Annotated in this window: 52 protein-coding genes, 1 tRNA gene and 2 pseudogenes (1 of these 55 running past the window's edge); 30 read left to right on the top strand and 25 right to left on the bottom strand. The window is 63.4% G+C overall.

From position 1 onward, the window contains the following. Both GRS80_RS08750 and GRS80_RS08745 read right to left on the bottom strand, forming a co-directional pair. Positions 1-607 carry the 5' portion of a zinc-binding dehydrogenase gene (locus tag GRS80_RS08750; RefSeq protein ID WP_160047203.1) on the bottom strand. It extends 407 nt beyond the left edge of the window, so the window shows 607 of its 1,014 coding nt (coding positions 1-607); its start codon is at positions 605-607; its stop codon lies off the left edge, out of view. Positions 608-693: 86 nt separating this feature from the next. Continuing rightward, entirely contained in the window at positions 694-1,350 is a 657-nt protein-coding gene (locus GRS80_RS08745; protein ID WP_160047202.1) for an HAD-IA family hydrolase, read from the bottom strand. 215 nt (positions 1,351-1,565) lie between these two features. Between GRS80_RS08745 and GRS80_RS08740 the strand changes: the two genes are divergently transcribed. Further along, positions 1,566-2,189 (top strand): DUF6735 family protein, encoded by a 624-nt coding sequence (locus tag GRS80_RS08740; RefSeq protein ID WP_160047201.1) that lies wholly within the window; start codon positions 1,566-1,568, stop codon positions 2,187-2,189. A gap of 24 nt (positions 2,190-2,213) precedes the next feature. Here the strand turns inward: GRS80_RS08740 and GRS80_RS08735 are convergent, their stop codons facing one another. After that, positions 2,214-4,016 carry a DNA mismatch repair protein gene (locus tag GRS80_RS08735; RefSeq protein WP_160047200.1) on the bottom strand — a complete coding sequence of 601 codons (1,803 nt, stop codon included), beginning with the start codon at positions 4,014-4,016 and terminating at the stop codon, positions 2,214-2,216. A gap of 216 nt (positions 4,017-4,232) precedes the next feature. On the opposite strand from GRS80_RS08735, the gene purF reads away from it, so the two are divergent. The 3 genes from purF (at position 4,233) to GRS80_RS08720 (ending at position 6,803) form a co-directional block, all read left to right on the top strand. Beyond that, a complete protein-coding gene (gene purF, locus GRS80_RS08730; RefSeq protein ID WP_160047319.1) occupies positions 4,233-5,705 on the top strand; it encodes an amidophosphoribosyltransferase in 1,473 nt (490 codons plus the stop codon). A 128-nt stretch (positions 5,706-5,833) separates the two neighbouring features. Further along, positions 5,834-6,328 (top strand): ferritin-like domain-containing protein, encoded by a 495-nt coding sequence (locus tag GRS80_RS08725; RefSeq protein WP_149082655.1) that lies wholly within the window; start codon positions 5,834-5,836, stop codon positions 6,326-6,328. 46 nt (positions 6,329-6,374) lie between these two features. Next, positions 6,375-6,803: a metal-dependent transcriptional regulator gene (locus GRS80_RS08720; protein ID WP_160047199.1), complete on the top strand. Its 429-nt coding sequence runs from the start codon at positions 6,375-6,377 to the stop codon at positions 6,801-6,803. 36 nt (positions 6,804-6,839) lie between these two features. Here the strand turns inward: GRS80_RS08720 and GRS80_RS08715 are convergent, their stop codons facing one another. The 3 genes from GRS80_RS08715 to GRS80_RS08705 form a co-directional block, all read right to left on the bottom strand. Then, a complete protein-coding gene (locus GRS80_RS08715; RefSeq protein ID WP_160047198.1) occupies positions 6,840-8,627 on the bottom strand; it encodes a phospholipase D-like domain-containing protein in 1,788 nt (595 codons plus the stop codon). A 62-nt stretch (positions 8,628-8,689) separates the two neighbouring features. Then, a complete protein-coding gene (locus GRS80_RS08710; protein ID WP_160047197.1) occupies positions 8,690-10,078 on the bottom strand; it encodes a HEAT repeat domain-containing protein in 1,389 nt (462 codons plus the stop codon). A gap of 72 nt (positions 10,079-10,150) precedes the next feature. Continuing rightward, positions 10,151-10,876, bottom strand: a complete 726-nt coding sequence (locus GRS80_RS08705; protein WP_149082681.1) for a protein sorting system archaetidylserine synthase — start codon at positions 10,874-10,876, stop codon at positions 10,151-10,153. Positions 10,877-11,029: 153 nt separating this feature from the next. Between GRS80_RS08705 and GRS80_RS08700 the strand changes: the two genes are divergently transcribed. From GRS80_RS08700 to GRS80_RS08680, 6 genes and pseudogenes are all read left to right on the top strand, one after another. Beyond that, the gene (locus tag GRS80_RS08700) at positions 11,030-11,467 is read left to right on the top strand and encodes a plastocyanin/azurin family copper-binding protein (RefSeq protein WP_160047196.1); all 438 of its coding nucleotides are present in this window, start codon (positions 11,030-11,032) and stop codon (positions 11,465-11,467) included. Between the two features lie 562 nt (positions 11,468-12,029). Then, positions 12,030-13,174: pseudogene (locus GRS80_RS08695) on the top strand (ISH3 family transposase). Between the two features lie 300 nt (positions 13,175-13,474). Then, a complete protein-coding gene (locus GRS80_RS20380; protein ID WP_200840354.1) occupies positions 13,475-13,816 on the top strand; it encodes a hypothetical protein in 342 nt (113 codons plus the stop codon). Then, entirely contained in the window at positions 13,791-14,294 is a 504-nt protein-coding gene (locus tag GRS80_RS08690) for an AI-2E family transporter (RefSeq protein WP_343161507.1), read from the top strand. The genes GRS80_RS20380 and GRS80_RS08690 overlap by 26 nt, the downstream gene beginning before the upstream one ends. Positions 14,295-14,816: 522 nt before the next feature. After that, positions 14,817-16,187 (top strand): adenylosuccinate synthase, encoded by a 1,371-nt coding sequence (locus GRS80_RS08685; protein ID WP_343161506.1) that lies wholly within the window; start codon positions 14,817-14,819, stop codon positions 16,185-16,187. A 96-nt stretch (positions 16,188-16,283) separates the two neighbouring features. Further along, positions 16,284-17,201: a helix-turn-helix domain-containing protein gene (locus tag GRS80_RS08680; protein WP_160047195.1), complete on the top strand. Its 918-nt coding sequence runs from the start codon at positions 16,284-16,286 to the stop codon at positions 17,199-17,201. Positions 17,202-17,219: 18 nt separating this feature from the next. Here GRS80_RS08680 and GRS80_RS08675 read toward each other — a convergent pair. Beyond that, positions 17,220-17,724 (bottom strand): annotated as a pseudogene (locus GRS80_RS08675) (hypothetical protein). Next, positions 17,721-18,323, bottom strand: a complete 603-nt coding sequence (locus tag GRS80_RS08670; protein ID WP_160047194.1) for a helix-turn-helix domain-containing protein — start codon at positions 18,321-18,323, stop codon at positions 17,721-17,723. The pseudogene GRS80_RS08675 and the gene GRS80_RS08670 overlap by 4 nt, the downstream one beginning before the upstream one ends. A gap of 229 nt (positions 18,324-18,552) precedes the next feature. Here GRS80_RS08670 and GRS80_RS08665 point away from each other — a divergent pair, with 229 nt between their 5' ends. Next, positions 18,553-19,482 carry a sulfide-dependent adenosine diphosphate thiazole synthase gene (locus tag GRS80_RS08665; protein ID WP_160047193.1) on the top strand — a complete coding sequence of 310 codons (930 nt, stop codon included), beginning with the start codon at positions 18,553-18,555 and terminating at the stop codon, positions 19,480-19,482. A gap of 329 nt (positions 19,483-19,811) precedes the next feature. Continuing rightward, positions 19,812-22,334 (top strand): ATP-binding protein, encoded by a 2,523-nt coding sequence (locus GRS80_RS08660; RefSeq protein ID WP_160047192.1) that lies wholly within the window; start codon positions 19,812-19,814, stop codon positions 22,332-22,334. Positions 22,335-22,427: 93 nt separating this feature from the next. Here the strand turns inward: GRS80_RS08660 and GRS80_RS08655 are convergent, their stop codons facing one another. Beyond that, positions 22,428-23,570: a thiolase family protein gene (locus GRS80_RS08655; protein WP_160047191.1), complete on the bottom strand. Its 1,143-nt coding sequence runs from the start codon at positions 23,568-23,570 to the stop codon at positions 22,428-22,430. Between the two features lie 2 nt (positions 23,571-23,572). After that, entirely contained in the window at positions 23,573-24,910 is a 1,338-nt protein-coding gene (locus tag GRS80_RS08650; RefSeq protein WP_160047190.1) for an aspartate aminotransferase family protein, read from the bottom strand. A gap of 212 nt (positions 24,911-25,122) precedes the next feature. On the opposite strand from GRS80_RS08650, the gene GRS80_RS08645 reads away from it, so the two are divergent. Next, positions 25,123-26,718, top strand: coding sequence for an AMP-binding protein (locus GRS80_RS08645; RefSeq protein WP_160047189.1), 1,596 nt, complete (start codon positions 25,123-25,125; stop codon positions 26,716-26,718). Positions 26,719-26,765: 47 nt separating this feature from the next. Here the strand turns inward: GRS80_RS08645 and GRS80_RS08640 are convergent, their stop codons facing one another. Genes GRS80_RS08640 through GRS80_RS08620 form a run of 5 tightly spaced genes read right to left on the bottom strand, consistent with a single transcriptional unit; the run spans position 26,766 to position 32,354 of the window. Further along, positions 26,766-28,166 (bottom strand): aspartate aminotransferase family protein, encoded by a 1,401-nt coding sequence (locus GRS80_RS08640; protein WP_160047188.1) that lies wholly within the window; start codon positions 28,164-28,166, stop codon positions 26,766-26,768. Next, the gene (locus tag GRS80_RS08635) at positions 28,163-29,149 is read right to left on the bottom strand and encodes a CoA-transferase (RefSeq protein WP_160047187.1); all 987 of its coding nucleotides are present in this window, start codon (positions 29,147-29,149) and stop codon (positions 28,163-28,165) included. Before GRS80_RS08635 ends, GRS80_RS08640 begins: the two co-directional genes overlap by 4 nt. Continuing rightward, on the bottom strand, positions 29,142-30,152 hold the full coding sequence (locus tag GRS80_RS08630) for a CoA-transferase (protein WP_160047186.1): 1,011 nt from the start codon (positions 30,150-30,152) through the stop codon (positions 29,142-29,144). Before GRS80_RS08630 ends, GRS80_RS08635 begins: the two co-directional genes overlap by 8 nt. Continuing rightward, a complete protein-coding gene (locus tag GRS80_RS08625) occupies positions 30,149-31,045 on the bottom strand; it encodes a creatininase family protein (protein ID WP_160047185.1) in 897 nt (298 codons plus the stop codon). The genes GRS80_RS08630 and GRS80_RS08625 overlap by 4 nt, the downstream gene beginning before the upstream one ends. Continuing rightward, positions 31,038-32,354: an ArgE/DapE family deacylase gene (locus GRS80_RS08620; RefSeq protein WP_160047184.1), complete on the bottom strand. Its 1,317-nt coding sequence runs from the start codon at positions 32,352-32,354 to the stop codon at positions 31,038-31,040. Before GRS80_RS08620 ends, GRS80_RS08625 begins: the two co-directional genes overlap by 8 nt. A 247-nt stretch (positions 32,355-32,601) precedes the next feature. Between GRS80_RS08620 and GRS80_RS08615 the strand changes: the two genes are divergently transcribed. From GRS80_RS08615 to GRS80_RS08595, 5 genes are read left to right on the top strand one after another with little or no spacing between them, the layout of a single operon-like run. Continuing rightward, entirely contained in the window at positions 32,602-33,714 is a 1,113-nt protein-coding gene (locus tag GRS80_RS08615) for a PotD/PotF family extracellular solute-binding protein (RefSeq protein WP_160047183.1), read from the top strand. Positions 33,715-33,751: 37 nt separating this feature from the next. Further along, a complete protein-coding gene (locus tag GRS80_RS08610) occupies positions 33,752-34,864 on the top strand; it encodes an ABC transporter ATP-binding protein (RefSeq protein WP_160047182.1) in 1,113 nt (370 codons plus the stop codon). Then, on the top strand, positions 34,861-36,060 hold the full coding sequence (locus tag GRS80_RS08605) for a Xaa-Pro peptidase family protein (RefSeq protein ID WP_160047181.1): 1,200 nt from the start codon (positions 34,861-34,863) through the stop codon (positions 36,058-36,060). The genes GRS80_RS08610 and GRS80_RS08605 overlap by 4 nt, the downstream gene beginning before the upstream one ends. 9 nt (positions 36,061-36,069) lie before the next feature. Continuing rightward, entirely contained in the window at positions 36,070-37,002 is a 933-nt protein-coding gene (locus GRS80_RS08600; RefSeq protein ID WP_160047180.1) for an ABC transporter permease, read from the top strand. After that, positions 36,999-37,820 carry an ABC transporter permease gene (locus GRS80_RS08595; protein ID WP_160047179.1) on the top strand — a complete coding sequence of 274 codons (822 nt, stop codon included), beginning with the start codon at positions 36,999-37,001 and terminating at the stop codon, positions 37,818-37,820. Before GRS80_RS08600 ends, GRS80_RS08595 begins: the two co-directional genes overlap by 4 nt. A 38-nt stretch (positions 37,821-37,858) precedes the next feature. On the opposite strand, the gene GRS80_RS08590 is transcribed toward GRS80_RS08595, so the two are convergent. Further along, complete coding sequence (locus tag GRS80_RS08590; RefSeq protein WP_160047178.1) at positions 37,859-38,383, bottom strand: winged helix-turn-helix transcriptional regulator; 525 nt, start codon at positions 38,381-38,383, stop codon at positions 37,859-37,861. Positions 38,384-38,580: 197 nt separating this feature from the next. On the opposite strand from GRS80_RS08590, the gene GRS80_RS08585 reads away from it, so the two are divergent. Next, entirely contained in the window at positions 38,581-39,348 is a 768-nt protein-coding gene (locus tag GRS80_RS08585) for a DUF6775 family putative metallopeptidase (RefSeq protein WP_160047177.1), read from the top strand. 127 nt (positions 39,349-39,475) lie between these two features. Here GRS80_RS08585 and GRS80_RS08580 read toward each other — a convergent pair whose 3' ends face one another. After that, entirely contained in the window at positions 39,476-40,387 is a 912-nt protein-coding gene (locus GRS80_RS08580) for an RIO1 family regulatory kinase/ATPase (protein WP_160047176.1), read from the bottom strand. Between the two features lie 583 nt (positions 40,388-40,970). Here GRS80_RS08580 and GRS80_RS08575 point away from each other — a divergent pair. From GRS80_RS08575 to GRS80_RS08565, 3 genes are all read left to right on the top strand, one after another. Further along, positions 40,971-41,663, top strand: a complete 693-nt coding sequence (locus GRS80_RS08575) for a helix-turn-helix domain-containing protein (protein ID WP_160047175.1) — start codon at positions 40,971-40,973, stop codon at positions 41,661-41,663. 425 nt (positions 41,664-42,088) lie between these two features. Then, positions 42,089-42,532, top strand: coding sequence for a calcium-binding protein (locus tag GRS80_RS08570; RefSeq protein WP_160047174.1), 444 nt, complete (start codon positions 42,089-42,091; stop codon positions 42,530-42,532). Between the two features lie 2 nt (positions 42,533-42,534). Then, on the top strand, positions 42,535-43,083 hold the full coding sequence (locus tag GRS80_RS08565) for a calcium-binding protein (RefSeq protein WP_160047173.1): 549 nt from the start codon (positions 42,535-42,537) through the stop codon (positions 43,081-43,083). A 1,027-nt stretch (positions 43,084-44,110) separates the two neighbouring features. Here the strand turns inward: GRS80_RS08565 and GRS80_RS08560 are convergent. Further along, complete coding sequence (locus tag GRS80_RS08560) at positions 44,111-44,671, bottom strand: calcium-binding protein (RefSeq protein WP_200840353.1); 561 nt, start codon at positions 44,669-44,671, stop codon at positions 44,111-44,113. Between the two features lie 709 nt (positions 44,672-45,380). Between GRS80_RS08560 and GRS80_RS08555 the strand changes: the two genes are divergently transcribed. The 5 genes from GRS80_RS08555 to GRS80_RS08535 all read left to right on the top strand — a co-directional run bounded on the left by GRS80_RS08555 (position 45,381) and on the right by GRS80_RS08535 (position 49,161). Beyond that, positions 45,381-45,764, top strand: a complete 384-nt coding sequence (locus GRS80_RS08555) for a hypothetical protein (RefSeq protein WP_160047172.1) — start codon at positions 45,381-45,383, stop codon at positions 45,762-45,764. 153 nt (positions 45,765-45,917) lie between these two features. Beyond that, complete coding sequence (locus GRS80_RS08550; RefSeq protein ID WP_160047171.1) at positions 45,918-46,757, top strand: biotin/lipoate A/B protein ligase family protein; 840 nt, start codon at positions 45,918-45,920, stop codon at positions 46,755-46,757. A 160-nt stretch (positions 46,758-46,917) separates the two neighbouring features. Next, complete coding sequence (locus tag GRS80_RS08545; RefSeq protein ID WP_160047317.1) at positions 46,918-47,787, top strand: deoxyribonuclease IV; 870 nt, start codon at positions 46,918-46,920, stop codon at positions 47,785-47,787. Between the two features lie 114 nt (positions 47,788-47,901). Beyond that, on the top strand, positions 47,902-48,213 hold the full coding sequence (locus GRS80_RS08540; protein WP_149080951.1) for an ASCH domain-containing protein: 312 nt from the start codon (positions 47,902-47,904) through the stop codon (positions 48,211-48,213). 81 nt (positions 48,214-48,294) lie between these two features. Then, positions 48,295-49,161 (top strand): methyltransferase domain-containing protein, encoded by an 867-nt coding sequence (locus GRS80_RS08535; RefSeq protein WP_343161505.1) that lies wholly within the window; start codon positions 48,295-48,297, stop codon positions 49,159-49,161. Positions 49,162-49,307: 146 nt separating this feature from the next. On the opposite strand, the gene GRS80_RS08530 is transcribed toward GRS80_RS08535, so the two are convergent. From GRS80_RS08530 to GRS80_RS08520, 3 genes are all read right to left on the bottom strand, one after another. Beyond that, positions 49,308-49,601, bottom strand: a complete 294-nt coding sequence (locus GRS80_RS08530; protein ID WP_149080953.1) for a translation initiation factor — start codon at positions 49,599-49,601, stop codon at positions 49,308-49,310. 484 nt (positions 49,602-50,085) lie between these two features. Then, positions 50,086-50,796 carry a hypothetical protein gene (locus tag GRS80_RS08525; RefSeq protein WP_160047169.1) on the bottom strand — a complete coding sequence of 237 codons (711 nt, stop codon included), beginning with the start codon at positions 50,794-50,796 and terminating at the stop codon, positions 50,086-50,088. A gap of 67 nt (positions 50,797-50,863) precedes the next feature. Continuing rightward, the gene (locus GRS80_RS08520; protein WP_160047168.1) at positions 50,864-51,337 is read right to left on the bottom strand and encodes a DUF4442 domain-containing protein; all 474 of its coding nucleotides are present in this window, start codon (positions 51,335-51,337) and stop codon (positions 50,864-50,866) included. Between the two features lie 166 nt (positions 51,338-51,503). On the opposite strand from GRS80_RS08520, the gene GRS80_RS08515 reads away from it, so the two are divergent. Further along, complete coding sequence (locus GRS80_RS08515; protein WP_160047167.1) at positions 51,504-52,238, top strand: alpha/beta hydrolase; 735 nt, start codon at positions 51,504-51,506, stop codon at positions 52,236-52,238. A 251-nt stretch (positions 52,239-52,489) separates the two neighbouring features. After that, complete coding sequence (locus tag GRS80_RS08510) at positions 52,490-53,449, top strand: TIGR00269 family protein (protein WP_160047166.1); 960 nt, start codon at positions 52,490-52,492, stop codon at positions 53,447-53,449. A 131-nt stretch (positions 53,450-53,580) separates the two neighbouring features. Here the strand turns inward: GRS80_RS08510 and GRS80_RS08505 are convergent, their stop codons facing one another. From GRS80_RS08505 to GRS80_RS08490, 4 genes are all read right to left on the bottom strand, one after another. Beyond that, entirely contained in the window at positions 53,581-54,120 is a 540-nt protein-coding gene (locus GRS80_RS08505) for a VTT domain-containing protein (protein WP_160047165.1), read from the bottom strand. A gap of 360 nt (positions 54,121-54,480) precedes the next feature. Then, positions 54,481-55,665, bottom strand: a complete 1,185-nt coding sequence (gene ftsZ / locus GRS80_RS08500; RefSeq protein ID WP_149080959.1) for a cell division protein FtsZ — start codon at positions 55,663-55,665, stop codon at positions 54,481-54,483. Positions 55,666-55,667: 2 nt separating this feature from the next. Next, positions 55,668-55,847: a ribbon-helix-helix domain-containing protein gene (locus tag GRS80_RS08495; RefSeq protein WP_149080960.1), complete on the bottom strand. Its 180-nt coding sequence runs from the start codon at positions 55,845-55,847 to the stop codon at positions 55,668-55,670. A gap of 193 nt (positions 55,848-56,040) precedes the next feature. Continuing rightward, positions 56,041-56,622 (bottom strand): zinc ribbon domain-containing protein, encoded by a 582-nt coding sequence (locus tag GRS80_RS08490; RefSeq protein ID WP_160047164.1) that lies wholly within the window; start codon positions 56,620-56,622, stop codon positions 56,041-56,043. Between the two features lie 130 nt (positions 56,623-56,752). Between GRS80_RS08490 and GRS80_RS08485 the strand changes: the two genes are divergently transcribed. Continuing rightward, a tRNA-Tyr gene (locus tag GRS80_RS08485) sits at positions 56,753-56,826 on the top strand. The last annotated feature ends 677 nt before the right edge of the window (positions 56,827-57,503 follow it).

Genomic DNA, 57,503 nt, shown 5'->3' with positions numbered 1-57,503 from the left:
GCTCGAGTTTCACAGCCGAGGAGGACGTTCCGACCGTTCGCGCGCCGAGGATCGTCGCCAGTTGCACGGTCGCGACACCGACGCCGCCGGTCACGCCCGGGACGAAGACGAGGTCGGCGGGCCCGACGTCGGCCCGCCGGAGCATGTGGAAGGCGGTCGTGTACGCCGTCGGGATCGCCGCAGCGGCGGTCGTCGACACCTCGTCCGGGAGCGCGACGAGCCGGTCGGCCTCGACGCGTGCAGCCTCCGCGAGACCGCCGTGGTACAGCGAGAAGTTCGCACACAGGTTCTCGGGGCCCTCCCGGCAGAACCGGCACTGTCCACAGGTTTCGTTCGGGCAGAGCACGACACGGTCGCCGGATTCGACGCTCGAGACGCCCTCCCCTACCTCGCGGACGGTGCCGGCGACGTCGAGACCCGTGACGAACGGCAGGTCGTCGGCCTCGACCATCGCCGACTCCCCCTCGAGGATCCACAGATCGTGGCGGTTGATCGCACAGGCATCGACGTCGACGACCGCCCCGCCGGGGCCGGGATCGGGCGTCTCGCAGTCGATCACGTCCACTCCGTCCGGGCCGACCAGATCGGTGAATGCTGCGGCACGCATCGGCTCGGAAAACGAGCGCCCGAGAAAAGTATCTGGCCACCGATTCGATCACGGTCGTAACTGCGTCTCGCCACGACGACCGTCCGTCACACCAGTTCCGGCAGCGCCTCGAGCGAGTCGATTTCGTAGCGCGGCTCGTGGTCCGCGAGGTCGTACTCGAGGCGGTGATCGCGCCTGACGAAGGCGGCGTCGATCCCGGCTGCGTCGGCTGCGACGACGTCGACGCGACTGTCGCCGACGTACAGCGGGTTCCTCGCGCCGAGATCCTCGATCGCCAGCTCGAGGTAGTACGGCGTCGGTTTCTTCCGGTCGATCCCCTCGATCGTCGGCTCGCGCCCGTACCAGACCTCGATCGGCTCGAGTGCGCAGTTGTCGAGGATGTTCTCGATCGTCTCGTGTTGGTTGTTGCTGACGATTCCGGTCGGAACGGGAAGCGACTCGAGGGCCGTGACGTCCTCGTAGACGCGTTTTCGTCCGGCTTCGATCTCGGCACGCTGGGCGTCGATCGCAGCTCGTTCCCGTGCGCTCCACAGCGCGGCGGCGTCGACCCCGTGGCGGTCCGCTACCCGACGCAGCGAGGACCGATCGGGGCCGAGGAGCGTTCGAATCTCCTCGTCGGACGGGTTCGAGACGCCGACGGATTCGAATGCGTCGTGGATCGCCTCGAGCAGGACGTCCCGGTCGGTCGGCGTCGTCAGTACCCCGTCGTTGTCGAACACGATCGCGTCGTAGCTGGCTGCCATGATGGCGTGGCGCCCACCTTGGAAGCGAACGGATATCGGCGTTGCGCCCGCGGAACCCGCTGCCGCGTCTCGAGAACGATTTCTACCGACCGGACGCGCCGAACCCGGTCCGGAGGTTCAAGTACGGGCGGGCGACCAGAGCCGGTGATGTTCGACCAGCCAGGAAACCGACCGCGTTCGATCGTCGACGGCCGTCCATCACGAGCGTGACCACGATGGGGCACAGAGCACTCGTCGCCTACCGGCGCCCGGACCGTCTGTACGACGTTCGTTACAGCCACTGGGGCGGCGAGGACCTCTCGCTGGCCGATCGAATCACCGAATCGACGCCGCTCGCGGAGGGGGTCGTCGACGCCACCGTCCTCGCAGGTTCCATCGCGCGCGATCGGATTCTCGTGGATCTCCTCGATCCCTGCGTCCACGAAGCGCTCTACCTCGTCTCGCCCGACGACGACTACACCGTCGACGTCTACCGCGTCTGCTGGCTCGAGTGGGGAGACGGTCGCGACGACGGCCGCGGTGCGATCGTCCGGGCGGACCCGGCCCGCGACGGGGAGATCAGAGCCTGGTTTCGCGCGGTCAAGACGACGCTGGGCGATGCGATCGAGATGGGCGCGCTCTCCCGCCGAGCGGCACAGGCCTACCTCGAGTCCCGGATCTGTGAGGACGAGGACGGAATCGTCTACACGTTCGGAAACGGCCAGCAACACGGCGAAAGCCTCCCATACACGCCGCGGCCGGACGTCTGGCTCGCGGAAGACGGTCGCCGGGAGGACGCCACCGGCCGAACCGATGACGATCGGGACCGCGACCGAGACGGGGACGAGAATCGAGAGTGACCGACGTGTGGCGGACGAACCGGGTTACTCGTTCCAGCGGGCGTCCGCAAGCGTCCGCTGGACGACCTCGTTTCCGACGGCCTCCGCGAGCGTCTCGAAGCCGACTCGTTCGCCCCGGTCGGTCGCGTTCGCGACCAGTCGCGAGACGATGAACTCGGGCGTCGACCGACCCACCGTGTCGAACCGCGGCTGGTAGTCGACGAGCAACTCGAGGTCGGGGTTCAACCCCTCCGCGAAGATACCGTCGACGCGTGCCTCCGGCGGCAACGGTTCGAGGTCGTCCGCGAGGTGGGTGACGAACACGCCGAGGGCGTCCCGATCGACGGTCAACGTCACGAGTCCGTGGAGCAGGTCGGCCGCGCTCCCCGGTTCGGTGATCGCCTCGAACTCGTCGACGAGCATCAGCGTCCGGCCGTCGGAGGAAAGCGGCGGCACGACCGAACGCAGCGTCGACTCGAGGACGCCCGCGTTGAAACTCGCGTGGCGACGGTGAAAGACCAGCGAGTCGACCGGCGTCACCTCGGCCCGCTCTGCGGGAACCGGCAGTCCCATCGTCGCCAGCAAGACGACCTGACACAGGGTCTCGAGCAGCGTCGTCTTCCCGCCGCTGTTCGCCCCCGTGAGGACGGCGACGCGCTCGCGGCCGGGGACACCGGGGCCGTCCTCGTCTTCGGAACCGGGTTCGAGGCCACCGGGAACGTCCGTGACGTCGTGATCGCCCAGCGCGTACGTGATCGGCTGGACGTCCTCCGCGTCACGCGTCGAAAGCGAGAGGTTTCGCGCCTCGACCACCGAGACGGCGGCCTCCTCGCCGTCGACGAACGTCGGACGCGTACAGTCGTAGGCGAGGGCGAACCGGGCGAGCGAGAGGTGGAGCGCGATCTCGTCGACCGCCTCGACGGCCCGATCGACGGTCTCGCGTGACTCCTCGAGGGCTGCCTCGAGTTCGGCGGCGACGGTCTCTTCGCGCTCGTCGATCGCCGCGGTGAGATCGCTCCGGAGCGTCCGTAAGGTGGCCCCGACGAAATCGGTCGCGTCCGTGGCATCGGTCGCCATCGCATCACGCACCCGGTCGATCGTCACGTTCGTCTCGTCGAGGAGGTGGTCCTCGAAGGCCTCGCGGAACTGGTCAACGTCGCGGACGCCGCCGGACCGAAGCTCCTCGATCAACTCCAGTGCGTTGGCGTCCATATCCTCGACGGCACCGAGCGCGTCCCGGAGTCGATCGAGTTCTCCGTCGGCCCCGCTGGCGACGCGCCCGCGATTGCCCTCGAGCGCCGCGAGCGCCTCGGCTGCCTCCTCGAGTCGGTCCCGTTCGAGGTCGGCGATCGCTGCGAACGGACCGGAGTCGACGCCCGCCTCGAGCAGTGCGATCGCCGCCTCGACGGCAGCCAGTTCGCTCCCGTCGCGCTCGTCGTAGCGGTCGTACGCCGACAGGACCGATTCCCGGTCGTCGTCGGGGAGGTCGCGCCAGGCGTCCCGCGCCGCGAGGACGTCCTCGAGCCGTCGCTCCATCTCGTCCCGACTGACGAGCGGTGTGAGAACCCGAATCCGATCGGCCGCACGCTGTGTAACCGCGTGTTCGACCGCGAGATCGAGTAGTTCCTTGTACGCCGAGCGCGCGTCGCTCGTCGCCAGCGCCTCCATGCCGTCGCCGCCGGTCGCCCGACGCAGGATGCGGGTCGCCCGCCCGCGAGCCAGTCCAGCGTCTGCGAGCGCTCGAACGTCGCCGCTCTCGATCGCCCGGATCGCCCGCTCACGGCCGAGTTCCTCGACCAGCGTCTCCCGCGTCTTCGGGCCGACACCCCAGTACTCCTCGAGTCGCATACCCGAGGTGTTCGAGCCGATACTCTTGAACGCTGTGTCACGTCGTCCGGCTGGCGCGTGTCCGAACCGCCGCCCGGAGTGGAAGTATGCACAAACGTGGATATTACTTAGGCTCGAGGACAGGATTGGAGGCACAAACACGGGGATTTTTATCCGCGCGCCACCCTACTGACGCCTATGACTGATGGGCGGGGCGAAACTCCCCGGCGAACAGGAATGACCGAGAAGTGCGGCGTCGTCGGCGTCTCACTGGCCGGTCGCGACGCGGCACGACCGTTGTACTACGCGCTCTATGCACTCCAGCATCGCGGCCAGGAGTCGGCCGGGATCGTCACCCATGACGGCTTCCAGCAACACAGCCACGTCGACATGGGGCTGGTCGGCGAGGTTTTCGACGAGGATGACCTCAATGTCCTCAACGGATCGACGGGAATCGGTCACGTCCGCTACCCGACCGCGGGCTCGGTCGACTCCTCCTGTGCACAGCCCTTCTCCGTCTCGTTCAAGAGCGGCTCGCTCGGGCTCTCACACAACGGCAACCTCGTCAACGCCGACGAGATCCGCGAGGAACTCGCCGCCGTCGGCCACGCCTTTACCAGCGACGGCGACACTGAGGTCATCGCACACGACCTCGCGCGCAACCTGCTAGAGGAAGATCTCGTACGCGCGGTCAAGCGAACGATGAACCGCATCCACGGATCCTACGCGCTGACGATCAGCCACGACGACACCGTCCTCGGCGTCCGCGACCCGAAAGGCAACCGACCGCTCTGTATCGGGAAACTCGAGGACGGCTACATCCTCGCCTCGGAATCTGCGGCGATCGACACCCTGGACGGGGAACTCGTCCGCGACGTGCGTCCGGGTGAGCTGGTCGTTCTCGAGGAAGACGGGCAGGGTTTCGACTCGTACCAGTTAATCGATGCCGAAAACACGGCTCACTGCTTTTTCGAGCACGTCTACTTCGCCCGGCCGGACAGCGTCATCGACGACACGCTGGTCTACGAGGCACGGCGCAACCTCGGGCGCAAGCTCTGGGAGGAAAGCGGCGTCGAGACCGACGTCGTGATGCCCGTTCCCGACTCGGGACGTGCGTTCGCCTCCGGCTACGCCGACGCCGCCGCCGAGACGACCGCCGACGGCGAACCCCGAGCGGACGGCGACAACGGCGTCGAGTTCGCCGAGGGGCTGATGAAAAACCGCTACGTCGGCCGGACGTTCATCATGCCGACCCAGGGCGAACGCGAACGCGCGGTCCGCCTGAAACTCAACCCGATCAAATCGACGATCGAAGGGAAGACCGTCACCGTCATCGACGACAGCATCGTCCGCGGGACGACCTCGACACAACTCGTCACGCTGCTCAAAGACTGTGGCGCTGAGGAGGTCCACGTCCGCATCGGTGCGCCCGAAATCGTCGCCCCGTGTTACATGGGCATCGATATGGCCACCCGCGAGGAACTGATCGCCGCCGACAAGACCGTCGCCGAAATCAGGGACGTGATCGACGCCGACAGCCTCGCGTACCTCTCGACGGACGCCGTCGCCGAGGTCCTCGGAAACGACCGGATCGACCTCTGTCTGGGCTGTGTGACCGGCGAGTACCCCTACGACATCGACGGCGAGGAGACCGATCGAGACGTCAGTCGCCCCGATCTCGGCGGGCAGACGATTCTCGCCGACGACTGATCGAAACTCGTGTGCGGATTGTCGTCCGTCTCGCTCGTCGAACGGACGCCGGTTCGTTGCGCAACCGATTCCGACCTGGAACGGTGTGGATGCCGGAAGTTAAGTAACAGGCACACCGACGGATAGCTATGAGTCTGGGACAGCGTGTCTCGAGCGACCATCAACTCGCACGGCTCCTCCAGATCGGGGTCGTCCTAGAGGAGGTCGTCGAGTCACGCGCCGCCCACCACCTCGAATCCCTCCCAGCCGAAAAGCGGGACGCGGTCGACGAGGAGGTGCGGGAGTTGCTCGTCGAGGCCAACGAGGAGTCGGCCGACCACCGCGAGCGACTCGAGGCGCTGATCGACGACCTCGACGCCGAAACCGTCGCCTACGAGGAGATCAACGCATTAGTCGACGCACAGTACGGCCCGCCCGAGGACACCGACGGCGTCCTCTACGACCAGCTGTGCAACGAGGAGACGGCGTACAAGTTCTACGACGACCTGATCGACGCAGTCGAGGCCTCTGATACCGAGTTCGCCCTCGACCGCGACCGGTTGCTCGAGACGCTGTACGACATTCGCGAGGAAGAAAAGGACGGAGCCGAAGAAGTGACCGAGATCATGGAGCACCGGGCATGATCGGGGGACAGACCGGGACGAACACCGACACTGACGGAGGGACGCGATGAACACTGCAGATCAGTATCTCAAGGCGATCTACCTCGCACAGCGCATGGAAGAGGGACCCGCGTCGACCGGAACGCTCGCGGACATACTCGACGTCAGCCCGGCGAGCGTCAACGAGATGATCGGCAAACTCGAGGGTCGCGGTCTCGTCGAGCACGAAAAGTACAAGGGAGCGAGTCTGACGGACGACGGACTCCAGCGGGCACACGAGGCGTTGCAGACGTACTGCATCATCGAACGGTTCCTCGTAAACGTCCTCGAAGTCGAGGAGTTTCGCGCAGAAGCCCACGCGCTCGAGAGCGTCATCGACGACACCGTCGCCAACCGCCTCGACACCATTATCGACCGCCCTGAGGAGTGTCCGGACTGTTTCGACCCCGAACACGACTGCTGTATCCACCTCGAGGCCTGCGGTCCCGTGAACTGATACGGATAGCGGTCCGTTCGATACCGTCAGACGTCGTCACTCTTCTCTGGCCACTCGCCGATCGCCGAACCGGACGTACCGCCAGCCGACGAGCGCCGCAACGGCGAGGACGGCGACAGCGGAGAGGCTCATCCCGGTCGGGACTCTCCACGCGTCCTCATTCCAGTCGCCATCGAAGACCGCCACGTAGTACTCCGCGGCCGACTCACCGTGGAGGACGAGTAACACCTCACGGTTGTTCTCGAAGGCGTTCTCGTTCCAGTTTGCACTTCCGACGACGGCCGCCTCGCGGTCGACGATCACGCCTTTCGCGTGGATCTTCTCGAACCGGTCGGTTCGGTCGACAACCGTCGCCTGGAGCGCCAGTTCTTCGTCGGCCGCAATCGCTTCGAGATCGTTCGCCAGCGCCGCGTTCTCGTCCTCGTGGTACCAGGTCGAATCGAGGAGGATTCGAACGTCGACACCGCGGCGGGCGGCGTCGAGCGTCGCCTCGAGAACGGACGCGTCGGCGGCGATGCTCGCCTGTTTGATCAGTATCTCGTCGTCGGCGTCGGCGATCAGCGCCTCGAGGCGATCCGCCGCGTTGTCCGGAGCGACGAGCAGTTCGACCGACTCGACGGGAACGGTTTCGGCGTCGTGGTTCGTCTCGAACGCGGTTTCCGGGTCATCTCCGCTCCCGTCGTCCTCGACGAACGTCGCGGTCGATCGGAACTGCTCGCCCGAGCGGGTATCCCACCCCTCGTAGTCGGCCCGAAACGTCGCCACGAGCGCGTCGGCGATCTCGTCGTCCTCGAGACGGACGCCCCACCCGCGGCTCGCCTTGCCTCCCGTTCCTGAGGGTTTCCAGTTCTCACTGGTCACCAGCACGTGATCGTCGGCGACCGCGTACTTCGGGTGATGAAACCGGTAGCGAGCCCCCTCGCCGCCGATCGCGCGGACGTCGACGCCGCCCTCCTCCAACGACTCGAGGAGCGGTTCGGTTGCGGCAGGCGTCCCGCCGACGGGTCCGGCCTCGAGAAGCACGGCGACGTCGACGCCCCGCGCCGACGCGTCGACGAGCGCGTCGGCGACCTCGACCGACGTGATGGTGTACCCCGCGAGCACGAGCCGATCGTCGGCCGAACGGATCGTCTCGAGGGGAACGTCGGGCGAATCCGGGAGGACGAAGGTCGTCGCCGCCGTCGGTTCGGCGCGAACGACGGGAAAGCAGGTGCCATCGCGGGGATGCCAACGACCCTCCGCCCGGTCAGCTTCGCTGCCGCCGTCAGTACGATACCAGCGTTCGGCGATCGGCGCGTCCTCGTAGGCCACCGCGTCGACCGCCTCCGTCCCGTTTCGCAGTTCGAGTTCGTCGCCGTCGACAGCGAGCCGGACCGTCCCCTCGAGTTCGAGAACCCGGTGGTCGGTCAGTTCAGCGGTGGTTGCGGGATCGGTACTGAACGCAACCCGGCCGTCGATCGTCTCGTTCGGAATCGTTGCCGTCGTGTGACCGTCCGTCACCGTCCAGTTCTCGAGGCGAGTCTCTCTTTGCACCTCGAGGACGAGGTACTCCCCGGCGTTGCCGTGGGTCGTCGGGTTGGGATAGAGTTCGACGATACGCGGCTCGCGGTCGTCGCGGTCGCCCTCGGCCGATGTCGGCGGCTCGTCGCCGGCACTGGATAGTGGCGGCGGTGCACACTCGAGTCCGTTCACGGTTTCGTCCTCGAAATCCGACTGGTGAGCAGTCACCCCGTGTTCGGTTCCGGCGAACGTGTTCGCAGACCCGGCGATCAGGAGCACCGACGTAGCGAGGACAACACAGAGGACGATCCGTCGCGAGGCCATCACCCCGTCTGGCCGCCCGATGGTACCTAAAGGTCAGGTCGAACGGTTCCGCAAGCCGCCGGTCAGGCAGCCGGCTCGAGGTCGGCTCGTTCGGCTTCCGCCTGGACGAGATACGCACGGTCGTCGGCGTACTCCGCGACGACCTCGAGAGCCTCTCGGGTCCCGATCCGGTTGAGCGCCCACGCGGCGCTGGCCCGGACGCGATCTTCCCCGTCCTCGGCGAGTACGTCCCCAAGCGGGTCGATCGCGCGGGTGTCACCGATCAGACCGAGGGCGCGAGCGGCCCAGCTTCGGACGTCCGGGTTCTCCTCTGCGAGCTGGTTCGCGATCGGCTGGACGGCCTCCTCGGCTCCGATCTCACCCAGCGCGCGAAACGCCGGCTTCTGGAGGTCTGGGTTGCTGTCGACGTAATCGAGGAGCGTGTCGACGACGTCGTCGTCTGCGACGCCAATCTTCCCGAGGATACGCATTGCGGCCTGATTGCGCCGGTTGGCCTGGGCGAGCATCGGCTCCATGGCCTCCTTCGGCCCCATCCGCTCTAGGGCCTCGAGACAGTGTTCCTCCATGAAATCCGAGTCGAGGCTGTCGTAGACGAGGAGGATGTAGTCGACGTTACCGCGTTTCTCGTGGACCTTGAGCGCGTGCCACTCCGGCGGGAAGTCCTTGACGTGGTCGAGGACGTCGTAGAAGCCTTCGCGGCGCAGTTGTTCGCGCACCTCGAGGTCGGACCACTCGGTCGCGTCGTCGACGTCCGACTCGAACTCGTCTGTCGCCTCGAGCAGTCCGGCGATCGTCTCCGCGTCGTCGTCGGGGTCGAGGTCGGCGTCCTCGACGGCCGCGGTCGCCTCCTCGAGTGCGTCCGCGAGTCCCTCGGGAACGGTGCTCTCCTCCTCGCCACCCTCGCCGAGTTCGGCGCCGCTTGCAGGTTCGAGATCGGTCGGGATCGAGACGTCGCTGCCGAGCAGATCGTCGACGTCCGCGAGGAAGGAATCGACGGCCGCGATCAGTTCCTCGTCGCCCTCGATCGTCCAGCGGGTGCCCGTGATCGTCCCGCCCACGCCGTCGATCTCGCTCACGACGTCCTCGGCGTAGGGGCCGCGCTGGTCTTCGAGGTCGTCCTCGAGATCCGAGAGGTCGGACTCGATCTCGTCGTAGCGGTCCTGTAGCTCCTCCTCTCGAGTGGGTTCGTCGTCCTCGTCGTCCTCGTCCTCTTCTGTCTCGGGCGGATCGGGAATCTCGATTTCCTCGAGATCGTCACGGAACGCCTCGAGATCAGCTTCGACGACGTCGAGGTCGTCTTCCGTCTCGGCCGCCTCGAGGTCCTCGTCGAGCTCCGCGAGGTCGCCCTCGAACGCCTCGAGATCGTCCTCGATGGCGTCGAGATCGGGGGCCGACGCATCCGTCTCGGCTTCCTCGCTTGCGTCGTCTTCGGCTTCGGGGTCGTCACTCATGTACACACCCACCTCGAGAGACGACGCTCACGCGTGACAGCGTTCATACGCTACGGTCGTGTCAGGATCGCCCTAAGCGTTTCCATGCGCGTCGGCGTTCGGCGGCGCGGAACTCTCACGCCAGTAGAACACCGGACCGAAGACCATGTACGCGATACCGAGGATCAAGAGCGCGAAGGGAAACGACCGGTTGGCAAAGCCCGGGACGAGAATGGCGAGGACGTGGACGACGCCCATGATCCCCGCGTCTCGAGCGAGCAGATCCGGATACTGGATCCGCGAGACCATCAGGTAACAGAACGCGCCCGTGATCGCGAGGACGAGCCACGGGCCGGCGACCTTCGCGAGGATCGCCGCACCCAGGATCGTCGCCGCCAGCGTCGTCTGGATGCCCTCCGTGTAATCGCCCGAAACGTCGTAGGCGGTGTACATCCCCAGTCGGGTAACCGCCGTGGCAACGAACAGCGTACAGACCGCGAGGACGAGCGCCAACTCAACCGTCATCGAGTCGAATCCGATGCCGAGGCCGTCAGTGACGACGACGAACGCGAGCGCCGCAGGCGCGACGGCGAAGGAGGCGACGTCGGCCAGCGAGTCGAGGTAGGGGCCAGCCTCGGTACCGCCGTACCGGCGGGCGAGGATGCCGTCTAACCCGTCGGCGACCGCAGCCAGCAGGATGAGTCGGGCGGCGAGGTCGATGTCGACGAAGGCGACGACGACCGCGACGAACCCCAGGGCGGCGTTGGCAATCGTCACTGCGTCGGCGACTCCCAATCTGCCGACGAACCGCGGAAGCATGTTCGCCGATTCGGCGGGCGGATACCTTACGTGTTTTCGTTTCGCCATGGACAGGCGAGCAAAATCGCCAGCCGGCTCGCTCGAGCCTGCACGGTTCCAGTGACGCGAGAACGAACCGGGGTGGTTATATGCAGACTCTCCTAACCGGCGAGTATGAACCGGCGCGCCTACCTCGCGTCCGTCGGAACCGTCGCCTCTGTTGGGCTCGCGGGTTGTTCCTCCGTTCTCGGCGTCTTCGAGGACGACCCCTGTGGTGGCGACGGCTGCGACATCGGGATGACGCGCAACGAGTTCGTCCCCGAGGAGTACGAGGTCCGCGTCGGCGAGACCGTCGTCTGGAAGAACACGAGCGGCGCAGACCACACCGTGACGGCCCTCGAGAACACCCTCCCCGAGGGCGCGGCGTACTTCGCGACCGGCGACTACGAGGACGAACGGACGGCTCGAGACGCCTGGCACGAGTACCGCGGCGGCCGGCTCGGCACTCGCGAGACCTACGAGCACACGTTCGAGGTTCCGGGAACGTACGACTACATCTGCGAACCCCACATCCGGGGCGGCATGGTGGGGACGATTATCGTGACCGAGTGATCCGCCGACTACGCTCGCTCGAGCGCGTCATAGTGACGATTCATCGGTCGATACGTACAGGTTGACGAGGTCTCGCAATAGAGTATGACCCATACGTCAATTGGTAAAACAGCGTGCAACATCCAGAGGATGTATCCAGCACGGGAGCACGGTTTATTTCACACGTTCAGGTTGGGGTCACTCATTACATTCGATTGTTATGGCACGGATAGAACCCATATTCCAAACATATCCTGATTGAACAAAGCTCTTCTTCGAACGCGCTTGAATAATCTCATTTGAGTAAGGCTGTCTGCTTCTGAGCCGTCGCTGACCAATTATTACTTGGTTAATTGACTCGACTTATGTGATCTCAAACCGAACATTTGAATCTCATGGGGCGGAGCGTTTCATCGAACGACGGAGGATTGCCTGGGACGATTGGCTGGTGGCTTTTCGCGCTCGCTCTTGTTCTCGTCCTCGTTGTGGCGTTACACACCTACCTCGGGTGGATTGTGTTGGGGCTCTTCCTATACTCAGTCGATCACATTGGTTTGAGTGAAAGTGTCTGCTTGTAGAAGATGTGCAACCAACACAAGCAGACAGCGAGATAGAAGAAGAGCACCTGCTTAATTTTGTCGTCAACAGCCTCGGTGATGACCTTCCAATTGACCTCGGAGAGAACGTCGAGGTAACGACGGAGACGTTGTACGAGGTCCCGCCGGCGCTGGCGCCGGCGGGACCTCGATCAATCACGTCTGTGAGACGACCGAGGACTCGCCACACGCCAATACCGTTCGAGGACACCTTACCGATCAGTTTGATCTTGAGACCGTCGAGACGGTCGGAAACACACTACTTCAACGGGATGTCCTTGAGACGCTCCCAGATCGACCGGTGGAGGTCGTCGCCGACCTCCACCTCGATCCCTACTACGGTAAGGAGGACGAGACAGAGGCGTTGTACTTCTCGCAGGCGAAACGAGGTACCACTGCGTTCCATGCTTACGTCACGCTGTATGCGCGGGTGCGCAACAAGCGGTACACGCTGGCGGTTCGCCAGCTGGTCGCTGGCGAAACCACCAGCGATGCCCTCGGTGAGTTCCTCGAACTCCTCGACGGCCTTGACCTGCGCGTCAAGGCCGTCTATCTCGATCGCGGATTCTACAACAGCACTTGCCTCGAACTACTGTACACGCACAACTACGCCTACGTCATGCCGATCGTCAAGTGGGGCGAGACGATTCAAGACGAACTCAGCAGCGGCTGGAGTCGCGTGATCGAACACGAACTCGCTGGGCGGGTAACGTTCCCTGTGTTCATCGACTGTGTCTACCAGCGAGGACGATACGACGAGCACGGGGTGGCGCGTCACGGCTACGCCGCTGACGCGCCGTTCATCGACACACCACGGGATGCACGGGAACACTATAGCAAGCGCTTCGGCATTGAATCGAGCTACCGGTTAGGCAACCAGAGCCTCGCTCTCACCAGTTCTCGGGACGCCGGGCTCCGGCTGTTGCTGTTCGTCGTGAGTCTGTTGCTGCAGAACGTCTGGCGGTATCTCCACTGGATGTACGTGGCGGCGCCCCGCCGTGGGGGGCGCCGCCTCTGGGAGTGGTCGTTCATGGAGTTCTGTGAGATGGTGGTTCGTGCTGCCTGGACAGCTCTTGGCGTACGCAGAGCTGTCCCAGCAAATCAACCACTCGACGACCGGTTCTTCCGGTAGCTGTCCCTGAGTTGGGGCAGCGGTCGTGAGTGGCGACACTGTCGCGTCGGCGGCGATTCGCCGCCGACAGCGACTCTCCAGTGCCGAAACTTACCGCCGCCATCTCTTCGAGACGGGCCGAGCACAGTTCAAGCAGATTCAGCGCCTACTGAACGAGATAGTGCGGCTGTCGATGTGATCGACTGATACTACGTCGTCCGGCCAGTTGCCAGACGCCTTCAACAGCAGGGTGTTTCACCGGGGCTCTCTACTCTCCTTTCATTTGGTCTCATTATATTACCCTTCATCGCAGTTCTGGGGGTGTTCGTTGTTTTACTATTCGCAGAACTTGCAGCGATAGAGGCGACGGACGTCGAGGGTCTGTTAGAAAGGCTATTCCCAGGGCTTGCAATAGATACCCTCCCCACAAGTGAGGCTGAACTATATACGTTCGTTGATGTCCTGCGAAGCGATCCAACCCTGGCCACGGTTGCTCCGCTGGTGAGCGGGTTCGTCGGGACGTTCACTGTGCAAGCGTTCAACGCGTTGATCACATTCATCTTCGCGTTTTTCCTGGTTCGAGACGAGCAGAGAATCGCTTCCTGGTTCCGATCCACCATCCTAGAGAGAGTCGAACGTGTACGATTATTTAAAAACAGTTGACCGGGGGCTCGCTTCGGTCTATTTCGGATATACGCTCACCATTATCGTGATCAGTATTGTGGCCGTAATCATCTACAACGTGTTGAATCTCGTTGCACCGCCAGGTCTCGCAATCCCCCATGCGATACTTCTCGGTTTTATCACTGGGCTGATTTCAGTGATTCCACTCCTCGGTCGGAATCTGTTGTATTGGGCGATTGTTCTCTACCTCACGATCGTAGCATACCAGACAAATTTGACATCTCTTTGGTTCCCGATAGTGTTTTACGTTGTGATGGGGGTCATCTTCGACAACGTCATCCGGACGTATGTCCGACCCTTCCTTTCCGGACGTCTCTTTCATACGGGGTTCGTCATGTTCGCGTATCTCCTGGGACCGGCAATTTTTGGGTGGTATGGGATATTCCTCGGCCCGTTGATCATGGTTGTCACCATTCAGTTTCTACGAGTTCAATTACCGAAAATCCTCCCTGATTGAAGGGAGTGATCACGTTCCAGTACGGAACGTAGCGGTTTCCGTAAACGGTGACGGAACCATCCGTCTCTGCGATCTGGAGTAAGGCTATTCCGGTGGGGAAACACCCTCCGTTTTACCCAGATCTAAAAAGCAACGCGAGTTCCCCGCCCTTCCGAAAACCTGCGGTTTTCGGCTTTCGCAAACCTTCGATTTGCGTCAACACCGTGGGCGGGGGTGAAGCGCGTCACTTCGACGCGCGTTCTGTCTCTACTGCCCACACTCAGGAGTTGCTGTCGTGTGGGATTCGTGCTCTGTGTTCATCACGACTCTTCGAGGGGGTACGTTGATCGACAGGAACCTCAGCGATCAATAAGCAGACCTACGTATCGGCCGGTTCGATCAATATATATTGAAGCAAACATTCACAGAATTTTCGATGACACCTCCCCGGTCAACTACCTCGAGTGACTCCTCTCGACGCCGACCGCGTTGTGAATCGCGCTTCACAGAACGACTATTGAACGGCCGCGAGTAGCCGCTTTCGTGAACGCAACGATAATCGGCTCCCAGATGGGGGACGAAGGCAAGGGCAGTATCGTCGATCTCTTCGGCGACGGCGCTGACGTCGTCGTCCGGTATCAGGGCGGGGACAATGCGGGTCACACCGTCACCGAGAACGGGACGGAGTACGCGCTTCGATTGCTCCCCAGCGGCGTCGTCCGCGGGAAGACAGGCGTGCTCGGCAACGGCTGTGTCGTGACCCTCGAGACGCTGTTCGACGAGATCGACACGCTACGAGAACGCGGTCTCGAGCCCGACGTTCGCGTCTCGAGTCGGGCCCACGTCGTCCTGCCGTATCACCGAGTTCTGGACCAGCTGTCGGAGACCGAGAGAAGCGAGACGACCGACGCAGTCGGCACGACCGGCAACGGCATCGGCCCCGCCTACGAGGACAAGGCGAGTCGCTGCGGGATTCGGATCGCGGACCTACTTGCGCCCGAGGTCCTCCGGGAACGCCTCGAGTACGCAGTGGGCCGGAAGCGCCGACTCGCGGACGAACTGTCGGCGTCCGACCCGGGGAACGCCTTCGACGTGGACCACCTGTTCGAGACGCTCCGGGAGTACGGCAGGCGACTCGAGGCGGAAGGGATAATCGTCGACGCCGGCGAGTTCCTCACCAAGCGCTCGCGGGAGGGAGAGACGATCCTCTTCGAGAGCGCCCAGGGAACACAGATCGACGTCGACCACGGCACGTACCCGTTCGTCACCTCGTCGAACCCGACCGCGGGCGGGGCCATCGTCGGCACCGGTGTGAGCCCGTCGGTCGTCGCCGACGGCCACGTGATCGGCGTCGTGAAATCCTTCCTCACTCGAGTCGGAAACGGACCCCTGCCGACCGAGTTCGAGGAGGACGTCGCGGCCGACTTTCGAGAGACAGTGGGCGGGTTCGGCACCGTCACCGGCCGCCCGCGCCGAATCGGCTGGCTCGACCTCCCGATGCTCCGCGCGTCGGCGCGCGTGAACGGATTCACCGGCATCGCAATCAACCACGTCGACGCCCTCGCCGGACTCGAGGAGCTTCGCGTCTGCACGGGCTACGAACTCGAGGGCGAACCCCTTCGAACGCCGCCATCGACCGTCGAGGCGTGGAACCGGTGTACGCCCCGGTACGAGCACCTCGAGACGTGGTCCGACCGCGACTGGCGCGCAGTCGCCGACGAGGGGTACGACGCACTGCCGGAAGCCGTGCGGGACTTCGTCGAGTTCGTGAGCGCCGACCTCGAGTGTCCGGTGTTCGCGGTGGGCGTCGGCCCGGACCGCGAGGAGACGATCGTGCTCCGGAGTCCGTTCGACCCGACAGATCGGGGACGGATCGATCGAGACACCGGCCGCGACCACCCGGTTTCATCGTAACCGAGACGATATGTTCGATCGGAACGAACGACGCACTCGAGCGAGCACCGCAGAGTCACGACCGCTCCCCCGCCCACCGACGGCCGAAATCGACCGATGACGGACGACCCACTCGATACGGACGCCGCGTTCTCGCTTCTGGCCGACGAGACCCGCGTCCGCATCCTCGAGGAGTTGGGCGCGGCGACCGCCTCGCCGGAGACGGGCATCCCCCGGCTCTCCTACGCCGACCTCAAATCCCGCGTCGACGTTCGGGACTCCGGACGATTCAACTACCACCTGACGAAGCTGGTGGGTAACTACGTCGCAAAAGAGGACGAAGGGTACCGGCTCCGGTGGCCCGGCCTGGTGCTCTATCGGACGCTCGTCGCCGGGCACCTCACCGACGAGGCGGAGCCGGCCGTCGACCGCTTTGCGGTCGGTACCGACTGCCACCGCTGTGGCGACTCGCTCGAGGCTCACTCCTACGAGACGCTCTTTCGAATCCGGTGTCGCGCCTGCGATGCAACGTACACCGACGTCTACGTCCCGACCCACGGACTCGTCGACCGCGACCGGAGTGGGATTCTCGCGGCCGTCCACCGGCGAAGCCGGACGATACTCGACTCGATGGTCTCCGGTCAGTGTCCGTGGTGTGCACGTGACGTTACCCCCGAGATCCACGAGCACGACGGCTCGCTGCCGTCGCTCCACGACGCTCGAGACCTCGATCCGTACGCCGTCTACCACTGCACCGACTGTACCGGCTTCCAGTACGTTCCGGTCTCACGATGCCTGCTCTACCACCCCGCGACCGTCGCCTTCTATCACGACCACGGGCTAGACCTCACCGAAATCCCGGCGTGGGAACTGCCGTGGGCCGTAACCGACGACGCGACAACCGTCCTCGCATCCGACCCCTGGCGGTTTCGCGTCCGAATCGAACTCGAGGACGAGGCGTTCGTCGCCGAGCTAAACGACGAACTCGAGGTCGTGGATACGACTCGAGAGCTCATCGACGATATCAGTGTGTGAAGTGTGGTCTCGACACGGTCATTCCGCGTTCTCGAAGAGATCCTCGATAAAACGAAATCCGTCGACGAAGGTGACGGAATCCCCGTACCCCTCACTGGCGAGCACCGCATTCGCCCCTTCGCCGGCGGCGATATCTGTGGTATAGATGTATGCTCGAGAAGCGTTGCCGGTGGCGAGCGCCTGTGCAGCGACGCCAGCCAACGCCGAATCCGCACGCTCGACCTCGTCGACGGGACGGTCGTCGGCACTGGCGATATACCGCCGAACGCCGTCCATCGTGCGCGAGACTAGCGGATTCGCGTAGTCGAGCGGGTCGGCCCGTGGCCCATCCGCTGTCGATTGCAACGTCGATCGGCGGCTGCTTGGCAGTTTGGTCGACGGTCAACTCCTCGTATACCCGCTCCGGAAGAACGAAGGTGACGTCGTTTCGGCGGGCAAACGTCCGGACTCGTCGATAGCGGTCGTTCGAGGGAGATCCCATCGCGGCGAAGACACCAGTATCCGCGACGTGAATCGCACTCACGCTTCGTCGCTGTCGCCACTCGAACGTTCCGCCTCGAGAACGTCGGAAAGCGATACACCCGACTTCTCGATCTCGAGGTGGTCGTGAACGACTGGACGGAGGGCCTGGAGGATGATCTCTGCCTCGAGCGGAGACATCTCGAGATCGCGGGCCATCAGCCGGTGTGTCGTCTCACCTTGTTCACGCCCAACCGCGTACGAGAGCGCCGTCCCAAGTCCGCCGATCCCGTGGCGCTCCAGATACGCATCGATATCCTCGTTCGATGCTCGTCGCCCAACGGCGTCGATCAGCGCTGGTGTAATCGTGTACTCCTGATCGCTTGCGACCGTCAGGGTGAGATCGATTTCGATCGCGGCGTACATTCGTGGTTGCTCGTCTGTCACCATTTCCAGTACGCCCGCGTCCGTGAGCCGGTTGACGTACGTGTAGGCCGACCCCTGCGGAAGGTCGAGTTCGTCCATGAGTTCTCGAACGGTTGCCTCCCCTTCGAGCCATAGATAGGTGTACAGCCGTGCTAACTGCGGCTCCTCGAGAAGATCCGCGACTGTGAGAAAGTCTTGGATCACCTCTCCAGACGCCCGATCGGATGCTTGTGACATCGAGTAGTCTGTTTACAGATTACAGACAAGATGTAATAGATGTTCGGCCAGTTTGCGATACGCGGCGAGAACCGCGCGGATCGAGCTCGAGGCTCGAGAATGTACATTGACTCGGCGCGCCACCCGTCCATTCTCGAGACAATCAGCAGTCCTGAACGTCTGATACAGCTGTCTATCCGGACAAGCGTCACGATAGACTTTTCACTACTGGAGAATACCACCTAGTTGTATGAGCGACTTCGAGCAGTTCAGTGACGTCGGCGAAGCGGATGTAACGCGCGCGATCGGCCAGGAGTGGACCGAGGAGTTCATGGACTTCTCGGATTCGGACGTCATCATCGTCGGCGGCGGCCCCTCGGGACTGACCGCCGCGAAGGAACTCGCCGAGCGCGGCGTGAAGGTGATGGTCGTCGAGAAGAACAACTACCTCGGCGGCGGCTTCTGGCTCGGCGGCTTCCTGATGAACAAAGTGACGGTGCGAGATCCCGCCCAGAAGGTTCTCGACGAACTCGACGTCTCCTACAAGGAGTCCCAGGACAGCGAGGACCTCTACGTCGCCAACGGTCCGGAGGCCTGTTCCGGACTTATCAAAGCCGCCTGTGACGCCGGCGCGAAGATGCAGAACATGACCGAGTTCACGGACATCGTCATCCGCGAGGACCACCGCGTCTCGGGAATCGTCATGAACTGGACGCCGGTCCACGCCCTCCCCAGGGAGATCACGTGCGTCGACCCGATCGCCGTCGAGGCCGACCTCGTCATCGACGCGACCGGCCACGACGCGATGGCGATTACGAAACTCGACGAGCGCGGCGTCCTCGACGCCCCCGGCATTCAGGACGCCAAAGAGCGCGGCCAGGTCATGGACCAGACCGACAGCGACACCTACGGCGCTCCCGGCCACGACTCGCCCGGTCACGACTCGATGTGGGTCGGCAAAAGCGAGGACGCCGTCGTCGAACACACCGGTCTCGTCCACGACGGCCTGATCGCGACCGGGATGGCCACCGCGACGACCTACGGCCTGCCGCGGATGGGGCCGACCTTCGGTGCCATGCTCGTCTCGGGCAAACGCGCCGCCCAGGTCGCCCTCGACGAACTCGAGGTCGACGCCCCCGAGGTCGAACTGACCTCGCGCGCCCAGCCGGCCGACGACTGATACGGATTGCCGGTCGATCGCCTGCCATTCTACGATCGACGGGGATAGACTCATAGCAATCCGGACGAAACCCCGTAGACCGAATTCACGCTCCCGACTCCGTCTTTCCTCCCGTTCAGCGTCTGTTCGATTCTCGTTCAGCGTCTTTCCGGCTCGAGTTCGGGCAGAGACAGGAGTCGTCTACCGACGTCTCCCTGCATCCCGCCAGAACGGGCGTCGAACCTCGATCGATAGTGACATTTCGGTCTACCGATAACGGATGAAATAATGCGATACCGATTGCCGAACCGTCGATGCTGTTCGCCGCTCCGGGAGGTGACCGGGCGCGAATGATTCCAGCCGAGATCGAGATCGATCGCACGCTCCCCTCCGGGGGACGGGTCAAACACGCACTCCAGTCTTACGCCGAGCAAGCCGTCGGAGCAGACGCCGAGATCACACGCTTTCACCGCGTATTCTACCCCGTCTTTCGTGTCGAGTACGAGTACGAACGGTCCGGGCGACTCCCCTGGGGCGAGCAGACCGTCCGCGACGTGACACTGATCGACGGACTGTGGACCGACAATCACGGACCGCTCCAGCGATACCGGGCCGAAGCCGACTCCCTCGAGACGGTTTCACTCGCCGCGTACGACTTCGGCATTGACCGGGCGGGTCTCGGCCGATCTGTGTTGCTCGACTTCCAGGTGCCAACCCAGCGAGCGACCGCGTTGCTTCCGAACCGCCTCGAGGAGATCGCCGAGTCGAAAGCGTTTGCGGATCCATCGTCGGTCACGTCGTCGTTCGAAGAGCAGTTGACCGAGACGTTCGGCCTTCCCGACGACCTCGAGCCCGAATCGTTCCGCGGCGTCGCCGACGTGAGCCGACTGTACCTCCCCTTCTGGATCTGCGAGGTGTACCGGCCCGAGGGTCGGGATCTCATCGGTGCCGTGCGAACGGTCGACGACGCTCGAACCGACGGCGAGTCACCACACGACTGGCTCTCGGCATTCGTCCGCGAGGACAAGGCCCGACTCGCGCGGTACGCACACACGTCGATTCGACGGGCGATCGAGTCACCGTCACCGGACGGCACGACCGAGTCAGCCAGCGGCGGTGACGGGCCAGCCGGGGCGTCCGACTCGAATACTGCCGAGGAAGATACGAGCGAAGCCAACAGGGAGGAGACAGGAGTCGAACCGTCGGCTGGTTCTGAGCCCCAGACACAGCACGAGGAACCCGTACAGCCGGAGAACGCGGAACTCGACGCCGCGACGCTCGTCGATCCAAGTCCGGACCGATGTTTCGGCGACGTCGGCGGCATGGCCGACCTCGAGCGAACGCTGCGACGGTCGGTGATCGGCCCCGTCCAGCAACCCGAGACGTTTCGCGAGTACGGCCTCGATCCCGTCTCCGGAGTCTTGCTTCACGGCCCACCGGGCTGTGGGAAGACCTACGTTGCCGGTGCGCTCGCGGGCGAACTCGAGTACGCGTTCCTCGACGTGACACCGGCGGATCTCTCGAGTAAGTACATGGGGAAGCCGGCCGAAAACGTCCAGGACGCGTTCGCGATCGCCGAGGCCAACGCGCCCTGCGTGCTCTTTCTCGACGAGATCGACGCGATCGCGAGCGCCCGCGAAGATCAATCGAGTACGAGCGAACGCGGCATGGTCAACCAGCTGCTGACCGAACTCGAGGACGTCTCCGAGGACGTGCTGGTACTCGCCGCGACGAATCTTCTGGAGGACGTCGACGACGCCATCGTCCGAACGGGACGGTTCGACGAACACGTCGAGGTGCCACCGCCGGACGATCTCGCGCGCCGCGAAATCCTGCGAATCCACCTCGAGGGACGACCGCTTGCGGACGACCTCGACCTCGATCCAGTTGTCGACCGGACGGCGGGGTACGCGGCCAGCGACCTCGAGTACATCGCGACCGACGCCGCGCGGCGCGCGCTGCGGGACGGCGACGCGATCGGAACCGACCACGTCCTCGCCGCAGCCGAGGACGCGGAGTCGAGCGTTCCGGACTGGGCCGGTTCCGCGCTGGGCGACGGAAAAACGCTCACGCAGCCGGACGACGTCGATCTGAGCGCGCGATCGCTGGTGACGCCGAGCGTCGACAGACAGTTCGGCGACGTCGGCGGGATGGACGGGCTCAAGGACCGCCTCGAGGAGACGGTGATCGATCCACTCGAGAACGCAGGGCAGTACGCCGAGTACGGGCTGGGCGTGACGACCGGCGTCATGCTGTACGGTCCACCGGGCTGTGGAAAGACTCATATTGCGGGCGCGCTCGCGGGCGAACTCGACTTCGCGTTCCTCGACGTGACGCCCGCGGACCTGACGAGCAAGTGGATGGGCAAACCCGCCCGGAACGTCGCCGATCTCTTCGAGATCGCCCGACAGAACGCACCGTGTCTGGTCTTTCTCGACGAGATCGACGGCATCGCCAGCGCTCGCGGCGGGAGCGACGGAACCAGCCAGCGCCAGATGGTCAACCAGTTGCTCACCGAACTCGACGGCCTCGAGGACGAGGACGTCGTCGTCGTCGCCGCGACGAACCTCCTCTCGGACGTCGACGACGCCATCGTCCGCTCCGGACGGTTCGACGAGCGGATCGAAGTGCCGCCGCCGGACGCGACGGCGCGTCGAGAGATTCTCGAGGTCCACCTCCGGGGCCGGCCCGTCGCGGACGACTGTCGCTGGGACGACGTCGTCGAGTACACAGACGGCTACGCGGCGAGCGACCTCGCCTTGCTCGCGGACAACGCCGCCCGGAAGGCGATGCAAGCCGGCGACCAGGTTCGCGAACGACACCTCCTCGAGGGGGTTTCGGAGACGGCCTCGAGCATCGACGGCTGGTCGTAGGGATCGTCGTCAAAGTGCAGCGATTCTGTACACGAGACCAAGTGACGGTCCACAATCGGAGACCCGCCGCCGTAGCGGAGGCGGCACTCGACGTCAGAGTGCGTGGAACTCGATCGCCATCCCCTGACCATGGCCGACACACTCGGTGGCGAGTCCGAGTTCGGCGTCCCGTCGGCGCAGTTCGTGGAGCAGGCTCACAGGCAGTCGCGCGCCCGAGGCACCGAGCGGGTGGCCGAGCGCGATCGCCCCGCCGTTGACGTTGAAGACCGTGTCGTCGAAGCCGAGTTCGCGCTTGCAGTACAGCGTCTGCGAGGCGAAGGCTTCGTTCAACTCGACGAGGTCGTAGTCGTCGGGGTCGCGTCCGATCCGCTCCTCGAGTCGTCGAACGGCGTGGACCGGCCCCACGCCCATGATCGTGGGGTCGACGCCCGCGACCTCGTGATCGCCGACGACGGCCAGCGGCTCGAGCCCGCGCTCCTCGGCGAACGCGCGGCTGGTCACGAGCAGGGCTGCCGCCCCGTCGCTGATCTGCGAGGCGTTGCCGGGCGTGACGCTGCCGTCCTCGGCGAACACCGTCGGGAGGTCGCCGAGCGCCTCGAGGGACGTATCGGGCCGAATGCACTCGTCGGTGTCGACGACTGTCCCCTCGACGTCGATGGGGACGATCTCGTCGTCGAAGCGGCCTGCCTCGGTCGCTGCGGCTGCGCGTTCGTGGCTCCGGAGTGCGTACTCGTCCTGGTCCTCGCGGGAAACGTCGAACCGGTTGGCGACCGTCTCGGCGGTCGCACCCATCCCGAGCGACTCGAGGGCGTAGCGCTCGCCGAGGTCTGGGTGAACGTTGTCGACGTTGCCCTCGATGGCGACCCGACTCATGTTTTCGACGCCGCCGACGAGAAGACAGCGCCGCTGGCCGCTCGCGACGGCGTCGGCGGCGCGGGCGATCGCCGCCGCGGAGGAGGCACACCACCGGTTGATCGTCGCGCCGGGGACCGACTCGAGGCCGGCGAGCATCGCGACGACTCGCGCGAGGTTGTTCCCCTGTTCGGCACGCTGCTGGGCGACCCCCCACAGGAGGTCGTCGACGTCGGCACCCTCGAGGCCGGTGCGCTCGAGGATCGTTTCGACGAGCGGGACGGACAGATCCTCGCTGCGGACATCGGCGAATACGCCGCCCTCGCGGCCCTGTGGCGTTCGCACCGCTTCGACGACGACGGGCGTTGGCGTGTGCGCCGACATGGCTATCGTCCCTGTTCCGCCTCGATGGCGGCCCGAATCCCTTCGAGTGCGCGCTCGAGTTGCTCACGGGAGATCGACAGCGGCGGCTGGAGGCGGACGACGTTCTTGTGGTAGCCGCCGACGCCGGCGACGATCCGTTCCTCCTCGCGGAGGTACTCAGCAATAGCGGCGGCGAGTTTCGGTGCCGGCGCGGGGACGTCCGCGGGACCGGGACCGCGCTCGTCGGGAGCGACGATCTCGAGACCCCACATGAGTCCGCGGCCGCGAACGTCGCCGACGACATCATACTCGTCTGCCAGCGCGCCGAGGTGCTCGGCGAGCCACTCGCCCTGATCGCGCGCATTCGCGATGACGTCGTCCTCGAGACGGTCGATGGTGGCGAGTGCGGCGGCACAGCTGACCGGGTTGCCGCCGAACGTCGAGAGGTGGTCGCCGGACTCGAACGCGTCGGCGATCTCGGCCGACGCGGTAAACGCGCCGAGCGGGAGCCCGTTGGCGATCCCTTTCGCCTGCGTCAGAATGTCGGGCTCGACGTCGACGTGATCGACCGCCCAGAACTCGCCGGTCCGGCCGTAGCCGGTCTGGACCTCGTCGGCGATCAACACGCCACCGTAATCGCGGGCGATTTCGGCGACGCGCTCGAGGTAGTCCGCGGGCGGGACGATGATGCCGCCCTCGCCCATGACCGGTTCGACGACGACGGCGGCGATCTCGCCGCTGGTGTGGGTACCGATCGTATGCTCGAGGTCTGCGGCGGCGGCCGCCGCGAACGCTGCGTCGTCGAGTTCACGGTGTGGCGAGCGGTACTTGTCGGGTGCGGGGGCGTGCACCACGTCGTTGATCGTCGACCCCATCCCGTGTTTGTAGGCGTGGTTGCCGGTGAGCGCCAGGCTGCCGAGCGTGCGGCCGTGGAACCCCATCTCGAGGGCGACGACCTCCTGATTCCCGGTGTACTTCCGGGCGAGTTTGATCGCGCCCTCGACGGCCTCCGTCCCGGAGTTACAGAAGAACGACTTCTGTAAGTCGCCGGGGGTCAACTCTGCGAGCCGTTCCGCGAGCTCGGCGACGGGCTGGTTGGGGTGCACGTACGAACAGCCGTGGACGAACGTCTCGAGTTGCTCCGTCGCGGCTTCGACGACGGCCTCGTCGTTGTGGCCGAGGTTGGCGACGGAGATGCCCGAGAACAGGTCGAGGTACTCCGTGCCCTCGAAATCCTCGAGAGTGCAGTTCGATGCGCGCTCGACAGGCACGTTCAGCGACTTCCAGATCGGCATGACGTAGTCGTCGTAGGCCGTTTCGACGTCGGCGTTCGACGGCTCAGTAGGACTCTCTTGTTTCATAGTCTGGTAGCAGTTTACGCGATCTAAGTGAACATTGTTAAATAAAGGCAAAAAGCTATCGACGCAGCTTGCTATCAAATTTTGATATTATATCGAGTCTTTTACAAAGGTAATGCATCTGGTAGGGGTTTGAATACGTAGTTAGAGGTGATTGGCCGCCCTGTAGTTTAAGGACTGGAAACGCAATAGTTGATACAACTGTAATCCAGACCATGGCATCACATCACTCGGAGCCGATAGGTGGGGGGACGCTTCCGGCCCTGTTTTCTACGGCGCTCGCTCGGCGACCCGATCGGCTGGCACTCTGGGACGACACTGATTCGATCACGTACGGTGAACTCCACCGCCGATCGAACGCGCTGGCGAACGCGTTTCGCGACCTCGGAATTGGCCCCGAAAGGCGGGTCGCCACCGTCCTGTCGAACCGGCTCGAGGCACCGATCGTCGATATCGCCGTTTTCAAGGCGGGCGCGGTGCGGCTGCCAGTGAACCCGGCGCTCTCGAGCGACGAGATTGACCACATTCTCTCGGATGCGACACCCGCTGCCGTCGTCTGCGACGAGGCACAGATCGAACCCGTCGAGGAACTCCTCGCAGACCTGCCGACGCGACCGACGTGTATTGCCGTCGGTTCCGGCGATCCGCCCGCAGGGTGGCAAACTGCGAGCGCCCTCGAGGACGAGGCAAACGAGACTCCTCCTGACGTCTCAGTCTCGCCGGACGCGACCGCGGGCCACTTCTACACCGGCGGCACGACCGGCGAGCCAAAGGGCGTCCGCTACACGCAGGCTGCGCTGACGACGAACCTCCTCGCACACCACGCCGACCTCGGCTTTACGAGTACGGACACAGGACTCGTGGCGACGCCGGTTTCACACTCCGGCGGCACCTTTCTGCTGGCGGCGCTGCTCGCGGGCGGGACGGTCGGACTCCACCGGGAGTTCGACGAGCCGGCGTTCCTCGAGACAGTCGCGGACCGCGACGTGACCTGGACCTTCCTCGTCCCGACGATGCTCTACCGACTGCTCGAGGAACCGCTCGCGGAGTACGACCTCACCTCGCTCGAGAACGTAATCTACGGCGCTGCGCCGATCCGACCCGATCGACTGCGGGAGGCGCTCGAGCGGCTCGGCCCGATCTTCACCCAGTTTTACGGCCAGACCGAGGTTCCGAATCTCATCACGACGCTCGACCGCCGCGATCACGCCCGCGCACTCGAGGACGGCGACGATCGGTTGCTCCGGTCGGCGGGACAGCCGTGTCTGCTCTCGGACGTGACAATCGTCGATCCGGACACCGGTGAGGAGTGCGCGCCCGGCGAAGAGGGGGAACTCCTCGCGCGAGCGCCCTACGCCTTCGACGGCTACGTCGATCGGCCGGACGAGACGGCCGACGCGTTCGTCGACGGCTGGGTTCGAACCGGCGACATCGGTCGGATCGACGAGGACGGCTTCCTCTTCCTGTTGGATCGACGCAGCGACGTGGTCGTCACCGGCGGCATGAACGTCTACACCGCCGAGGTCGAGCGCGTCCTCGGCGAACACCCCGCCGTCACCGACGTCGCAGTGTTCGGCGTTCCCCACGAAGAGTGGGGCGAGGCAGTCCGTGCGGTCGTCGTTCCCCGCGAGGCCGAGGGAGCGGTCGACGTGGACGCTATCCTCGAGTACGCCGGGGAGCGCCTGGCGGGGTACAAGCGGCCGAAGTCCGTCGAGGTGGCTGCCGAACTGCCGACGACGTCGATCGGCAAAATCGACAAAGCGACGCTGCGCGACCGATACTGGTCGGACGAGGATCGACGGATCGGCTGACCCGTCCGCTACGTTTCGGAAGTCGTAGTGTCCGGCGTCCCGGACCGCTACGACAGCGCGGCCTCGACGTCCGCGAACGTCGCGTGCATCCGATCGACGACCTCGTCGGCGAGCTCCTCGTCGATCGTCAGCGGCGGCGTGATCAGAGTGTGGTCCCCGTACTGGCCGTCGACGTGGCCGCCGCCCGGATAGGTGACGATACCGTTGTCCAGTCCCGCCTCGAACAGCAGCGACTGGAACTCGCCGCCCGTCTCGGGGAGCGGTTCCTTCGTCTCGCGGTCGCCGACGAACTCGACGCCGAGCATCAGTCCCTTGCCGCGGACGTCGCCGACGAACTCGTACTCGCGGAACTCCTCGCAGCGCTCCCGGAGGTACGCACCGACTTCGCGGGCGTTCGCGACAAGGTTGTGTTCGTCCATGTACTCGAGGACGGCCGTCCCGATCGCGGCCGACGCCGGGTTGAAACAGAACGTGTGCCCGTGCTGGAATCCGTCCGCGACGTCCTCGAAGACCTCGGTGACGCGCCGGTGGGGCATCGTGCCGCCGATCGGCGAGTAGCCGCCGCTCATCCCCTTCGCGCCGGTGATGATGTCGGGCGTGACGTCCCAGTGTTCGATCGCGAAGTTCTCGCCGGTCCGGCCGAAGCCAGCCATGACCTCGTCGACGATAAAGAGGACATCGTACTCGTCGCAGATCTCGCGAATCCGCTCGAAGTAGCCGTCGTGGGGCGAGGCGGCGGCGTTGGCCGCGCCAGTCACAGGTTCGGCGATAAAGGCCGCGACCGTCTCCGGGCCCTCGTCCTGAATGAGGCGTTCGACGGCGTCGGCACACTCAAGGCCGCAGGCTCGGCCGCCGTCGCCGTCACAGCGCTCACAGCGATAGGGCGTCGCGCTCGGCGCTTTCGGGAAGTTCGCAAACAGCGGCTCCATCTTCGTCTTCCGGGCCGGAAAGCCCGACACCGCCATCGCGCCCGCGGTGTTGCCGTGGTAGCTCCGCCGGCGCGAGATTACCTTGTACTTGCCCTCGTTTCCGCGCTCGTAGTGGTACTGGCGGGCCAGCTTGATCGCGCTCTCGTTGGCCTCCGAGCCGCTCGAGACGAGCCACGTGTGCTCGAAGCCGTCGGGCGTAAACTCCGCGATCTTCTCGGTGTACTCCATCGCGGGCTCGTTCGCGAACAGCATGCTCGAGGTGTACTCGAGGCGCTCGATCTGTTCGTGGGCGGCGTCGGCGATTGCCTCGCGGCCGTGGCCGATGTTGACGTTCTGGTTGCCCGAAATCGCGTCGAGGTAGCGGTTGTCGTCGGCGTCCCAGACCCACGAGCCGTCGCCGCGGACGATGGTGACGTACTCTTTGGCGAACGCGCGCGGGAACATGCCGCCGAGTTCGGTGCCTGGCGTCGTAGACCGCTTTTGTCGGTCCTGATTTCGTGCTCGTTCGTTTGCAGTCATTGTGTATCGTGTCGGGTGGAATCGTCCTGAATCGATCGGAGTTCGTCCCAGTGCTCGCGGACGGTCTCGGTCCACTCGTCGAACTCGACCTCGTAGACGTAGTCGGTACCGCGAAGGACGACGTCAGCAGGGTCGATCGTGCGCAACATCGCGACCTCCGAACGCGTTGGCTCGGGCGTCGTTTCGACCTCGTCGGCGACGCGAAGGTCCCACTGAACCTCCTCGCGGACGTCCGCGACGGAGACGCCGGGATGGGTCGACTCGAGCACCATCTCGCCGTCGTCGTCGAAACCGAAGACGGCCATGTCCGTGACGACGGCACAGGGGCCGCCGCCGGCAAAGCCGAGTTCGTCGCGCTGGTCCGCGTGCTCGAGGTGGCCCGGGGCGGTGACGTAGTCGACATCGGTCGTGAACGCGCGTCGCTGCTGGCGCATCATCACGACGGTTCGGTCACAGGAGGTCATGATGTCGTTGCTGCCGCCGGAACCGGGCAGTCTGACTTTCGGCTGTTCGTACGTTTGGTCGCCGATGACGGCCGTCGAGTTCGTGTTGCCACGGCTGTCGATCTGGCCGGCACCGATGATGCCGACGTCGAATGCGCCACGCTGGTTGTCGACGAAGATTTCGCACTGGTCGGTTGCGATAAGCGCGTCGACGCCGAGGACGCTGTCCGAGATAGACTGGACGACGCCCGGCGGTACGGAGCCGACGTAGCCCGATTCGGCGACGAGCTGGCAGTTCGGCGCGTGGGTGTACTTCGCGAGCACGCCCGACATCAGCGACATGCCGACGCCGATGAACGCGGTCTCACCGTCGTCGATCTCGCGGGCGGCGGCGACGGCGAGCAGTTCCGTCGTCGTATAGTCGGCGGCCGTCTCGTGGGGTCGGTCGACACCGAGCGGGTTCGCGGGCTCGTCGGCGGTGCCTGTCGACTGTTCTGTCGCTGGCTCCGAGTCCGCCGTCGGCTTCGGCTGTTCACTCATGGGTCTCCTCCGCGTTCGCAGCGTCCGCAGGCGAGGTTCGGTCCCCCTCCGGAGCCGGGGCGTTGATCTCTCGTTCCATTCGCTCGAGCGTCGCGAGTCGCTCCTCGCCGATCCGCTCTATGTACTCCTCGTGGGGGCAGATCCACTCCTCGAGCCACTCGAGGAACTCCTCGCGATCCTGCGAGCGGAGGCCGTACTCCCGGTAGAAGGGGAGATCGGCGTAATACCGGCCGTAGCAGTGCCACGGGTGGGAGCCAAACGGTACCTCGGCGACCGCGTCGACCGCGTAGAACGGGATGCGGGTGAGCTCCGGGGCCTCCCGAATCTCGTCGGTCGGGACGAGTTCCTCGCAGGTGATGATCGTTTTCTCTGCGGCGCGAGCCTTGAGGTGATCGTTGACGACGTTGCCCCGAATCTGGGCGTTGCCGAGCGGATCGCACCGCTGCACGTGGATGATCGCGACGTCCGGCCGGGCCGCGGGGACGAGTGTAAGCGGATCGCCGGAGCCGAACGGGTCTTCGATCACCTCGAGGTCGTCGTTGTGCTCGGGGATGTCCGTCCCGAGCATCGACCGTGTGGGCACGAAGGGGACGTCCATCGCACCCGCGAGGAACATCAGCGACGAGCCGAAGTTCGACACGTCGCGCATCTCGAGGTGGTGTGGAACGCCGTTCTCGACGGCGTTTCTGATGTTGTGGCCCTGCGAGATGAGGCTCGTCCCGACCCAGGAGCCGACGTACTCGTCGACACAGCCCGCGCCGACCATGATGTCGAGCAGGGTGGTACGGGCGTCGTCCAGGACGGTCAGGCCCGTCTTTTCCTGACGGACGATCTCGCGAGCGGCCGCCTCGGGGTCGCGTCCGCCCATTCCGCCGAACGCGACGCTCGAGCCGTCTTCGACGTAGTCGTCGATAGCGGATTCGAGGTCCGTGACCTTCTCTCGGACGGGCGAGGTGTCATCGACTCGGTTCGATTCGTCACTGAAGTCCGTTACGTGTGTCATCGTGGTCTAAAAGGATCGTATTCGGCGTTCTCGACGGTGCGTGCGTGGTGGTCATCGATCTCTCGGATCGGGTGGGAAGCGAACTCCTCGAGTACCGACTCGAGGCCCTCCACGGCAGCCTCGAGGAGCAGTTCGCCGGTCTCGGCGGACGCAACGGTCGCGTCGCCCATGACGCCGGTCTCGGAGATCGTCGACCACCACTCCATCATCGTGACGGGCGTGGAGTCGTCGGGACGGCTCTCGCCGGCGAGATCGAGGTTGTTGAAGTGGCGGCTCTCCGGATAGGAAACGTCGCGGACGGCGGCGTCCATATCGACCCGGTCCGGGTACAGATGCATGTAGATCGACGTCTCCATCTCGCCGGCGTGGGCCGATCCCTGCGGGCCGGCCTCGCGAACGGCTGCAGCGACCTCGCGGACGTCCTCGAGTTGCCACCACGAGAGGAACGCACAGTGGACGTCGGGGTACTGGAGGATCACCTGGCGAGTAACGAGCTCGAGTAAGTGGTGGTTCGAGCCGTGGCCGTTGACGAGCAGGATCTTCTCGAAGCCGTGGTGGGAAAGTGAGACGCAGACGTCGATGACGTACTCGACGAAGGTGCGCCAGTCGATCGTGATCCCGCCCGGAAAGTCCATGTGGTGGGGCAGGTAGCCGTGGTCGATCGTCGGAAAGAGGAGGACGTCCTCGCGGGCGGCGGCTGCCGGCTCGCAGACTGCCTCGACGATCCGGCGGTCGACGTCGAGCGGGAGGTGTGGGCCGTGGTCTTCGGTCGCACCGACGGGGACGAGGACCGTCGCACCGTCTTCGGCCGCCGCGTCGATCTCCGGCCAGGTGCATTCGTCGTAGCGACGGGGCTCGTTTTCACGCTCACTCCCTCCACTCCCCTCACTCACTGTCGACCACCTCGTAGCCACACCACGCCATCGCGAGCAGCGCGAGCGCGAGGGTACACTCCTGGAGTTCGGCGACGGGGAGGGACTCGTCGGTGCCGTGAATGTTGTACGCGCCGGGGCCGAAACAGATCGCCGGCGTGTCGGCGTAGTTGACGAAAAAGCGACTGTCGATGCCGCCCGGGAAGCCCTTGGCGTGGCTCTCACGGTCGAGTTCGTCTTCGACGACGGCCTCGACGGTCCGGACGATCGGCTCGTCGGGATCGACCTTCGCCGAACGTCCGCGCCAGCCGAACCACTCGACCGCTGGCGGGTGTTCTTCGAGCCACGAATCTCCCGCGGCAGCCGCCTCGACGGTCGACTCGACGGCCTCGTGAATCTCCTCGCGCGTCTCCGCGGGGGCGTGTGAGATCCGCGCCTCGAGCGTCGCTTCGTCCGGCACGCTCGAGACCCACTCACCGCCGCGGATCGTCCCGAGGTTGAGCGAGACGGTGTGTTCGTGCCACTCCTCGAACAGGTCGTCGTGGACGGACTGCTTGCGCTCGTCGTGGAGGTCCTCGAGTGCGTGATAGATCGGCAGCAGCTTCGAGACGGCGTTGACGCCGGCGTCGGTTTCTGCGGCGTGTGCGCCCTTGCCCTCGACGGTTACCCGGAAGTACGAGACGCCGTCGTTGGCGATCCACGCGTCGAAGTCCGTCGGTTCGGGAATCACGACCGCGTCCGCGTTCGCGCCGACGCCCGCGAGGACGCTCGCGAGCGTCCCGCCGGCCCCACCGTACTCCTCCTCGATAACGGTGTTAATCGAGAGGTCACCGGCGAGTTCGACGCCGGCACGGTCGAGCGCCGCGAGTGCGTAGATCATCGCGGCGACGCCGCCTTTCATGTCGGAGGCACCACGGCCCAGCAGCCGTCCATCTTCGACGCGGCCGGCGAATGGGTCGAACGACCACGCCTCGCGGTCGCCTTCGGGGACGACGTCGACGTGCCCGTTGAACAGCAGGGATGGGCCGTCGTCCGATCCTGGCCGGGTCGCGAACAGGTTCGGCCGCCCCTCGTAGGGCGCTTCGGGTTCGACGTATTCGTCGTGGTCCGCAAGCCCTGCAACGTCGCCTGGATCGATTTCCTCGACCGTCAGACCGAGCGCCTCGAGGCGATCCCGGACCCGTTCCTGAACGGGGCCTTCGTTCCCGGGGACGCTCCGGATCCGGACGAGTTCCGCGGCGAAGTCGACGGCGTCGTCGGTTAGTGCTTCGACGGCGGTCCGAACGCGCTCGCGCGCGGCGGGATCGACCGTCCTCTCAGACGGGACCATTCGATCCCTCCGTTCGGCGTCGTAGATCGTGTCGTGCCATCGGTTGACAGTTGTCGTTAACAGTGTTAAGGTTTACGTCGAATCAATCTTATATATTTTTAGGTTAGTGCGTATATGACTACCAAGATTTATTATGGGGCCTGCCCTTTGTTATCCACGTACAATGAGAAACGGACGTACCAACGTGAACGCAGATGCCAATGGTCATGCTGTGTCGAACCGTAGCCGTCGCCGGGTGCTACGATCGATGGGAGGGGCTGGGGCGGTTGGGATCGCCGGGCTCGCAGGCTGTCTCGGTGGCGACGACGACTCCGATTCGGCAGACGACGCTGATTCGTCAGACGACGCATCGACCGACGGAGATCTTGCCGACTCGCTGGTGGTGCAGGTGGTCGGCGGTCACTACATCGACTCCTACCAGGAGGAGGTGTTTTCCGGATTCGAAGAAGAGTACGGCGTCGACGTCGAGGTCCACCAGATCAGCGACCAGTTCGACGGCTACACGCAAATACAGACCGGACAGTCCGACGCCGACGTGTCGATTACCTCGGCCAACACGCTGTACATGGGAGCAAACCAGGACGTCTGGGAGCCGATCGACACGTCCGCGCTCGAGAACTACGACTCCCTGCTCGAGACGTTCGAGAACCCGATCTACGACGCCGGTTCCGAGGTTCACGGGATCCCGACGGTGTACGGAACGGTCGGCATGGCGTACAACCGCGACGAACTCGGCGAGTTAGACTCGTGGGAGGCCTGTTGGGACGAGGCGAACGATGGTCGAATCACCATGCAGGGGACCGACTTCGTGCGCGTGTTTACGACCGCGCTCTATCTCGGGATGGATCCGAACGACATCCAGGTCGACGACTCCTACGAGGACGGGATCGAACAGATCTGGGATTCCGTGCGCGAGCAACAGGACCTCGTCTCGAACTACTGGACTACGGGTGACGAACACGTTCGGATGTATTCTGAAGGCGAGGCTTACGTCGGCGAGGCGTGGGGCGGACGGATCAAGGCGGCCGTCGAGGACGGCCACGATCACCTCGACTACGTCGTCCCGCAGGAAGGGGCCTACAGCTGGTCCGACAACTGGGTGATGGTGTCCGGAATCGACGACGCCACGCGTCGAACCGCGATGGCGTACTTCGATTACTTGCTCAGCGAGGACGTGATCGTGCCCCTCGCTGAGGCGCTTGGCTACCCGCCGGCCACCGACGCGACGTCCGACGTGATCGAGGACCTCTACGACTACGATCCGTCGGGTGGGGAGCGACTCACGTTCCTCGAGCCGGGCTACGAGGACGAACACTCCGACGAGTGGTCCGAGGAGTGGGAGAGTATCCAGTCGGCGTAGACGACACCGTCATTTATTATCAGCACCACCAGATACCATGGGATTTCTCGACATCGAAAACTTGCGAAAGGAGTTCGGTGACACCGTCGCCGTCGACGGAATCTCGCTGTCCGTCGAGGAGGGTGAGTTCGTCACCGTCGTCGGGCCGAGCGGCTGTGGCAAGACGACGACGCTGCTCAACATTGCGGGCCTCCAGCTTCCGACCGCCGGATCGATCCAGCTTCGTGGTCGTGATCTGACGAGTCTGCCGGCCTACGAACGCGACATCGGCGTCGTCTTTCAGGACTACGCACTCTTCCCCCACAAGACCGTCGCGGAGAATATCGCCTTCGGCCTGAAGATGCGCGGGGCCGACGAGGCCGAGCGCGAGGCGAAAGTCGAAGAGATGCTCTCGATCATCGACCTCGAGGGGTACGAAGACGTCTACCCCCACGAGTGCAGCGGGGGCGAACAGCAGCGGGTTGCCGTCGCCCGGGCGCTCGCGTTCGATCCGGACCTCGTATTGATGGACGAGCCGCTGTCGAACCTCGACAAGAAGCTCCGCGGGACGATGCGGACCGAACTCAAGCGCATCCAGCGCGAGACCGGCATCACGACGATCTACGTCACTCACAACCAGACCGAAGCGCTCTCGATGGGCGACCGGATCGCGGTGCTGAACGACGGGCGCATCGAACAGTTCGACGATCCGAAAGCGGCCTACGAACAGCCCACCTCGCCGTTCGTCGCGAACTTCCTCGGCACGTCGAGCCGAATCGACGGCGAACTCCGGCTCGAACCGGAGCCGAAGGTTCGGATGGGGAATGCGAGCGTCGCCGTCGAGGAACGGCCTGGCTTCGACGATGGCGACCGCGTCGCCGTGTTCGTCCGGACGGAACTCGCGTCGCTTCACGTGAGCCGTCCGTCGGAGGAGAACGCCTTCTCCGGCACGATACGTGATATCGATTACCAGGGGAGCGAAGCCGTCTACTTCGTTTCCGTCCCCGAGTTCGACGCTCCACTCCAGGTGAGCGACCGGGTAAGCGGGGCCACCCTCGATCCCGGCAACGAGGTCTGGGTGAGCGTCGATCCGTCCGACGTCATCTATACGTCGGTCGAGGGATCGACGGATGGCGCGCGACGGGAACAACTCGCCGTGGAGGGGCAATGAGCCACTCGAGGACCCCTCACGGCGAGACGACACACTGGGATCACGAACGACAGGAACTCTTCCGGGTACTCGAGCCCATCGCACGCGAGAACCTCGAAACCGTTCAGGAACGGATGCACGAGGCCGGTATCGACGCCCTGCTGCTCAATCGGTCCGACAACCTCCGGTATCTCACCGGATTCGGTCCGTACGACAGTTTCTCGCTGTCAGCCGAACACGGGGCGGTCGTCCCCCGCGAGGGGGAGCCGACGTTCGTCGCCGCGCCGCGACTGGCTGCGGATCTAGAGGACCGACACTGGCTCTCCGACGTCGTGTCGTTCTCGACGACCGACGACGAGGTCCCGGCGACGTTCGCGTCGGTGCTCGAAGAGCACGGCGCCGCAGACGGCGTCGTCGGCCTGGATCCCCATATGGAGTACCGGTTTGCCCGCGAACTCGAAGCGACGCTTCCGAGCGCCGACCTGCGCGATGCGGGCGAGTTGCTCTTTCGGGCGCGGACCACCAAGTCCGACGCGGAAATCGCGCTCATCGAGGAAGGGCTCTCGATCGCCGAACTGGCCATCGAGGCCGGCATCGAGGCAGTCGAAGTCGGCGTGCGCGAGTGCGAGGTCTCCGGCGCGATCATGGACGCGATGCTGTCGGCGGGCGCGGCCGGCGCCTACGCCCTCCCGGCGATCGTCAGTTCCGGCGTCAGATGGTCGCGCTGCCAGGAGTACCCGTCTCGAAAGCGTATCCGCCGGGGCGAGTTCGTCCAGCTCGACGAGGGCCCGATGTGGAAAGGCTACTACAGCGAACTGGCCCGCATGGCGTTCCCCGGGACGCCGTCGGACGAACAGCGATCGATGTACCAGGCCACGTTCGCTGCCCATCAGGCGGCGATCGACGCGATCGAGCCCGGCACGACCGGCCGGGAAGTGTACGAGGCCTCGCGTGCGGTCTTCGCCGAGTTCGGATACGAGGAGTGGATGACCGACGGCTACATCGGCCACGGGATCGGCGTCGTCGCCCACGAACCGCCGTACATCGGGCCGACCGATGACGTCCCACTCGAGGAGAACACGATCGTCATGATCGAACCCGGGCTATTCAGACGGGGTGTCGCCGGCGTCCGCTTCGAGGATATGGTGCTCGTTACCGACCGCGGCGCCGAGGTCCTCTCGCGAACCCCCCATCCGGACCATGAGAAATTCGTCTAAGGTGATCGAATGAGTAGCGAAACCGCACCTGCGACTGCAGACGATCGCGACCGAATCGGCTCGATCAAACACCGACTCATGGAGAACAGGCGGGTCGGTTACCTGCTGTCGCCGGGGTCCGGTCTGCTGTGGGTGCTGTTCTTCCTGTTCCTGCCGTTGACGATCATCGTCGCGTTCAGCTTCTTCCGGGCCGGCGAGTTCGGTACGATCATCTACGAACCAACGCTCGAGAACTACCAGCGATTCGTCGAAGGATCGGTCTACCAGCGGGTGATCCTCCGGTCGCTGCTGGTCGGGATGGCGACGACACTGATCGTGTTGCCGTTTGGCTACACGCTCGGTTACTTCCTGGGACGAACGAAGAGCCGCTGGACGCCGATCCTGCTCGGTCTCGTCGTCGTCCAGTTCTGGGTGCCGCTCGTGATCCGAACCTACGCCTGGATTCCGATTCTGGGTCGCCAGGGGATCATCAACGATTTCCTGCTGTGGATCGGCGTCATCAGCGAGCCGATCGTGATCCTCTACACCACGCACGGCATGCTGCTCGGCCTGGCAGTGAGCATTATGCCGTTTATGGTGTTGCCGGTGTACTCCATCGTCAGCACGATCGACGAGGAGGTCATTCAGGCGGCGAAGACGCTCGGCGCGAGCGACGCGCGGGCGTTCTGGGAGGTGACGTTCCCGCTTTCCTGGCCGGGCGTTGTCTCCGGAATCCTCTTTACGTTCATCCTCTCGGCGGGCGCCTACCTCGCACCCGAACTGCTCGGGGGAACCGGCGACCGGCTGATCGCGCCCGTCATCGAGACAGTGTTCACGAGTGACTTCAACTGGCCGTTCGCGGCGACGCTGTCACTCATCTACGTGGCGCTGATCGTCGGTGTGCTCTATCTGTTCAGCCGGAAAGCCGACCTCGAGGAAGCACTGGAGGGGACCCAGCTATGAGCATCCGCGAGTACACACCCAGGCTCAAAACGTCCTGGAACTGGCAGGCGATCAAGCTCGTCGCGGCGCTGGTCTACCTGAGCATGTTCCTGCCGCTGCTCGTCGTCGTCGTCAACTCCTTCAGCGCCCAGCGGATCGCGACGTTCCCGCCGGACAGTTTCACGCTGTACTGGTACGGGGAGTTCTTCGCGGACGAGGCGTTCATCAGCGCCGTCTGGGTGAGCACGAAAGTCGGCGTCGCCGCCGCCGTACTGGCGGGGACGATCGGAACGCTCACCGCGATGGGATTCGTTCGAAAGCCGTTCCCCGCAAAGAAGGCGCTCTCGATCGCACTCCTGACGCCGATGATCGTGCCGCCGGTCATCGTCGGCGTCGCGGCGACGATCTTCTTCGCCGAGATCGGCTGGGACCGCAGCATCTGGTGGCTGATCGTGATGCACACCCTGCTCGCGCTGCCGTACGCGTTCCTGATCGTCCGCAGTCGCCTCTTCCTCTTCGACGAGACGCTCGAGGACGCGGCGATGACCCTCGGCGCGGATCGGGTCACGACGTTCAGAGAAGTGACGCTACCGTTAGTCGCGCCGGCGATCGTCACGGCGATGGTCCTATCGTTCGTGATCTCGTTCGGCGAGTTCACCGCGACCCAGTTCTGGGTGCAACGGGAGACGACCACCGTCCCGGTCGTGATCTACTCGATGGTGCGGACCACGATCACGCCGAAGGTGAACGTCCTCGCGACGCTCGTGCTCGTGGTGACGATCGCCGTACCGATCCTCGCGGTGGCGCTCCAGCGGTGGCTGACCCACGGGGAAAACTAATCGCATCCCGTCGCGATTCGGTGCCGGGCTGTTCGGCGCTACTCGGCGTCGAGTAGTTCGAATATGGCTGGATCGGTCCTGAACTTCAACAGATTGTGGACGACCGAATTGCGGACGTTCGAGACGACGTCGCCGTAGTCCCGGTAGAACTCGTGGATCCACTTCGATTCCGCTTCGCGGGTTCGGAACATCATGATCGTCTTCCACTGGTACTCCCCGTTCGAGATGAAGTACATCAGGGTGTGTTTGTCGTCCATGATGTACTCCATCGCTTCCTCCCAGTGTTCGTCGAAGTGTTCCGGATTGAACTTGAACTCGAAGAGGGCGAAGTTGTAGAACTGCTCGTTCGGCAAGATTGCCTCGCGGAAGACGTCGTTTTCCCGCATCTGTCGGATCGTCTCGCTGACCGTCACGTGCGAGACGTCGATGTCGTGGTTCTCCTCGAGCAGATTCGCCAGTTCCCGACTCGAGATCTGGGGATCCGCCGCGAGCTCCCGGAGTATCTTCAGATCGCGCTCTTTGAACTCCCAGTCGACGCCATCCGGTTGTGGCTCCTCGCCCATACTGATGGTTCACCGAGGGCAGGCATATTTACGTTCCGTTCGGGACGTCGTCGGAACTCTGATCGGCGTTCGTGGTGTTCTAGCTGGCCGCCCAGCCCAGGACAACGACCGCCGAGTTGTCCGTTCGATCGTCGACTTGCCGTCAGTCGTCCCGGTCGATCGCAAACGTTTCACCCAGTGGTACGACTAGGTAGTACATGGTCGATCGAGTGGTTATCTACCGTGCTCCCTCGACTGTCGCCGACGTCGATCAGGTCGCGGAGTGGCTCGAGGAGCGAGTCGACGCCGAGATACCCGTCAGAGAGCGGTTTCTCGAGTGCCACCGAACCGAGGACCTCCCCGAACGGTTCGCCGAGGCGCGGGTGACGTCCCCGTACGATCGTGCGACCGGGAACACGATGCTGGGGACGATTCGGTACGAACAACGAGCGCTCGAGAATCCAGAACGAGAGGGCGGTGTCCTCTACGATGGCGTCCAGATTCAGCGCGCGCTCAACGCCGCGCTTCCGCCGGAGGAACGCGACCTCGAGATCGTCCACGTCGCCGTCCTCGACCGGGCGATCGGAACGTGGGGCGACCACGACGGGCGCTGGCACAAGCGAGTGAACGTCCTCGGCCAGCCCGCAGTGATCTCCGTTCCCGGGCTCTACGAAGCACCAGCTAAACCCGGGGAGTACTACAAGGAAAAGCAACGACACGCCCTGCTCTCCGGTGACACGCCGCCACGGGAAGTACTCGAAAACCAGGTCGACGGCGAGTTCCTGATCGAGAACGACCCGCGGACGACCGATGCCCTGAAGGGGTACGTCCTGCAGGCGTATCACTACCTCGAGACCGGCGAGGGGTTCTGTGACCGGGAGGAGTGTCGTCTGTTCAACGCTCACTACCACGAGGATCTGATCGACGCACAGTTACGCGAGCCAGAGTTTTGCTCCGAGCACGCGCAACTGTACGGACGCGGATAGTCGATCTCGTTCGTATCGAGGTCCGTCATTCCGGCGGTATCCGGCATCGAACGTCACGTTCCGAGCGAAGAGCGCGGTGGTTCACTGTACGAACGCACGCGGCCGATTCCATATACCGTTATACGATTCACCTGCTCGTCTCGAGCACCGTGTCGAACGAACCGTCGATGATCGAGTCGGCGATCGAATCGGCGTCGAGATCCTCCGGGAGTCGCCGTGGATACTTCCGGCGGAAGTATCCCAGGATGTTCTCGAGGTCACGTCGAAGGAACTCGTCGGCGTTCTCGTGGTCGATCGAAACGGCCTGGGGCCAGTCGAAGATAGTCACACCCGCTTCGCTCACGAAGACGTTGTATTCGCTCATATCTGCGTGGACGTACCCCAGCTCGTGTGCGCGCGAGATTTCACTCACCAACAGATCGAGGACACCGACTACCTGCTCGTCCTCGAGTCGGGTTCGTGAGAGCTCGACCCCGTCCATCTTCTCCATGACGATTGCGTGACGATTTTGGTCGATCGGTTGGGGGACGGCTACGTCCGGGTAGAGCGCCTCGAGCGTCTCGTACTCTCGCTCGGCGGCTTTCCGTGCGGTGTACATCCACGAGACGTGCTCGTTGTCAGATGCGTAGTCGCGTTCCTTGTGAACCTCCCGAAAGTTCGTGTACCCTTCGCGGTGGTACTTCAGCGCGTGTGGTTTGTACGATCGCACTTCGTAGACGTCACTTTCCTTGCCGACGCCGAGTGGCGAGCCGAACTCGGTGATCGTCTCCCGCTCGGCGAACGTCCGCAACGCGAGTACGTCGTATCCCTCGAACTGGAGCGTATACCCCTCGTACTGAATGGTCTTCTTCTCGATCAGGCCTCGTTTGAGACAGCGCTCGAGGCGGTACTCGACCTCGTCTTCGGTCAGGCTAGAGTAGTCCGGCAGCTTCTCCCGCTGGACCCACTCGGAGAATCGCATTCCCTGCTCGACCCCCGACAGGAGATAGAAGTCCTCCGCCTCGAGTTCCGGAAGAAGTCCGGCGACGTTCCGCACCATACACGCAGTAGCCGACGTGAACGTAAAAACGTCGTGACGTGCAAATCGAGATCGGCGACTGGTCAGTAGCGTTCTGCCGTGGCGAGCGTACTGGTGTCCCAGGCCTGCACTACAGGGTCGAACTGGGTGGCATAGCTCGGTTCGGAGTTGGCCGAGCAGATATCTCGATACGAAAAAACAAACCATATATTGCGATATGAAATGTCCTGGGCTCGGATGCTACCGAAAGCGTTCGGGAAGCCTGCGTCGACGCGGGACGTCGTACCAACTGCTGTACCGATGGATCGGTGAAACCACTCCCATTTCTGCAGGTGTGCCAGTATCGACGAACAGCAGTCCGTATGAAGGTGAACGTCTGCGGCCAGGGTTCGAATGTCAGTCCCGTTCTGTTGGAAGTGTGTCTGATGCCAACAGTTAACGGTGCATAGAGCGAACCGACGACTACCGTTCGTAGATAGCCGCGCTGGATGTGGATCCGGTCACAGTGGGCCAAGATCTAGGAATCATCGGTTACGGATAACTGAGACTGCGAGTGTTGCCGATCGCCCCACGGGATAATCCGACTGAACTCGTCAGTGCTACTATGGTGTTAACGGCCGAAATCACGGTTTCGACGGATACGTTCGCTCTCGGCAGCCTGTTCGAGACGTTCCCGAGCGCAGTCGTCGAGTTCGAACCGGTAGTACCACTACAGGGTGACCAAGAGACGAACACCCCGCTCGTCTGGATCACCGGTGTCGAACCGGAGCGGTTACTACCGGCCCTGCGCAAGACCGACGACATCGAAACCGTCCAACGGCTCGCAACCGTCGACGAGAACGTCCTGTTAGAACTCGAGTGGGGCGACGATCTCGACGGAATCGTCCAACCACTGCTCGATACCGGAGGACGAATCCTCACCGCCAGAGGGACAGCAACCAACTGGAAGTTCGACCTGCTTTTCGACTCACACGTGTCGCTTTCGGAGTTCAACATGACGGTCACGAACAACGGGATTCCGGTTACGTTACGTAAACTCTCCAGTTCGACGGTCCAGCGAGAGTCCAGCGACGGCGATTCCGATCGCTCGATCCTACCGAATCACCGAGAGACACTGTTACTGGCCTACCACAGCGGTTACTACGATACGCCACGCGAGTGCCAACTCGCCGAGCTCGCGTCGAAAGAGGACGTAAGCGACAGCGCGCTGTCGAAGCGACTTCGCCGTGCAACTGCGAGCCTGATCGAACGGACGCTTCTCGACGAGGAAAGCGTCGGTGACCCGAGTTACGAGTGAGACGGGTGCTGTCGTGCGGGCTGCGATGACTGATCGACAGTCGATCGCTCGCCAGTCGGCGATCGACCGGGACAGACACGTTGGGGTCCGTATCAGTCTGTGTCGGTGAGTACCCAGTCCGTCCTGCGGTCGCGCCGGTAGAGCAGATCTCGGTCGGTACGGAGATCCCGTCCGTTCCGACGTACAGCTTCAGTTATGAACCGACTCTCCATATGCTGGGAGAATTGCGCGTTCAGTTGTGAGGCGTGTCAGTGAACTCACACCGTTCAGAGCTGTCTGTGGGGGTTTACCTCTACTGGTCGGGTCCGTTCACCCGGTGACAGGGAGGTTCACGCCGAAACAGTACTCGGTGCTACTGCAGAGTGGACGAACGAAGGCTGGCACGCGAGTCGAGCGAACGATCAGAACCCCACACGCCACGAGACATGACAGACAAAAACCAGAATCAGACAGCCGATACGAGGCGAGCGTTCATCAGGAACGGAACACTCGCGGCCACCGCACTCGCGGTTGGGACCGGAGCGACGACCACCGCCACCGCGGCCCCCGACGAAGACGCCGTCCTCCACGGGAGAGATTACTATCCGGACGTCGACTTCGATATCCTGACCCAGTTCGGAACGGGGACGCGAAACAACTTCCTCGAGGAGTACGACCCGGATGAGGACGTGTTCACCGACCCGGACGACTGGGAGGTGTTCGTCATCCGAATCGACATCGGCGAGAGTGAGGGCGAGCTGGGACACCTGATGCTCGACGTCGACAACGACGAGTCGGACGTCGACCCCGGCGACTCGGGCTCGATGGGCGAAATCGGCTCGTTTCGCGATCCCGAACGAAATCTGATCGAAACGGAGGTCGATCTCTGATCATGACGTCGAACGATCGAAACCAGACGGACGAGCCAGCGGACTCCCGAACACTGGAGACAGCCACAGCAACCGCAGTCGTGGCCGGTGGCGGTATCGCGGCTACCGCGGGTACCGCAACGGCCCAGGACACCGAAGACGTCGTCGTCAAAGCAAGAGATTACTACCCCAACGAAGCGTTCGTCGTCCTGACGGATTTCGAGGAACGAAACCGAAGCGAGTTCCTCGAGGAGTACGACGACGGCGAAGACGCATTCGACGACCACGACGACTGGGACGTCTACTCGATACTCATCGAGGCCGGCGAGCCGGCGGGCGAATTAGCGGTCATGATGATCGACAACGACGTGGATCCGAGCCCGGGCGATCGAGGGACGATGGGCGAGTCGCCGTCGTTCTGGAATACCGAATGGGATCTGCTCGAGGTCGACGCCACGTTCAACGACGATGAGGATGAGAACGACGAAGCCGATGACGACGAAGCCGATGACGACGAAGCCGAAGCCGATGACGACGAAGACGAGGAGAACGACGACGGAATCCTCGGCTGACGACACCGCTTTCGGTAGCCGGTCGTGTCTGTAGGGCCCGCCAATGCTACGGGCTGGGAGGGGTCTGTCCCAGTCGATTGCCGCCCGTCTGCGATCGACCGGCGACCAGTCATCGCAAACCGTCTGCGCCGTAGCCGGATGGCGGTCTCGGGCGGCTACGCGAGTTGCGATCGCGGTCGGTTCTGGAAGCGAGCCAGGGATCGGCCTGCGACTCGTGATCGAGCTGATGTGGAGATGGCGTCGACCAATCGCGCCCCGTTCACTTGTGAACGGCCCCTCTATGCAGGCCCGTGTACGTCGGATCCGGCGCAATCGTCGCCCGATCCGACTTCCTTCGGACGGCCGTCACAACACCCCGTGTCAGTCGTTTCGACAGTTTTCGTAACGGACACACACTGGGGACTTATGATCCTCGTCGGTGGAGAGAGACCCGTTCGTGCCAGTCGAGTAGCTCGCAGGAAGTGAAGAGTTATAAGTTCTCGAACACGTCACTACGCAGAGTAGTGGCCGCGAACACCGACAACGCCGTCGACCGTGTCACGACCACCACCGAACTGGGACGGTACGGCTGACGGATTGACCAAACAGTTTGCGAACGAACGCTAGCGTGTAGCCAGGCGTAACGATCCTTTCACGCACCCTCGGTCGAGCGTGAAGAGCCATCGCCTCGCGACGCCTTCCGATACGACGCACTCATGAACGAAACTCGAGGGGACGGGCCGTGACGAACGCGCCCGGTGACGATTTCGTACGAGCTGTCGTACGGCAGTGGCTGTTCAATCGCGACGCACCTGCAATCAAAGCGGTACATCGCCGGCTGGACCGAGACGCCGTTCGAACCGACCGTGTTGTTCGCTCGTTGCACTCGAGTGGCTCACTGGACGCTGACTGGTGATCGCGAACGGAATCGTTCGAGACGGGTATCCAAGGTCGCTTCGGTCCCGCCACAATGGGACGACGGGGTCACCCTGCCGTGACCCCGGATGTCGTCGTGGATCCGCTCGATCCCGAAGTAGAGAAGAAAGGGTTACCCGAGGATGCCGTCGTCGTTTTCTTCGTCGTCCGGCTCTTCATCGTTCGGTTCCTCGTCGTTTTCGTCTTCCATATCCTCGTCGTTTTCGTCGGCGGGCTCGTCGTCAGGGTCTTCCTCGTCCTCCTCGTCGTCAGGGTCCTCCTCGTCGTCGGCTTCCTCGTCGGCCGTGACGTCGACCTCGAGCAGGTTGTGCTCCGGATTTCGGAAGGAAGCCGTCTCGCTGAACGCCCCCGTGTCGCCATCACTGAGGTCGAGCGTCTCCTCGTCCATGAGGTAGCCCAGCGGGCTCCCGTTGCCATCCGTCTCGATCCGAATCGCGTACACGTTCCAGTCACTCGGGTCGTCGAACACGTCTCCGTCTTCGTCGAGGTTCTCGAGGAAGCTGTCGCGCGTCGGCGTGTCGAAGTGGGTGAGCACCTCAAAGCTCGTATCCGGGAAGAAGTCGTGGGCGTGCACCACGGCTTCCCCCTCGTCTTCTTCTTGGGCAACAGTACTCCCCGCGGTAGCGCCGGCACCGACTGCGAGGGCGGTCGCAGCCAGTGTGCCTTTCTTCATAAATGAACGCCGTGAGTCTCCGTTTTGATAGTCCTTGCTCATATCTCTCATGCCCTTGTGGGCATCGGCGATTGACCGACAATACGAATAAATAGCTGCGTCCGTTTCGGTCCCCCACAGAACCATTTCAGGAGTTAATACCGGGAAACGGTCGGTGTATCTGTGTTCGTTCTCGGCGTTGACCACTTTCATACGGTCTGTTGTCTGTATTCTCAGCGTACTGGAGGCAGGATCCGAGTACGATGAACACGAAAACACCGGTCAGTATCGGACGGTCTCCACAAAATGTAATTACAGTCGGAGTGAGTGGACGGTATCGACAAACACGCCGTTTATACGGCAATCACACACCGGTAAATCAGTTGTGTAGCTACAGAACCCGCAGACTCCGAACCCGATCGTGATTTTCGACTCTCTGAACGTTTTTCTGACCAATGCAGTCATTTCCACGAGCGGCGTACAGTTTCGAACGATTATATCTCATAAAAAGTCGTGTTAACGCCAGGTTCCGGTCAGCGGAATCCGCGTTACGCCGCCCGTTCTCACACGACCGTCCGCTGGAACGTCGTGACAGTCACCTCGCTGTAAAAAGCAGGATGTGCAGATAGCGGCCCTCATTCCCGTCGTTGCGAACATAGCGGGGTGTCTCCTCGTATCGGCGTTTCGTATGTTGTCACTACTTTCGACAGGATACAGTCCAAAATATTATGTGCAACACCTGATCAAAACACGGTATGCGCCGCGCACTCGCGTCGATACTGACGCTCTCGTTTCTACTCACCGTTCCGTTCATGGCTATCCGATCACGTACCTCGGCGGCGTGCTCGCAGGAATCGTCCCACTCTCGCTGTTTCTCTTCGGCGGCGGCTGGTTCGTCTCGCTCGGATTCGCGGGACTCGTCGGAGCGTGCAGGCTGATTGGCGAGCGAGTCGAGGTCGACGGCTGGTACGTCCGCCAACACAGCCCGTTGCTCGCGGTGCGTCGCCTCGAGGGCGACGTGAGGTCCCAGAACGGGTACATTCACCTCGGCAGGTACGTGCGAGGGATTCTGGCGTTGCTCCGTGGGCTACAGTTCTCGGCGCTGGCGTCGTGATCTAGGACGAGACACCGCCGTGCCGGAAACAGGAGAACGACACACTGGCCTGGCGGAACCCACCGGTCGGACGGAGCGCTACCGAAAACACCCTTCGTCTCCGGCAACCGGAGCGTCGCAACCACTAACACGATCGGCGACGACCCACCGCGTATGACGGATCTCGCCGACCGCCGATGGCGGCTCGTCGTCGACGACGCTCGCGACGGCGCGACCCAGATGGCACTCGAGGAAGTCGCCGCCCGGACTGCAATCGCGGACGACCGCCGGACGGTCAGGGTTTACTCGTGGGAGCCGAGTACGCTCTCGCTTGGCTATCGCCAGGAACCAGACACTGTCGACTGGAACTACTGCGACCGTGAGGGAATCGACGTCACGCGACGCCAAACCGGTGGCGGCGGGATCTATCACGACCGGTACGCCGACATCTCCTATACGATCGTCGCGCCGGCTGACGAGGTTCCAGGGGACCTGATGGACTGTTACGCGCTGTTTTGCGAGCCGATCCTCGAGGGGCTCCGACGGATGGGCGTCGACGCGGATTTCGCAGCGGCCGAACAGGCGTCGATCTACCAACCATCGTGTTATCTTCGCGACATCAATCCGGCCCACGACGTCGTCGCGCCCGCATCGGGCGATCGCCCCGGAAAGATCAGCGGTAACGCCCAGTACCGCCAGCGTGACGTCGTTATTCAGCACGGATCGATCAGCTACGACCTCGAGTCCGAACGCCACGTCGGCGTCTTCGCGGGCGACCTCGAGCCCGAGACGTTCACTGACCGGGTGACGAGTATCCGCGAACAGACGGGAATCGGCCGTGAGGAAGCCGTTTCGACGCTCGCCGAGGCACTTGCCGATTGGTGTACCGCGGACGAGGGGTCGTGGCGGGAAGACGAACTTGAGGCCGCCGCGGACCTCGCAGAGGCGAAATACGGGTCGGACGCGTGGATCCGCAACCGGGAGGTCCGAGAGCAGGATGGCGGCCGACCGTGACCGGTCGGCGAGCGGATCGGGAGGCGGTCGACATCGTCGAGGGCTGGGACGTTTGCGGTGCACCTCGAGACGTCGAGATCGTGCCCACCGAGTAACGCACCGGTGCTCGAGACGCTCCGGTATACCTATCACGAACCAGTACTGACGGGAATTTATGACCATGAAAGTCGGCGCACACGTCTCGATCTCCGGCTCGCGCGTCTCCTCCGACGAGGAAACGCCGCCGTACGACGACATCCGCAACGCGGTTCACCGCCAGCTCGCCTTTGGCGGCAACTGCGGCCAGGTGTTTACCACCTCGCCGCAGGTCTGGGCCCACCCCGAGATCAGCGACGAAGCCGCCGAGGGCTTCCAGGACGAAACCGACGAGCAACTCGAGGGGCCGTGGGTGATCCACTCGGCGTACCTCGTGAACCTCTGTACGCCCAAAGAGGATCTCCGGCGCAAGTCGAAAGAGAGCATGCAGGCGGAACTCGACGCCGCCGAAACACTGGGGATTCCGTACGTCAACGTCCACCTCGGCGCGCACACCGGCGCGGGCGTCGACGGTGGCCTCGATAATGCCGCCGGCGTCATCGACGACCTCGAGGTACCCGACGACGTCCAGATCCTCATCGAATCCGACGCGGGCAGCGGCACCAAACTCGGCGGCGAGTTCGATCACCTCGCGGGGATCATCGAGCGCACCGAGACGGACATCGGCATCTGCATCGACACCGCCCACACGCTCGTCGCGGGCAACGACCTCACGACGCCCGAAGCCGTCGACGAGACCGTCGGGCGCTTCGACGACGTCGTCGGACTCGAGTACCTCGAGTACATCCATCTCAACGACTCGAAACACGACGTCGGCACGCACAAGGACGAACACGCCCACATCGGCGAGGGCTACATCGGTGAGGACGGTATGGAGGCGATCGTGAATCATCCGGATCTGCGGGATCTGCCGTTCGCACTCGAGACGCCGACCGAGGACGGCCGCGGCTTCGCCTGGAACATCGAGACGGTCAAGGAACTCCGCGACCCGTAGAGACTCGAGCGTTCTCGAGGGCGAGCGTGGCCGAATTGCGGGATGTGCGCTCGCACCGAACCTGGGTACTGTCCAGACGACAGTATATGTGTCTCCAGTGGCAACTCATCACCCATGACGCGAATCGACGCAGCCGAGTTGTTGCCAGCAGAACGGATTAGACGGAAAGCGCTTCGCGGCGACATCACACAGTTGCATCGCGGGGATCCACACGCGACCGAGGGAGATACCTTCGTTATTGAGGAGACGACCTTCGAGGTCACGAACGTAGAACACCGGAAATTGGGTGAACTCACCGACGAGGACGCCCGTGCGGAGGGATCGCCGAACCTCGAAGCGTACAAGCGTCGCATCGAGGCGACGCATGACACCGAGTGGGACGACGAGAGCGAGGCGGTGTTACACGAGTTCGAGCCGCGGTCGTGACCAGTTATTTCGTACTCTCCGAAGCATCGACTGACGAGCGAAATCGACTCGTTTTTACTCGAGATGCGTGTATCGTCGCCCGTGCGCGAATTCTCCGAGGACTACCTCGAGCGAACCCGCGAGGGAATGTGGGACGACTCCCGCGAGGCCATCGAAGCGCTGGCACTCGACTCCCACGAGCGCATCCTCGACGTCGGCTGTGGCACCGGCGAGTTGAGCCGCGTCCTCGCCGAGGAGACCCCGGATACGACCGATGTGGTCGGCTGCGACGCCGATCCGACCCTGCTCGCGGTCGCGAGCGCCGGCGACGATCCCGTTTCCGCGGTCGCCGGCGACGCCCTTCGCCTCCCGTTTCCCGACGACAGCTTCGATCTGGTCGTCTGTCAGGCGCTGCTGATCAACCTCCCCGATCCCGCCACGGCGGTCGCGGAGTTCGCTCGCGTCTCGTCGGATCTCGTTGCCGCCGTCGAACCGGACAACGCCGCCGTCGAGATCGACTCGAGCGTCGAGAGCGAGGGCAACCTCGAGCGACGGGCGCGGCGGGCGTACCTAGACGGCGTCGGGACCGACGTCTCGCTCGGCGCCGATGCCCGCGACGCCTTCGAGGAGGCCGATATCGCGGTGGTCGAGACCCGCCAGTACGATCACGTCCGAACGATCGAACCGCCGTACTGCGAGGGGGCTCTGGAGGCGGCGCGTCGGAAGGCGACGGGTGCCGGACTGGCCGACGACCGGGAGACGATGCTCGAGGGCGAGTTGACCGAGACGGAGTACGACGATCTCCGGAGCGCGTGGCGGACGATGGGCCGGGACGTGATCGACCAGATGGGGGAACGGGAGTACCAGCGCGAGGAGACGGTCCCGTTTTTCGTCACTGTCGGTCGCGTTCGGAGCACTGATCGAACCAGTTGGATCGACGGTTCAACCTCGACGCCCAACGATGTTTGATACGGATTACTGTAGCGATTTACCGGTGAGACCGCCGTCCGGGTCGCGGTCTCACCGGAAATGATATACAGTAAACCGTATGACAGTTTCGGGAATAGCCGAAATAAAAACCGATTTCGTTCGGATCCCGCGAAAGACAGAGGTTCCTACTCCACGTCGTAGCCGTGGTCTTGGAGCAACTCGGGGAGGCGGTCGCGGTGGTCACCCTGTAGTTCGATCGTATCGTCGGAGACCGTGCCCCCGGCCGCCAGCGATGATTTGAGAGATGACGCGAGCGATTCTATCTTCGATTCCGGGATATCAAGCCCTGACACCAGTGTGACAGCCTTTCCGTACCGCCGTTCATCAACAGTAATCGATACCTGTTGCTGAGCTTTGTCGAGCGCATCGTGGCCGTCAAGTTCATCCAGCAACTCGTCCAGGGAGTCATCCTCTCTCACGATGTTAACTCCAAACCCCAAATTAATATATTTTTGTGCTAGCAGTGTGTGACGCTACAGAACATCATCTTCGGGACACTTTTTGTCCACGAACTCCGAGAGTTCTCGATTGCTCACTACCGGCGCTGTTGAAACGGCTGCCCGAAGATGCCCAAAAGAGCCACCAACGACGTCCGATTTCACGAGGAAAACTTGCTCTCGCCACTCAACCGAGGTGTGATACGGTCTGCTGTAAATCGTTACCGGCGAAACCACAGACGGCTCGTGGTTTCGCCGGTAAACCGTTACAGCAATCCGTATGAGTCGTAGTTGAAGACGAATACCCACGTCGGCATCGTCTTACACAACACCACGACCCGATCGTGAGACGTCTCCGCCGCCTTCGGCGTCTCCACGGCCAGTTCACACGATCTGCTGACCGCAGTTCAAGCGTAACCGCCGTCCGTGTCGCGGGTGCGCCGGAACTGACTGACAGTAAGCCGTATCAGACCACGTCGCCGCGAACCGTCGTCCCCTCCTGGTCGGCGCGCCAGGCGTGAAGTTGCTGGGCCGCCTCGGTCGCCTCCTCGTCGTCCATCCCGAGCATCTCGAGGGCGGCAGAGAGCGTCGGCAACGCGAGTTCGCTCTCGCGAAGCTTTCTGAACGCCTCGTCGCTTCGGGTGCCGTCGACCCAGAGACAGACCCCGCGGGGGTCGAGCAACTGGGTGTAATCCTCGCGCAGTTTCGCCCCGCGCAGGCGCTGGGTGACGTTGTCCTCGAAGGAGGCGTTACAGACCTCGAGGTGGACCGGTTCGTCCGCCTCGAGCAAGTGAGCTGCGAGGCACTTTTCGGGGGCAGCGTGCCCGTTCGCGTTCGCACGGAGATACTCGGGGTACGCTGTGGCCCAGTCGGCCCGGACCGACTTGCCGACGCCTTCGACCCCGTGGGAGTCCCGGAACGCGGCGTCGGGATCCTCGTTCGTCCGGCTCGAGTCGATCCCGTCGCCGACGTCCCCGCTACCGGTTGTCGCGCTGTCGTCTCGCACGAGAATGTCCTTCGTGAGGTAGACGTCGAGCCGGTCGACGGGGTCGAGTCCCAGCGCAACGTCACCGAACGCCCACACCTCCCGGACGGGAACGGGCATCCGCTCGTTCTCGACGGCGTCGACGATCTCTTCGAGCCGATCAACCGCCTCGGCGCGACCAAGGTCGCTCATTGGCGAACGTGGGGCCTCGAAGCGCAAAACCGTTTCTCAGCGCGGTGACGAACGGAGACCGTGGCGTTTACGCCGCCTTCGAGCCGTCGGTCGTCACGTACACCGTCTTCCGGACGGTCGCGTGAACGGTACCGTCGGCGTCGACGAGGTCGACCGTGTAGTGGCGGTCGACCGACTCCGTCCCCTCGGTCTCGAGTTCGGAACGGATCGCGGCGATCTCCTCGTCGGTGATTGTAAACCGTGCGAACAGCGTGTCTCGCCCCGGCTTCCTGAACCGGATCTCCGCTTCCTTGTCCCAGACGACGTACTCGTCCCCGAGCGTTTTCAGGAGCATCATCATGTAAAACGGATCCACGGCGCCGTAGATGCTCCCGCCGAAGGTCGTCCCCACGTAGTTTCGAGTGCGCCAGTTCAACGGCAGTTTGATCCGGATTTCCTGCCAGTCGGGCGCGACGTACGTGACGCGACCGCCGGTTCGGCGGTACGCCGGAAAGAGGTTAAATCCGATCCGGTAGAGCCGAGAACGCAGGGACGAGAGCATACGCTCGGTACGACAACCCCCCTCGAAAGTGTTGGTAAACGGGGCGTCGGTGGCCAGGCGTTTCCGTCAAACGAGTTCCCCGGGTCGTTCCCACGGGAGATCTCGAGACCACGCCGGCACCTGTCAAGAGATCAGGTTTTTATCGCTACCGGTCGAAGGGAGAACTATGAGACACCGCGTGTTCAACGAGGACGGCAACGAAGAACTCGTCTTCGTCATGGGCTGGGGCAACCGCTGGACCCACGAGAACGTCAGTTGGCTGATCGGGAAGCTGACCGAGGCCGGCTACCGGGTCCACGCGTTCGAACTCCCGACGACCATCGAGGACTTCAAAGCCGACTGGCTCGAGCCGGTCGCCGAGTACGTCCTCGATCTCGAGGAGTACCAGTTGCTCGCACACAGCGCGGGTGCGCTCATCGCCCAGGCGTTAGACGGCGCGGACAACCACGTCTACCTGAGCCCGTGGTGGGGGTACGGCGACGACTACCCGGATCGGCTGCTCGAGGCCGTCTCCACCGTGCCGACGACGCTCCCGTGTCTCCCGGTCGGCGAGATGGACGAGTACACGCTCGGTGAGTTGGCGACCGACCACCAGATCGCGACGACGCCGCGGTGGGTCTCGCCGGCGTTCGTCCGTGAGACCCGCCACGCCCAGCGAGAACTGCTCGCCATCGATCACGACGCCGTCGTCTTCTGTTCGCTTCGGGACCCGATGATCGACCTTCGACCGATCGGCGAACGCGTCCCCGCCGAACACGTCGTTCTCTACGACGGTGGCCACGAACTGTTTTCCTCACCCAGCAGGGATCGGTACATCGACCTCCTCCTCGAGTCGCTCGAGGGTGGCGCAGCGATCGTCGAAGAGCAGGCTCGAGTTCCGGCCCGCTACAGTAACAACTGAAACAATGTACATACCGATCGCCGATCCCTCTGGCGATCGGGTGTGCAATGACGTTCAGTGGCTATTATAGTGCTTTGGCACGCCTGCACTGCGGGTCGAATTCGGTGGTGTGGTTCGAGTCGACCCTGCAGTCGACGCTTGTCGAAGTACTATACTCCCGGGCGGTGTTCGAACGCCGAGATCGCGACGACCGAACAGTGTCCGACGGAGAGACGAAACGGTGATCCGTTCCGGTCGACAAGAACCCGTCGATGGAGTGTAACCGGTGTGACGGAGAGGCGATCATGCACGCCGCCTACTCCGGTGCCCACCTCTGTGCCGACCACTTTCGTGAGTCCCTCGAGAAACGGGTCCGCCGGCGGGTTCGACGCGACGATCTGGTCCCCCACGACGCGACGCCCGACGATCCGCAGACGTGGGTTATCGGCCTCTCGGGCGGGAAAGACAGCGTCGTACTCACGCGAATCCTCCACGACACGTTCGTCGACGATCCTCGCATCGAACTCGTCGGACTGACGATCCACGAGGGGATCGAAGGCTATCGCGACAAGAGCCTCGAGGCCTGCGTCGAACTCACGGACGACCTCGAGATTCGCCACGAGGTCGTCAGCTACGAGGAGGAGTTCGGGATTCGGATGGACGACGTCGTCGAAGACGATCCCGAAAATATGGCTGCCTGCGCCTATTGCGGGGTGTTCAGACGTGACGTCCTCTCGCGATACGCCGAGACACTCGAGGCCGATCTGCTGTTGACCGGCCACAATCTCGACGACGAAGCCCAGACGGCGATGATGAACGTCCTCGAGGGAGACGTCGCCCAGATGGCCAAACACTTCGATGCGAGCCTGGGTCCGCTCACCGAACGCGAGGAAACCGACGAGTTCGTTCCGCGAGCGAAACCACTGCGTGACGTCCCCGAGAAGGAGGTCGCTCTCTACGCCCACGTCGAGGACCTCCCCGCCCACATCACCGAGTGTCCACACGCGAGCGAGGCCTACCGCGGCGAGATCCAGCAACTGCTCTACAACCTCGAGGAGAACCATCCCGGAACGCGACACTCGATCCTCTCGGGTTACGAGGAACTCGCGTCGATCGTCGCCCGCGAGTACGGCGGCGAGGACGGGGCAGAACTTCGCGAGTGTGCCGAGTGCGGTTCGACGACGACGCGTGAAATCTGTCGCAAGTGCTCGTTACTCGAGTCCCTCGCCTGATACTGACGGTCATTCTCCCGTCGGACAGCCGATCCGATCGTCGAGAACGGCAGTGGTCGCCGTCGATTCGATCGTGTACGACGTGTCTTACACGACAGACACAACCGAGATCCGACCAGCCATCGGACTCGCTATCCGTATCCGAACAAGCGGGCGGCACCGAGCAGGCCCCACGCCGCCGCGAGCAAGAGTGCAACGTACAGGCCGTTGCCGACGCCGGAGGCGACCAGGAACCGGCGAACGGGGTACGCGCTTACTCCCGCGACCACGGCCATCAGACCGCGGATTCCGGGAATCGCGTTCGTCGCACAGATCGCCCACCCGCCGTAGGCGTCGAACTGACGTTCGACGAACTCGAGCCGACGGTCGCTGATACGTCCCTGGACGACGTCCGGAAGCCGCTCGAGGTAGGGCACCGTCCGACGGAGGCCGAACAGTTCCGGCGACTCCTCGTTGAATCCGCGATAGAGCGTCCACTGGCCGACGGTCGCGGCGAGGACGCAACCGAGGACTGTCGCCGTCGTCGCCGTCCGCCCCGGATCGGCCACCGTCACGTAGCCGACGAAGACGACCGGCGGCTGGAGGAGTTTTCCGACGACGAGGCCCTCGAGATAGAAGAGGGCAACGAGTACCGGGACGCCAATCGACACCACGAGCGTCACGAGGTCCATCCATCACCACCGCGTGAGAGCCCGGGAAGCCGTCCGAACTGATCCCCGACGAGACGACCGTAGCCACGTCGCATAGTTCAACCATACGACTAATCGCGTATGGCTCCTCCGATGCGTGGTTCCGAACCGGAGACCATACGAATCGCGATCGTCAGCGTCTCGAGCAGGTCCCTCGAACGTTTACGCCGGTTTCGAGAGGAATACCGACACTCCGATAGTAACAACCGAAGCGCTTCACCCATCGCAGATCCATCTGGCGATCAGGTGTACGATGACGTGCAGTGGCTACTACAATTAAATTGTCACGAAAAATCGGTCGTCACGACGTAAACGCCGTCGGACGAAACGCCACGTCGACGATTATCGGATGACGTCGACGCCGTTTTGCTTCTCGAGTTCCTCGCGGCCGCCGTCGCTCTGGGCACCGAATTCGGGTCCTGACTCGACGTTGTTACTCGCGTCGAAGTCGGACTCGTTCAGTCCCTCGATACTCGCACGGGACTTGTCGGCCTGTTTCTGGGTCGTCGGTCCGAGAACCTGCGCGCTCTGGACGCCGGTCATAATCGCCATCACGCGGACCTTGCCCTTGTAGTTCTCCTGGATGCGCGCGCCCCAGATGACGTTCGCCGACGCCTCGAGACGTTCGGTGATGTTGTCGGCGATCCCTTCGGCCTCTTTGAGGGTGAGATCCGGTCCGCCGGTGATGTGGACGAGTCCGCCACTCGCGCCACGATAGTCGACGTCCAACAGCGGATGGTTCATCGCGTCTTTGACGACCTCGTCGGTCTTGTTCTTATCCTGTGTCTCCCCGACGAGCATCACCGCGACGCCGCCCTGATTCATGATCGTAGACATGTCCGCGTAGTCCAGGTTGATCAGTGACGGCTGGGTGATTGTCTCCGAGATTCCTTTGACGGTTTCGGCGATGATCTGGTCCATCACCGAGAACGCCTTGCCGATCGGGAGGTTCGGGACGTAATCGAGCAGCCGGTTGTTATCGAGGACGATGATCGAGTCGGCCTGTTCGCGCAGTTTCTCGAGACCTTCCTCGGCTTTCACGGTTCGTGCCCGCTCGACGTTGAACGGCGTCGAGACCATGCCGACGACGATCGCGCCCTGTTCTTTGGCGATCTTCGAGACGACCGGAGCGGCACCGGTACCGGTCCCGCCGCCCATCCCTGCTGTAACGAAGACGAGGTCCGCATCCCCGAGGACCTCTTTGATGGTGCTCTGGGCCATCTCGGTCGCACGCTCTCCCATCGATGGATCTCCGCCTGCGCCGAGTCCGTTCGTCAGCGACTTGCCGACGAGGACCTTCGTGTCGGCTTCGATCATCTTGAGGTGCTGTTTGTCCGTGTTGACCGCCACGGTGTCGGCACCGTCGACGCCGATGTTGTACAGCCGGTTGATCGTGTTGTTACCGGCACCGCCACAGCCGACGATGACGATCCGCGGATCGCCGAACTCGTCGCCGTCCATGTCGGCGTCCATCTCGCGGGCTTCCTGTTCTGCGTTCTCGAGTGCGTCCTGAACGATATCCTGCATGATTACACCTTCGCCCACGTTCGTTTACCGGCCTGTTCGGTCTGCCCCTCGTACTGTTCGTTGATCATCTCTCGGACGGCCGACCGAATCGCCTCGCTTCGGTTCGGGAACTCGCCCGAGTCGACGAGCTGTTCTACCTCCTCGATCTGCTGTTTCGGAATTCGCAGTGTCACACGCTCCATGGTTGTATTCCCCAGTGGGTAAGACGTCGCGCGCCCCTGTCAGACGCAGCGTGTCTTACGCCAGAGATGCCCTGTTACGGGGGTTTTCGCCGCTTTTTCTCTTTTGTAAGACAATCGTCTTACGCGAGTAAACGGAATGTCTGCATAGGTAATAAAACTATCGTCAGACACGAGTGTTCGTGTCTTACGAAGGTCACATATTTCGACTGTCCGACTCGAGAACGTTCGCCGCGGGCGTTCGTCGACCACAGCTCGGACAGAACGCCCAGTCGGATCGAAGCTCGTCGCCACACTCACAGAACGACCGGTGTGTGGCCTTCTCGCCACAGTTCGGGCAGTATACGTGGTCTGCATCCACGTGTTCGCCACACTGGTTGCACTGCGTTCCGTCCGGCTCCGGTGTCGATCCCCCCCTCGCCCGGTCCGCGTCCGACGTCGTCGCATGGGTTCGCTCGTCGGACGCGTCGGTCCTCCGAGCCTCCGTCCCCTCGAGGGAGACCGTGACATTGACATCTTGGGGCTCTCGCGTATGCGCGGGAGACTGCAAACGGGGAGCAATCGAGTCCAGTCGCTCGGCGAGCAGTTCGTCGATCCGATCCTGTACGAGATCGTCGATTGCTGTCTCCGCGCGGTCACGTTCCGCCGAGTCCTGCCCGTCGGACGAGCCGCCGAGATACGATCGAAGCGCCTCGCGCATCGCTTCGCTCTTGGAGATCTCGAGCGCCTCGAGTTCCTCGACGAGGTCGTCGTCGGCGCGGAACGTGATCTTACTCATGCGGTTGGGATACTCCCATGTTAACAGTCATCCTATATCAATCATTCTTCCGTTCATCGATCCGTACACGTTCGCCACCGTCGGGAATGATAACCCTTATGTTTGCCAGCGGGTCTACGTTGAGGTGTAACCGCCCTTAGCTCAGACTGGTAGAGCAGTCGACTGTAGATCGACTTGCCCCCCGTTCAAATCGGGGAGGGCGGACTTCTCTCGAAGCCGATTCGTAGTCGACTGTGGATCGACTTGTTCCCCGTCCTCGTGAGCGAAGCGAACGAGGGCTCGGAAGTCGCATGCCTACGCAGCCGAGCGAAGCGAGGTGAGTGGGAACTCCTTCCATCTGTTCAAATCGGGAAGGGGAGATCTACCTTCCTGTCGAAGTATAGCAAACACCAATAGTGGCGTTTACAGGCGCGAAAAGGCATCAAATGGCTCTTTCGCGTTCGTGCGGGTAGGACAAATCCGGAGTGGAGTTTGGTTCAAGTCGCGGGTGTACGCCTGCTGGCGAACTCGAGAAATCCGTCCGAGCCACACTGCTTGGCGATCGAGCGCAAGGTTCCGGTGGGGTCCTCGGATTTCATCGGGATGGTTACGATACGGACTCGTCGGTACCCGGGCGTTCGTACCGGAGTTTCAGGTGACTCCCCATCCGCCCAGCTCGTCGAAACCCGTGGTTCTGCAGGACGTTCGCAATTTCACGTCCGGAAAACGACGTCCGGACCATCCACTTCAGGAAGTCGAGAAATGGTTTGTCGTCCATCTCGTCGGGATCGAGTCCCCACTCCCTGATAGTGATTAAGTAAGTTATTTACCGATAGACAGTGTAGAGCTGGTAATGGGTCGGCTCGACGACGTCACGCTTGAGGAACTCCACTGGCTCAAAG

The organism is Natrialba sp. INN-245 (assembly GCF_009807105.1).
Taxonomy (GTDB): domain Archaea; phylum Halobacteriota; class Halobacteria; order Halobacteriales; family Natrialbaceae; genus Natrarchaeobius; species Natrarchaeobius swarupiae.
This window is presented reverse-complemented; position numbering and strand designations above follow the sequence as displayed.

Excerpts from the sequence above, each read along its gene's own strand:
- GRS80_RS08745 (WP_160047202.1), bottom strand. The coding sequence starts at position 1,350 with ATGGCAGCCAGCTACGACGCGATCGTGTTCGACAACGACGGGGTACTG.
- GRS80_RS08740 (WP_160047201.1), top strand. The coding sequence starts at position 1,566 with ATGGGGCACAGAGCACTCGTCGCCTACCGGCGCCCGGACCGTCTGTAC.
- GRS80_RS08735 (WP_160047200.1), bottom strand. The coding sequence starts at position 4,016 with ATGCGACTCGAGGAGTACTGGGGTGTCGGCCCGAAGACGCGGGAGACG.
- purF (WP_160047319.1), top strand. The coding sequence starts at position 4,233 with ATGACCGAGAAGTGCGGCGTCGTCGGCGTCTCACTGGCCGGTCGCGAC.
- GRS80_RS08725 (WP_149082655.1), top strand. The coding sequence starts at position 5,834 with ATGAGTCTGGGACAGCGTGTCTCGAGCGACCATCAACTCGCACGGCTC.
- GRS80_RS08720 (WP_160047199.1), top strand. The coding sequence starts at position 6,375 with ATGAACACTGCAGATCAGTATCTCAAGGCGATCTACCTCGCACAGCGC.
- GRS80_RS08715 (WP_160047198.1), bottom strand. The coding sequence starts at position 8,627 with ATGGCCTCGCGACGGATCGTCCTCTGTGTTGTCCTCGCTACGTCGGTG.
- GRS80_RS08710 (WP_160047197.1), bottom strand. The coding sequence starts at position 10,078 with ATGAGTGACGACCCCGAAGCCGAAGACGACGCAAGCGAGGAAGCCGAG.
- GRS80_RS08705 (WP_149082681.1), bottom strand. The coding sequence starts at position 10,876 with ATGCTTCCGCGGTTCGTCGGCAGATTGGGAGTCGCCGACGCAGTGACG.
- GRS80_RS08700 (WP_160047196.1), top strand. The coding sequence starts at position 11,030 with ATGAACCGGCGCGCCTACCTCGCGTCCGTCGGAACCGTCGCCTCTGTT.
- GRS80_RS08680 (WP_160047195.1), top strand. The coding sequence starts at position 16,284 with ATGACGGACGACCCACTCGATACGGACGCCGCGTTCTCGCTTCTGGCC.
- GRS80_RS08670 (WP_160047194.1), bottom strand. The coding sequence starts at position 18,323 with ATGTCACAAGCATCCGATCGGGCGTCTGGAGAGGTGATCCAAGACTTT.
- GRS80_RS08665 (WP_160047193.1), top strand. The coding sequence starts at position 18,553 with ATGAGCGACTTCGAGCAGTTCAGTGACGTCGGCGAAGCGGATGTAACG.
- GRS80_RS08660 (WP_160047192.1), top strand. The coding sequence starts at position 19,812 with ATGATTCCAGCCGAGATCGAGATCGATCGCACGCTCCCCTCCGGGGGA.
- GRS80_RS08655 (WP_160047191.1), bottom strand. The coding sequence starts at position 23,570 with ATGTCGGCGCACACGCCAACGCCCGTCGTCGTCGAAGCGGTGCGAACG.
- GRS80_RS08650 (WP_160047190.1), bottom strand. The coding sequence starts at position 24,910 with ATGAAACAAGAGAGTCCTACTGAGCCGTCGAACGCCGACGTCGAAACG.
- GRS80_RS08645 (WP_160047189.1), top strand. The coding sequence starts at position 25,123 with ATGGCATCACATCACTCGGAGCCGATAGGTGGGGGGACGCTTCCGGCC.
- GRS80_RS08640 (WP_160047188.1), bottom strand. The coding sequence starts at position 28,166 with ATGACTGCAAACGAACGAGCACGAAATCAGGACCGACAAAAGCGGTCT.
- GRS80_RS08635 (WP_160047187.1), bottom strand. The coding sequence starts at position 29,149 with ATGAGTGAACAGCCGAAGCCGACGGCGGACTCGGAGCCAGCGACAGAA.
- GRS80_RS08630 (WP_160047186.1), bottom strand. The coding sequence starts at position 30,152 with ATGACACACGTAACGGACTTCAGTGACGAATCGAACCGAGTCGATGAC.
- GRS80_RS08620 (WP_160047184.1), bottom strand. The coding sequence starts at position 32,354 with ATGGTCCCGTCTGAGAGGACGGTCGATCCCGCCGCGCGCGAGCGCGTT.
- GRS80_RS08615 (WP_160047183.1), top strand. The coding sequence starts at position 32,602 with ATGGGAGGGGCTGGGGCGGTTGGGATCGCCGGGCTCGCAGGCTGTCTC.
- GRS80_RS08610 (WP_160047182.1), top strand. The coding sequence starts at position 33,752 with ATGGGATTTCTCGACATCGAAAACTTGCGAAAGGAGTTCGGTGACACC.
- GRS80_RS08605 (WP_160047181.1), top strand. The coding sequence starts at position 34,861 with ATGAGCCACTCGAGGACCCCTCACGGCGAGACGACACACTGGGATCAC.
- GRS80_RS08600 (WP_160047180.1), top strand. The coding sequence starts at position 36,070 with ATGAGTAGCGAAACCGCACCTGCGACTGCAGACGATCGCGACCGAATC.
- GRS80_RS08595 (WP_160047179.1), top strand. The coding sequence starts at position 36,999 with ATGAGCATCCGCGAGTACACACCCAGGCTCAAAACGTCCTGGAACTGG.
- GRS80_RS08590 (WP_160047178.1), bottom strand. The coding sequence starts at position 38,383 with ATGGGCGAGGAGCCACAACCGGATGGCGTCGACTGGGAGTTCAAAGAG.
- GRS80_RS08585 (WP_160047177.1), top strand. The coding sequence starts at position 38,581 with ATGGTCGATCGAGTGGTTATCTACCGTGCTCCCTCGACTGTCGCCGAC.
- GRS80_RS08580 (WP_160047176.1), bottom strand. The coding sequence starts at position 40,387 with ATGGTGCGGAACGTCGCCGGACTTCTTCCGGAACTCGAGGCGGAGGAC.
- GRS80_RS08575 (WP_160047175.1), top strand. The coding sequence starts at position 40,971 with ATGGTGTTAACGGCCGAAATCACGGTTTCGACGGATACGTTCGCTCTC.
- GRS80_RS08570 (WP_160047174.1), top strand. The coding sequence starts at position 42,089 with ATGACAGACAAAAACCAGAATCAGACAGCCGATACGAGGCGAGCGTTC.
- GRS80_RS08565 (WP_160047173.1), top strand. The coding sequence starts at position 42,535 with ATGACGTCGAACGATCGAAACCAGACGGACGAGCCAGCGGACTCCCGA.
- GRS80_RS08560 (WP_200840353.1), bottom strand. The coding sequence starts at position 44,671 with ATGAAGAAAGGCACACTGGCTGCGACCGCCCTCGCAGTCGGTGCCGGC.
- GRS80_RS08550 (WP_160047171.1), top strand. The coding sequence starts at position 45,918 with ATGACGGATCTCGCCGACCGCCGATGGCGGCTCGTCGTCGACGACGCT.
- GRS80_RS08545 (WP_160047317.1), top strand. The coding sequence starts at position 46,918 with ATGAAAGTCGGCGCACACGTCTCGATCTCCGGCTCGCGCGTCTCCTCC.
- GRS80_RS08540 (WP_149080951.1), top strand. The coding sequence starts at position 47,902 with ATGACGCGAATCGACGCAGCCGAGTTGTTGCCAGCAGAACGGATTAGA.
- GRS80_RS08525 (WP_160047169.1), bottom strand. The coding sequence starts at position 50,796 with ATGAGCGACCTTGGTCGCGCCGAGGCGGTTGATCGGCTCGAAGAGATC.
- GRS80_RS08520 (WP_160047168.1), bottom strand. The coding sequence starts at position 51,337 with ATGCTCTCGTCCCTGCGTTCTCGGCTCTACCGGATCGGATTTAACCTC.
- GRS80_RS08515 (WP_160047167.1), top strand. The coding sequence starts at position 51,504 with ATGAGACACCGCGTGTTCAACGAGGACGGCAACGAAGAACTCGTCTTC.
- GRS80_RS08510 (WP_160047166.1), top strand. The coding sequence starts at position 52,490 with ATGGAGTGTAACCGGTGTGACGGAGAGGCGATCATGCACGCCGCCTAC.
- GRS80_RS08505 (WP_160047165.1), bottom strand. The coding sequence starts at position 54,120 with ATGGACCTCGTGACGCTCGTGGTGTCGATTGGCGTCCCGGTACTCGTT.
- ftsZ (WP_149080959.1), bottom strand. The coding sequence starts at position 55,665 with ATGCAGGATATCGTTCAGGACGCACTCGAGAACGCAGAACAGGAAGCC.
- GRS80_RS08495 (WP_149080960.1), bottom strand. The coding sequence starts at position 55,847 with ATGGAGCGTGTGACACTGCGAATTCCGAAACAGCAGATCGAGGAGGTA.
- GRS80_RS08490 (WP_160047164.1), bottom strand. The coding sequence starts at position 56,622 with ATGAGTAAGATCACGTTCCGCGCCGACGACGACCTCGTCGAGGAACTC.